A 57,671-nucleotide genomic window follows, 5' to 3' on the forward strand; every position below is an offset into this window, starting at 1 on the left:
GAATCTGATCACGATCGTCCGCACTCCGCGCTGTCCGGACGACCGGACGAGGGTGTCGTGAGTCTGGCACCAGGGCGGGTAATCGGAGCTAGCGATCCATAAGCCGCGAGTTCACTCCTTGGCACCGTGTTCGGCCCAGTGATAGAGGTGTTCGGGTCGCCCGGCTGCGCCGTAGCGCAGGGCGATGTTCACAGTTCCGTTGTCGTGCAGAAACTTCAGGTATCGGCGGGCGGCGGCTTGACTGAATCCGGCGGCGGTCGCCAACTCCGTGGCGGTGAGCCCGCGGGGGGCTCGGCGGAGCAGGGCGGAGACGTGGGTGAGGGTGGTCGCGGAGATCCCTTTCGGTAGCGAGTCCGCGCCGCTGCTGCGCAGTCGTCCGTAGAGCCGATCGATGTCGGTCTGCGCGGGTGTGCGCATGTGATCGAGTTGGGTGCGGGCGGCGGCGTAGCTGGCCAGCCGCTCTTGGAATATCCGGAAGGTGAACGGTTTCACCACATAGTGCACGACACCCAAATGCATTGCCGAGCGCAGGATCTCGACGTCCTTGGCGGAGGTGATGGCGATGACGTCGACAGCCGCGGTACGCGCTGCCCGGATTCGGCGCAGCACCTCGATGCCGCCCAGATCCGGCAGGTACATGTCCAGCAGCATCAGATCCGGCGTCAAAGTCGCGACCGCGCGCAGGGCGCCGGTGCCGGTGGTGGCCTCGCCGATCACCTGGAACCCGTCGACGCGCTCGGTGAATTGGCGGTGCACCGACACCGCCAAGGGGTCGTCATCGACGACGAGCGTGCGGATCATGATCGGTCCTGCGCTGTCGTGCTGGTGTATCGCAACGGGGTGACGACGGTGAACAGCGCCCCGCCGTCGTTGCGTACCTCGATGCGGCCGCCGCGGCGGTGTACCTCCCGGCTGACCAGCGCCAGCCCGAGGCCGCGGCGGCGGTCGGCGGCCCGGGCGGCCTTGGTGGTGTAGCCGTGCCGGAAGATCTCCTGCGACAACGATTCATCGATGCCTGGCCCGGAGTCGTGCACCCGGAACTCGAGCTCGGCGTCGCGGACGACGATGGTGACCTGGACCCGGCCTCCGGCGTGGGCGGATTCCAGCGCGTTGTCGATCAGGTTGCCCAGTACGGTCACCAAACCCTCGACGCCGTCGAGTTCGTCGTGCAGGGTGCCGGTGGTCGACACCGTCAGCTCGATCCCGCGTTCGGACGCAACCGCGGCCTTGCCGAGCAACAGCGCCGACAGTATCGGGTCACCGACGCCCTCGACCACGCGCGAGGCCAGTTGCTGGTGCACGAGCGAGGTGCGGTCGATGAAGTCCACCGCATCCTGATAACGGCCCAGCTCGATCAGTCCGCCGATGACGTGCAACCGGTTGGCGAACTCGTGTTCCTGGGCGCGCAGCGCGTCGGCCAGGGAGCGGGTGTCGTTCAATTCCCGCAGTAACTCGTCGAGTTCGGTGCGGTCACGCAGGGTGACCACGGCGCCGACGGGCCGCCCGCGCACCTCCACCGGCATGTGATTGACCACCAGGATGTGGTCGCCGACAAGGATGATCTCGTCCCGTCCGCTGACTCGTCCGGCCAGTACCTCCCGCACACGTCCGGCCGGCACGAGATCCGCCAAGAGTTCGCCGAGGGCGACCGCCCGATCGATACCGAGCAGCCGCTCGGCTTCGTCGTTGACCAGTGTGACCCGCTCCTCCAGGTCGAGGGTGATCAGTCCCTCGCGGGTGCTGTGCAGCATGGCTTCGCGCTGTTCGAGCATGGCGGTGATCTCCGCGGGCTCGAGGCCGTAGGTCTGGCGTTTGATTCGCCGGGCGACCAGCAGCGCGCCGATCACGGCGAGCACCAGCGCCAGTAACGGGGGGAGGAAACTCTGCACCAGCCGCGACCACAGGTTCCGGTGTACGTCCTGTACCCGGGTGCCGACCGATACCAGCCCGATCACCTGGCCGGTGGCGTCGCGGATCGGCGCCTTGGCACGCACCGACCGGCCCATGGACCCGTGCTGCACTCCGATGTAGGTGCCACCGGTCAGGACGGCGTCCGGGTTCTCGCCCGGGTCGTTGAGCAGTGATGTGCCGATCAACGCCGGATCGGGGTGCGAGTAGCGCACGCCGCGTCGGTCCGCTACGACGACGAAGGTGGCGCCGGTGGTGCGCCGGAAGGTTTCCGCGATCGGATCGATCACCCGCGCGGGATCCGATGCGGAAAGCCCTTGCGCCACAACGGGGTCCGCGGCAACCATGCGCGCGATGGTCAGCGAGTTCGTACCGGCGTCGCGGTCCAGCTCCTGACTTTCGTCGCGCAGCGAAAGATAGCCGTCGACGCCCGCGAACACGAACAGAATGCCGAGCAGCAGAACGAGTACCTGGGTCGAGATACGCCAGCCACGGCGCCGGCGTGTGAAGGGCGTCACTCCCGGGATCGTAATGCATGGTTCGCCGTCCGATCAGTGAGCTTTATGTGCAGAAATGCGCGTAAGTCGCACAAAGGGTGAACCGTCGCCGAAAAGGTCGACGTGACCTGGTTCACCCTCGATAGTCGAGCGGTATCACCAGCTCCACCAGTTCAGGAGACGATGCGATGCTCGCTCGAACCACCCAACCCCCACCGGCGACCTTTTCCGACGCCCGGATAGAACTGTCCGGGGTCACCCGACGATTCACCAGCCCGACCGGCGAGGCGTTCACCGCGCTGCACGATGTCGACCTGACCATCGAACCCGGTACGTTCTGCGCGATCGTCGGCCCCACCGGCTGCGGGAAATCGACCACCCTGGGCATGATCTCCGGGCTGGACCGGCCGACCGCGGGCGCGGCGCGGGTCGGCGGCACGCCTGTCTCGGGCATTACGCCGGGCACCAGTTTCATGTTCCAAGCCGATGCACTGCTGCCGTGGAAGAGTGTGCTCGCCAATGTCGGACTCGGGCCGATGTTCCGGCACCTGTCCAAACGGCAGGCCCACCAGCTTGCCCGGGATTGGATTCGCCGGGTAGGCCTGGCCGGTTTCGAGAACCACTACCCGCATCAGCTCTCCGGCGGTATGCGCAAGCGGGTGAGCCTGGCGGCGGCGTTGATCAACGAGCCGTCGATCCTGTTGATGGACGAACCGTTCGGCGCGCTGGACGTGCAGACCAAGGCGATCATGTCCAACGAGCTGCTGGCGCTGTGGGAACAGACCCGGCCCACGGTCGTTTTCATCACCCACGACCTGGAGGAGGCCATCGCGCTGGCCGATGTGGTCGTGGTGATGACAGCCCGCCCCGGCACGGTCAAGGCCCGCTACGAGATCGACCTGCCGCGGCCGCGCGGCGCGGTGCAGGAGATCCGGTTCGAGCCGCGCTTTCTCGAACTGCACCAACAGATTTGGCAGTCGCTACGCGAAGAGGTCGAACAGGCTTATGCACAGACCGCCGCACCGCAGGAAGGGCCACGACCATGACTCCGCGGGAACAAGCAGCTCGGGAACAGGCACAGCCCGAATCCGCGCTCGCCGCACTGCAGAGCGATATCCGTCATGTCACCAGCGAGATCGACCTCACCGTGGCGGCCCGCCGCAATGCGCGCAGGCGCGCGATCGAGGTGAATGCCACGCGGGTCGCGGTGTTCGTCGTGGTGGTCGGCGGCTGGCAGGTATTGACCGGCTGGAAGGTACTGGACCCCTTCTTCTTCGGGCGGCCCAGCGGCATCGTGTCCACCCTGATCGACTGGATCGAGCACGGCACCCAGTACGGCTCGGTGTGGGAGCAGATCTGGATCACGATGAAGGAGGCGCTGCTCGGCTTCGCCTACGGCGTCGCCGCCGGTATCGTCGCGGGCATCCTGCTCGGTCAGGTGCAGTTTCTCGCCGACGTCGCGGGTCCATATATCAAGGCGCTCAATGCGATGCCGCGCATCGTGCTCGGTTCGATCTTCGTGGTGTGGCTGGGGCTGGGCACCGCGTCGAAGGTGATGCTGGCCGCGGTTCTGGTGTTCTTCGTGGTGTTCTTCAACGCCTTCCAAGGGGTGCGCGAGGTCGATCACAATCTGCTCGCCAACGTCCGGGTACTGGGCGCATCGCGCTGGCACATCGTCCGGCACGTGGTCTTGCCCTCGGCGCTGACCTGGATCACCGCCAGCCTGCACGTCGCCTTCGGCTTCTCGGTGATCGGCGCGATCGTCGGCGAATTCCTCGGCTCGCAAAAGGGATTGGGGCTGGTGATCTCCACCGCGCAGAACAACTTCAACCCCAACGGGGTGTTCGCGGCCATGATCATCATCGGCATCATCGCGCTGACCGCGGAATTCCTCATCACCCGAGTGGAGAACCGGCTGCTGGCCTGGCGACCCGCCACACCAGCCGCATCCGCCGGCATCTGACCGTGACTTCTACTGATTCCCAACGCTTTTCATCGAAGGAACACCCATGAAAACCGCACTCCGTGTGCTCGGGGCCGCCGCTGCGGCCGGCCTCGCCGTCACCCTCACCGCCTGCGGCGGCAGCAGCAACAACAGCAACGGCCTGCCGACGGTCACCATGATGGTCGGCGGCATCGACAAACAGATCTATCTGCCCTACCAACTCGCCGAAGGGCTGGGCCTGTACAAGAAGTTCGGGGTCGACATGCAGTTGAGCACCGAACAGCAAGGCGGCGTCGGCGCCGAGGACGCCTTGGCCTCGGGGCAGGTCGACATGGCCGGAGCCTGGTACGTGCATACCATCAACTTCCAACAGGCCGGCAAGAACATCATCTCGGTGGCCCAACTCAGCGGCGCGCCGGGCGAACGAGTGATGTGCGCCAAAGACTCCGCAGTGTACACTCCCGCCGACTTCAAGGGCAAAACCATCGGCGTCACCGACCTTGGCTCGGGCACCGACGATCTGACCCTCGGCCTGGCCGCGCACGCCGGTCTGCCGACGAAGGACTTCAGCCGGCTCGGCGTGGGTGCGGGCTCCACCCTCGTATCGGCGTTGCAGCAGAACCGGATTCAGTGCGCGATGACCACCGAGCCGACCGTGACCGCGCTACAGCACAAGGGCGTCGCTACCCCCGCCGTCGACGTCGCGACCACTGCTGGCGCGAAACAGTGGTTCGGCGGCGTCTATCCCGGCGCCGCGGTACTGGCTCAATCGAGCTGGATCGACACGCACAAGAAACAGACCCAGGCGGTGGTCAACGCCCTCGTGGGCGCGATGCACTACATCGCCACACACAGCGCCACCGATATCGCCGATCACCTTCCGCCACAGTTCGTTTCCAACGGCCTGATCACCAAGACGGACTACATCGCGGCCCTGCAACGAGACAAGGACCAGTTCCTGCCCGATGGCATGATGCCCGCCGGCGCACCCCAGACCGCCCTGGCCGTCGACAAGGACGCCGGCCACGTGACGAAGGACATCGACCTGTCCAAGACCTACACCGACGCCTACGTGATCGAAGCGAACAAAACCCCGGGCGTCACCGGCAATTGACGGCAACCGGCACCACTCGGCAACAGCTGGTGTCAACCGACCCTGCCGCTCGATCCGGCAGATGAGGGGCGGCCGGCGGACCTTGGAGGTCCGCCGGCCGCGGTGCGTCGTCCCTTCGAACATGATCGGCTTCCCTGTCGGTGCCCGAACCGGTCCCGGTCTCGATAGCGGCCCCACCGCCCGGAGCAGATCTCTTCGCGATTGTGGGCCTCGCCGGCAACGGGGTCGGCCACTGGGACTTCGCCCGTGTGGTCGTGGTCCCGGATCTCGGCAGAGCCGATATCCGCCGGCCCTGCCGGATCCGGATCACGCGAGTTCGGGTACGCGCAGGTGTGCGAGAGCCAACTCGAACTCACCGGTGTCGATCACCACTGCGTCGTATCGCCGACTGGCATCGGCCCGCAGCGAAGCAGCAGCGCCCCGGGCACGAATCATCGCGCGTGCACTGTCGTATGCGGCACACGAGACCGCACGCCCGGACGAGCGGTTGATCATCAGGCTCGCACTGCAGAATCCCTCGAGAGTTTCCATGTCCGCCAGGAATTGGGACCGATACGCCTCGACTACCGCATCCAGCCGTGCCGGCGCGGTCTCCGCCCAGGCAACGCGCACACACGCACCGCGGCGCGAGTGGTGCTCGCGGTGCAGGACGGCGATCTCCCATTCCGCTATCCGCACGCCGCCGAACATCTCGGCGGCGCGATCGCGAATCGAGCGAACCTGATCCGCGCTGGAGTGCATCGCCTCCGCCGACTCCCACGCGCTGGTGGCGATGCACCGACCATGTTGGCGATCGACCAGCAAAGACAGACCGACACAGCCTGTGATGCCCTCCAATGCTGGCAACACCTGGTCGCGCACGTACGCGATCCCGACGTCGATCGCGGAGGGTTGCGCCAGAATCGTGGTGGAACGCGCGTACACGATCCACCCCCTTCCCGCTCGAGGGCCGCGCCGCGCGGTCGCACCACCGGCGCCCCTTCACCTTGCTCCTCCACAGGCCTACAGGCAATAGTCGGCAACCCGTATCCGCGCGTCAGGCAGATTCGCTGTTGCAATACGAGCCTGCCGCGATTACTCGACCAGGAACGGGATGGCCGGTTGGAAGGTCACCTCGGTGTGGGCGCCCTGATCGTCCGCCATTCCCGAGCCCATCCGGCGTTCCGGCGAGCAGTCGGCCCCTAATGCGTCACACGGTCATCGCCGCCACAACCACTTGACCACGCGCCTGCTGCGGCTGGTCGGCAACGGCGCGAACCCCCGGGCTCGAGCCGCCATCCGCGGGTAGGTCGGGGTCCGCTTACCTGCCGAATCCGGCAGTGAGCCCGGCAACCAGATAGCGGCGACCGAGGATGTACAGGGCGAGGACGGGCAGCGTGGACAGCACGACGGCGGCCAGTACCGCGGGGATGTTCACCCGGAATTGTCCCTGGAATGCCCACAGCGCCATGGGCAGGACCCGCTGATTCGAGCTCTGCGTGAGGATCAGCGGGAACAGGAAGCCGTTCCAGACGGTGAGCCCGTCGTACACCGCCACGGTCAGCACGGCCGGGCGGACCAGTGGCAGGACCAGGCTCCACAGGATTCGCCAGTGTCCGGCGCCGTCGACGCGCATCGATTCGAACAGCTCGTTCGGCACGTCGCGCAGGAAGTTGGCCAGGATCACCACCGTCAGCGGGATCGCGAACGCCACCGACGGCAGGATCACCGCGAGTAGCGTGTCGTACAGGTGGATCCGGGTGATCAGGTAATAGATCGGAATGATCGTGGCCTGCAACGGTATTGCCAGCCCCAGCAGGAACGCCCGATAGGTGAACCCGGCGAATCGGGTCCGGCTGCGCACCACGAAATACGCCGCCATCAGCGATACCGCGACCGTGATGACCACCGTGCCGATCGTGACCATCGCGCTGTTGCCGAGGTAGCGCGGAAAGTCGTTGCGCAGCACCAGCATATAGTTGTTCAGGGTCGGATGGGTGGGCACGGACAGGGGATTGGCGTCGTAGAATCCGCGCTGCTCGCGCAGGCTGGTCACGACGATGTAGTACACCGGAACCAGCACGATCGCCAGCCAGGCGAGGCCGGCCAGACCGCCGGGAATGTTGCTGTCCCGCAGTGTCTTCGGAGCCATGTCACGCACCGTCCAGCTGGCTGCCGCGCGAGAACCGGGCCAGCCGGGCCAGGCTCAGCGACAGGACCAGGCCCGCGACCACGAGCAGCACCGCCACGGTGCTCGCGCGTCCCATGTCGTTGTTGGAGAAGCCCTGCAGGTACATGTCCAGCGCCAGGATCCGGGTCCCGTTGCCCGGTCCGCCGCCGGTGAGCACGAACACCAGGTCGAAGTAGGTCAGCGAACCCACCAGCATCAGCGTGGACGAGGTGAGGATCGTATAGCGCAGCTGTGGCAGCGTGATGTGGGCGAACTGCCGCACCCGCCCGGCGCCGTCGAGCCGCGCGGCCTCGTACAGCTGCGCCGGGATCTGCCGCACGCCAGCCTGATACAGCAGCGTGTGGAACGGTACGAACTGCCAGCCGATCACGAAGATCACCACATAGAGCGCCAGCTGCGGATCGCCGAGCCAGTCCTGGGACAGCATGCCCAGCCCGAACGCGCGGCTCATGCCGAAATTCGGATCGAGCAGCGCCTTGAAGGCGATCGCGATCGCCGCCGAGGACAGCAGCAGCGGAACGAAATACATCACACCGAGCAGCGACCGGTACCAGCCGCGGCCCGCGATCAACACACCGAGCAGCAGCGAGATCGGCGTCTGGAACAGCCAACCGAGCACCATCACCTGCACCGACAACCAGATCGCATGGTACGTCACCGGATCATGCAGTGCGGTAGTCCAATTCGTCAGCCCCGTCCAGCCGGGTGCGGCGACGCCGTCCCATCGCAGCAGGCTCAGCGCGACCACCCCGGCCATCGGCAGCAGAGCGAACACGGTGAAGAACGCCAGCGCGGGCACGGCCATGAGCGGGTGGGGGCCGGTCCGTGCCGGTCCCCGGCCGGGTACCCGAGTACGCGGGGTGGCCATCAGCGTCTCCGTCACTTGCCGATGGTGGCATTCATGGTGGTGGAGAACTGTTCCGGCGTAATCTGCCGGCCGAACAGCTGATCCAGCGCGGTGAGCAGCGCATCTGCCTGCCCCGGCGAAATCGCCTGGTCCCAGGACAATTGGAAGCTGGGTGCGTGGCGCGCCAGGCCGTACACGAACGAAAGATACTGCGGGTCCTGAGCTTTGGCCACCTTTGCCTCGATGCCCGTGACCGGGGGCACCGAGCCGCCGGCGAGCAGGTTCTCGACGTAGGCCTCGTTCATGTCACCATCGCGCAGATACTTGACCGCCGCCTGCTGCTGGGCCTTGCTCGCCGTGGCCGACACCGACCAGAAGTTCGCCGGGTTGCCGACCACGTCGGCGGGGTCGCCCTTGCCACCGGGAACCGCCGGAAATGTCGTATACCCCAGCTTGGTCGCGGCGAAATCCGGATCGGCCTGTTTGATCGTCGGGAAGGCCCAGGAGCCCATCAGATACATCGCGGCCTTGCCGGTGTAGAGCAGCGCGGTGTCGGCATTGGAGTCGGTGGCGATGGAATCGAAGCCCTTGACGAATCCGCCCGCGTTCACGAGTTGCTGGATCATCCGGTTCGCCTGCAGCACAGCCGGATCGGACCAGGCGCCGGGCTTCTGGGCCGCGATCGCATCGAATACCCCGGGCCCGCCGATGCGGTCGACGAGGTACTCCTCCCACATCAGCTGCGGCCACTTGCTCTGCCCGCCCAGTGACAGCGGGGCGATCCCGGCCTGGTTGAACCGCGGCACCAGGGCCATCAATTCGTCCCAGGTTGTGGGCGGTTGTGCGCCGATCCGGTCGAACAACTCCTTGTCGTAGAACAGCATGACCGGCTGCATGCTGTTGTTCGGTACGGCATAGGTTTTGCCGTCGATGGTGCCGGTCTTGGCTACCGAGGGCAGGAACCGGCCGGTCAAGGCCGGATCCTGCTGTACCAGCGGGGTGAGGTCCATGATCTTGCCCGCATTCACCCAGGACTTCAGCGTGCCGGCCGCGCCCCAGCTGAAAATGAGCGTCGGCGCCTGACCGGACCCGACGGCGGAGCGGATCTTCTGTTTGTAGGCGTCGTTGCCGAAGAACTGGCCGTTGATTCCCTGGCTGCTGAACGAACTGCGGAACACCTGCTCGTCGCCGCCGGTGAGGGCCCAGGCGCTGGGGCGTCCGGAGGCCGGGCCCGCGGTGCCGCAGGCCGCGACGAGGGTGAGCAGAGCGGTTGCGGCGGTCGCACGCAGGACGGTGCGTCGAGTGAGCAGCGCCATGATGTCACTTCCCCATTGAAGATTCGAAAACTTTCGAAAGTAAATAGCTCGATGGACGGAAGATAGGCCGCGCACCGGAGCCGGTCAAGGGCTGTTTATTCGAGAAAGCTCGGCGTAAAGTGTGTCGAAAATTTGCGATTTGGAGGTAGTTGGTGGGCGACGTGCCGAGCAGGCAGGTGACATTGGCGACGGTGGCCGACATCGCCGGGGTATCGCTCGCGACGGTGTCGAAGGTCGTCAACGGTCGCGCGGACGTCGCGAATACCACCCGGGCCCGGGTCGAGGGGGTGTTGCAGGAGTCCGGCTATGTACCGCAGCGCGGGCGGCGCGTGGCCGAGCCCGCCCGCACCATCGACGCGGTATTCGACTGTCTCGACAGCCCCTACGAGCTCGAGGTCATTCGCGGCGTCACCGAGGCCGCGGCCGAGATGGCGGTCGATGTCGTCGTGGGCCGGGCGCGCGACGCGGACCGGGGCGGCCCCTTGACGCCGCAGGACCAGTGGGCCCAGCGGCTCAAGAGCAACGGTCGCGCCGGGTTGATCGTGGTCACCTCGGAGCTGACGTTGGCGCAGGTCGAGGCCTTCGCTCGGGCGGGGTTGTCACTGGTCGTCATCGACCCGCTGAACTCCCCGCGCACCGAGGTCACCAGCGTGGGCGCGACCAACTGGACCGGCGGCGTCACCGCGGCCGAGCATCTGCTGGGCCTGGGGCACCGCCGGATCGGATTCGTCGGCGGGCCAACGCAATCCGTGCCCGGGCAGGCGCGCCTGCACGGTTATCGCGCCGCGCTGGAGGGCGCCGGCGTCGCCTACGATCCGGAGCTCGTGCTGCATGGCGGCGCATTCGACTATCCCGCGGGCGTCGAGATGGGCGGGCGGCTGCTGGGTCTGGCCGACCCGCCGACGGCCGTTTTCGGCGCCAGCGACAAGACCGCGCTGGGTGTCATCGAAGCCGCTCGCCGCCGCGGGCTGCGAGTGCCCGAGGACCTGAGTGTCGTCGGGTTCGACGACACGGTGCTCGCGCGCCTGGCAACCCCCGCGCTGACCGTGATCCGCCAGCCACTGCAGGATATGGGCCGGGTCGCCGTGCGCACGCTGCTCAAGCTGATCGATCGTGAACCACTGGATTCCCATCATGTCGAACTCGCGACGCAGCTGGTCGTGCGCGACTCGACCGCAGCTGTACAAGGACGTCGATGAATGAGCCTGCGAATGACCAACGGGTACGGCTCTGGCACGACAGCTCCCTGTCGCCCGGGGAGCGCGCGCGGGCGCTGCTGGCGGAGATGACGCTGCCGGAGAAGCTGGCCCAGCTGGGCAGCGCCTGGCCGGGCAGCGCTGAGATCAGCGGCGACGTCGCGCCGATGCAGGACGTCTTCGCCGATGGATCGTCTCGGTCCGATGGCGCATCCGAACACGGAATTGGCCATCTGACAAGAGTTTTCGGCACCGGTCCGGTCAGTGCCGCCGCGGGGGTGGACCGCCTGCTCGCGCTGCAACGCGAGATCGTCGAGCGGACCCGGCTGGGTATCCCGGCGTTGGTGCACGAGGAGTGCCTGACCGGGTTCACCACCCTCGGCGCCACCGTATATCCGACCGCGCTGGCCTGGGCCGCCACCTTCGATCCCGCGCTGGTGGAGCGGATGTCGCGGGCGATCGGGGCGGATATGCGTGCGGTGGGCGTACATCAGGGACTGGCGCCGGTACTGGACGTCGTGCGGGACTACCGGTGGGGGCGCGTCGAAGAGACCCTCGGTGAAGATCCCTATCTGGCAGGCATTCTCGGCGCTGCCTATGTGCGGGGGCTGCAGGACTCGGGAGTGGTGGCGACGCTGAAGCATTTCGCCGGATACTCCGCGTCCCGCGCCGCGCGTAACCATGCGCCCGTATCGATCGGCCCGCGCGAGCTGCGCGATGTCATCCTTCCGCCCTTCGAGATGGCGGTCCGCGAGGGCGGGGCAGGGTCGGTGATGAACGCCTATGTCGACCTGGATGGTGTTCCGGCGGCGGCGAATACGGCGCTGCTCACCGGAATCCTGCGGCAGGAGTGGGGTTTCGAGGGTGTGGTGGTGTCGGACTACTGGGCCATCGCCTTCCTCGAGACGATGCACCGGGTGGCCGACGGCACCGGCGCGGCGGGCGCGCTCGCGCTGCGCGCGGGTATCGATGTCGAGTTGCCGCAGACCCTGTGCTACGGCGACGAATTGCTGAAAATGGTTCAGGAGGGGGAGGTATCCGAAGAACTGGTGGATCGCTCGGTGCTTCGGCTGCTGCGGCAGAAGGCCGAACAGGGTTTGCTGGATGCGGGGTGGACGCCGCGCGCCGAGCCGGTCGATCTCGACTCGCCGGGGAACCGGGCGATCGCCCGGGATATCGCCGAGCGGTCGGTGGTGTTGCTGGCCAACGATGGCGCGCTACCGCTGGCCGCATCGGCATCGACCATAGCGGTGGTGGGACCGTGCGCGGACGATCCGCTCGCGCTCATGGGCTGTTATTCCTTTCCGAATCATGTGCTGCCGCGCTATCCCGGCCTGGGAATCGGTGTCGCCGCATCATCTTTCGCCGAGGCGCTGCGAAACGAGCTGCCGGGCGCGACGATCGCGGTTCACCCCGGTTGCCCGATCAGCGAGGTCGACCGCTCCGGTTTCGGCGCGGCTGTCGCCGCCGCGCGGGAATCCGATGTGTGCATCGCGGTCGTCGGCGACCGGGCCGGAATGTTCGGCCACGGCACCTCCGGTGAGGGATGTGACGCCGAGGACCTGAATCTGCCCGGCGTGCAGGGGGAACTGGTGCAGGCGCTGCTCGCCACCGCCACACCCGTTGTGCTCGTGGTGATCTCGGGGCGCCCGTATGCGCTGGGCCGGTACACCGGGTCGGCCGCGATGATCCAGGCGTTCATGCCCGGCGAGGAGGGCGGCGGCGCGATCGCCGGGGTCGTGTCGGGGCGGATCACCCCGTCCGGACGTCTGCCGGTGCAGATTCCGCGATCGCCCGGATCGGTGACCACATATCTGCAGCCGCCGCTCGGCGGGAACAGCGCGGGCATCAGCAATCTCGATCCGGCCCCGCTGTTCCCGTTCGGCCACGGCATCTCTTATACGGCATTCGCCTATTCGGAGGCGGCGCTGAGTGACTCCGCGATCCCGACGGACGGCACGGTCGAGGTCTCGGTGAGAGTGCGCAACACTGGTGACCGCGCCGGAGCGGAGACCGTGCAGCTCTACCTGCACCACACCCGAGCTCAGGTCACCAGGCCCGTACGCGAGCTCGCCGGATTCACCCGGGTGGCGCTCGCGCCCGGGGACAGTGCGCGGGTGAGCTTCACCCTGCACGCGGACCGCACCGGATTCACCGGTATAGATATGCACCGCATCGTCGAGCCGGGCACCATCGAGATCTTTGTCGGGCGCTCGGCCACCGACCTGCCCTGCACCGTGTCCGTCGAGCTCACCGGCCCGCGTCGGATTATCGGCCACGACCGGATCCTGGTCACACCGGTCCGGATCGACTGAGCTGCGGTGGATTCGCCCGGGACGCACCGGTTCCCGAAGTCGTCGGAGCAATACCGTCCCGTCATCCCGGCACGGTCGGCCGGGATCTGGCGGAACCAGGATCTGGTCCGGGACCGGACGTGCGGGTGCCGGGGCCCCTCACGCTCCGGCACCCCCGTGCGGGCCGTTCACGGCACGGCGTGCTCGGCGATCACCCGCGAATACCACTGGGCGCTGGCTTTCGGTGTGCGAACCTGGGTTTCGTAGTCAACGTGAACGATGCCGAACCGCTTGGCGTATCCCTCGGCCCATTCGAAGTTGTCCAGCAGTGACCAGTAGAAGAACCCGCGCAGGTCCACCCCCGCCGCCAGCGCCGTGTGCGCGGCACGAAGATGGCTGTTCAGGAAGGTGATCCGGGCATCGTCGGCGATCGAGCCGTCGGCGGCGATCCGATCCTCGTAGGCCGCACCGCATTCGGTGATGTAGAGCGGCATGCCGGGATAGTCGCGATGCAGCCGCAACAGCAGCTCGGTCAGCCCTTCGGGCACCACGTCCCAGCCGCATGCGGTGCGTGGCAGGCCGCGGTCGGGGAACCGGACGTGCTCGGCACTCACCCACGGCGTGTGTACCGGCTCCGTCCCGTCGGGTCTCGCGGTGACGAAATAGTCACGGTAGTAATTGAATCCCAGGTAGTCGATCGGGGCGCCGATGAGTTTCGCATCGTCGGCACCGATCAGCTCGGGCAGACCGAACGGCGCCAGGTCGGCCAGCATGTCCTCCGGATACGCCCCGCGCAGTAGTGGATCGAGGAAGATCCGGTTCTGCAGCCCGTCGATGCGGCGGGCCGCGTCCAGGTCTGCCGGGTCGGTGGGATCGGCCACTCGCACCGGATAAAGGTTGAGCGTCAATCCGGCCTGCGCGTCCGGCACCAACTCACGAATCACCCGCAGCCCCAAGCCATGTGCCAGTAACAGATGATGGGTGGCCGCCACCGCGGCCGCCGGTTCGGTGCGCCCGGGGGCGTGCGTGCCCTGGGCGTAGCCCATGAACGCCGAGCACCACGGTTCGTTGAGGGTGCCCCAGTGCCGTACCCGGTCGCCGAGTGCGCCGGTCACCGCCTCGGTGTAGTCGGCGAAGCGCTGCGCGGTATCCCGATTCGCCCAGCCGCCACGTTCCTCCAGTGCCTGCGGCAGATCCCAGTGATAGAGCGTGATCCACGGATCGATCCCGGCCGCCAGCAGCGCGTCGACAAGCCGGTCGTAGAAAGCCAGCCCGGCCGGGTTCACCGCCCCGCCGTCGGGCCGCACCCGCGGCCATGCGACCGAGAACCGGTAGGCGTTCAAGCCCAGTTCGACCATGAGCCCGACATCGTCGTGCATCCGCCGGAAGTGGTCGGCTCCGGGTTCACCGGTATCGCCGCCCGCGATGGCACCGGGCCTGCGGCAGAACGCATCCCAGATCGAGTCGGTCCGCCCGTCGGCCGTCGTCGACCCCTCGATCTGAAAGGCGGCGGTCGCCGCCCCCCACACGAAACCGGGAGGGAAAAGGAGCTGGGTCACGGTCGTCCTTTCGGGTCAGCCCTTGACGGCGCCCTGCATGACGCCGGCCACGATCTGGCGGCCGAGCGCGGCGAGGACGATCACAATCGGAATGGTGGCGAGGGTGGTCCCAGCCAGGACCAGCGAGTAGTCCACGTAGTAGCCACTCTGCAGTTCCTCGATGGCGACCTGCACGGTCGGGTTGTCGGCGTCGAGCACGACCAGCGGCCAGAAGAAATCGTTCCAGGCCGTCATGAACGTGAACATGGCCAGGAACGCCGCCGCCGGGCGGACCGCGGGCAGGCAGACGTGCCAGTAGATACGGATCATCGAGCAGCCGTCCATGCGGGCGGCCTCCACCAGCTCGTCGGGAATCGCGTCGAGGATGTACTGGCGCATCCAGAACACTCCCAGCGCAGACACCAGGCTCGGCACGATCACCGCGGTCAGGTGCCCGGTCCAGCCCAACTTCGACATCGCGATGTACAACGGGATGACACCCAGCTGAGTGGGCAGCGCCAGGGTCGCGACGACGAACAGGAACAGCGGCTGCCGCCCCCGGAACCGGAGTTTCGCGAACGCGAATCCGGCCAGAGTCGCGAACAGCACCATGGACGCCGCCACCGTGCCGGACACGATCATGCTGTTGCTCAACGACTTCCAGAACGCCACCGCGTGCACGGCCCGGCTCGCGTTGGCGAAGAAGTTGCCGCCGGGCAGCAGCGGCGGGATCTTGTCGCCCAGCATCCCGTTGTCCCGGCTGGCGACCAGGAACGACCAGTAGAACGGGAACGCCGAACCGAGCACGAACGCCAGCAGCAGCCCGTAGACCCAGAGGCCGCGCAGCCGGGTCCATCCGGATCGCCTCATTTCTCACCGCCCGCGGCCAGCCGCCTGGTCAGCAGGAAATTGAACAGCGCGAACACCATGATCACGATCATCAGTGCGCAGCCGATGGCGGCGGCGTAGCCGAGCTGCTGAGTCTCGAACGCCGACTGGTACAGGTACAGGGAAATGGTCTGGAACTGGTGTTTCGAGCCGCCGTTGTTGGACCCCGGCTGGGCGTCGAACAGTTTCGGTTCGGTGAAGATCTGCAGCCCCCCGATGGTCGAGGTGACGATGATGAAGATCAGCGTCGGCCGCAGCAGCGGGAGCGTAATGCTGACGAACCGCCGTACCGCGCTGGCGCCGTCCACGATCGCCGCTTCGTACAGTTCCCGGGGAATCGCCTTCATCGCCGCCAGCACGATCAGCGCGTTGTACCCGGTCCAGCGCCAGTTCACCATCGTCGCGATGGCGATGTGGCTGGCGAATCTATTTGCCTGCCAATCGATTCGGTGCACATCGACGACCTCCAGCAGGGCGTTGATCAGGCCGTAGGTTGGCCCGAACAGGTTGGCGAAGATGATGCCGACGGCGACCAGGCTGGCCGCGTAGGGGAGCAGCACGGCCGTCCGCCAGACCGTAGGGAGGCGGGTGACTCGGTCCAGCAGCGCACCCAGCAGTACCGCGATCACGATCTGCGGCCCGCTCGATAGCAGGAAGATGCTCACGGTGTTGAGCAGCGCTGTCCAGAACTCGTCGTCGCCGAGCAGCGTGCCATAGTTGCCCAGGCCTGCGAACCGGGGGTGGTCGGTGCCCAGTTCCCAGTGGAACAGCGACACGTAGACGGTGTAGAGCAGTGGGAACACACCCGCTACCCCGAAGATCACGAAAAATGGTGCGATGTAGAGGTAGGGCGACAGCTTGCGATCCAGCTTCGCGAATCGGGCGGTGTCGGACCGTCGTGCGAAGAACATGCCGGGCCGCTACTTGCCGACGAGTTTCTCGGCGCCGTCGACGACCTGCTTCCAGCCGTCGGCCGGCGAGGTGCCCTGTTCGACGGCCGTGAGCGCGGGTTTGACGACGCTTTCCTGGATCTGGCCGTCCTTGGGTCCCTTGTACTGCGCGTGTCCGACCTTCGTGGCCTGCGCGGCGAACAGCTCGCCGGAGTGCACGCCGCCGAAGTAGTCGTCGGTGGCCGACAGCAGCGCCGGATCCTGCAGTGCCTGCACCTGGCTCGGGAAGGGGCCCTTGACCTGGAACGCCTTGATCTGCTGCTCGGGCGCGGTCAGCCACGCCGCCAGCTCCGCGGCCTCCTTGGGGTGTTTGCTCTGCTTGGGTACGGTCAGGAACGATCCGCCCCAGTTGCCGCCGCCGCCCGGGAAGGCTTCGGTGACAGCCCATTTCCCGGCGTTGCCGGGACCGGCGTTCTCCTTGATGACGCCGAGCATCCAGGCCGGGCAGACCGTGGTGGCGAAGGCGCTCTGCTTGAACCCGGTTTGCCACTCGGGGCTGAACGAGGTGAGTTCGGCCGACTCACCACCGGAGATGGCGGCGGTCACCTTGTCCCAGTCCGCCTTCAGCGGCGGGTTGCTGCCGATGGTGAGGGTGTCGTCGGTGGTGAAGTAGCCGGTGTCGAGCTGGTTGACCATGGAGTTGAAAACCTGTGAGCCGGAATCGAACCAGGGCTTGTGGGTGGCGGCGACGTACTGCCGCCCCGCCGCGAAGTAGCTGTCCCAGGTCGCGAACAGCGGTTTCACCGCGTCGGGGTCGGTCGGCAGCCCGGCCGCGGCGAACATGTCCTTGCGGTAGCACATGGCCAGGGGGCCGATGTCGGTGCCGTAACCGATCCACTTGCCGTCCTTGGACTTTCCTTCCTGGTACTTCCACGGCAGCCAGCGGGCGGGGGTGAGGTCCTTCGGGCCGATCGCGGCGAGGTCGTTGAACTTGCCGGACTTATCGGCAATGTCGGAAAGGTGCCCCTCTTCGATCGCGACCACGTCCGAAAGTCCGGATCCGGCAGCGAGTTTGGTGAGCAGGTCCTGGTGGTAGGGGCCGCCCTGGCCGGTCTTGCGCAGCGTCACGGTGATGCCGGGATGGGCCTGCTGGTACTCCTTCACCAGGTTCTCGTAACCGAACTCGCCGAACGTGGCGACGGTCAGAGTGGTGCCGCTGTCACCGCCGGCGCAGCCGCTGAGGGCGCCGGTCCCGACCGTGAGCACGGCGCACGTGATGAGCACTTTGCGGAGTATGTGTCGCACCTTCGAACTCCTCACTGATCAACCTCGAGATGCTTGGGAGCGCTCCCAGAGATGGATCAGAGTGTGACCGCGCTCTCAATGGCCTGTCAAGAGCATGTCGATGGGGTCGAAGTGGCGAAAGATTAGCTGTGGAAGCGCTCTCAGGAAATGTGTAATCTCGAGAGCATCGACAGTCCGATCGGCGGGAGGTGAGGCGGGTGTCTGCTCGACCCGAGCCCAACCGGCCCACGCTCGAGGACGTTGCCGCCTACGCTGGGGTCTCGCGGTCCACGGCGTCGCGGGCTCTCAACAACGACAGCTACGTCAGCGCACCCGCGCGCGACGCGGTGCTCACCGCGGCCGCCCGGCTGGGCTACACCGCCAATCTGGCAGCTCGGTCGCTGGTCACTCGCCGCACTGGAGCAATGGCACTGGTGCTGTCGGAGCCGGAGGCGAAGGTGCTCGACGACCCGTACTTCGGTGCGGTGATCCGCGCCGCCTACGCCGAATTATCCGCACACGGTGGGCAATTGCTGGTGATGTTCGTCGACAATCATGCCGATGTGCCGGGCGTGGTCCGGTTCCTCGACGGCGGCCATGTCGACGGCGCATTGGTGTTCGCCCCGCACCGCGGTGATCTGCTGCCCGGCGCGCTGGGCGCGCTGCGGATCCCGGTGGTGTTCGGTGGCCGCACCCATAGTGGCCGGCGGGCCCGGCACGTGGTCGACTTCGACAACGCCGCCGGCGCCCGGCTCGCGGTTGATCACCTCATCGACCAGGGCCGCCGCCGGATCGCGACGGTATCCGGCCCGGCCGAGCACCCCGCCGCCGCTGAACGACTGGCCGGCTGGCGGGCCGCGATGCGCGACCGCGGGCTGCGGGGGCGGAATCTGATCGAGTCCGGGGACTTCACGATCGCCGGGGGCGAGGAGGCGATGCGCCGGCTGCTCTACCGCGCCCCCGATCTCGACGCGGTGTTCGCCGCCAGCGACCCCATGGCCGCCGGTGCGCTGCGGGCGCTGGCCGCGCTCGGTCGTCGGGTCCCCGCCGACGTGGCCGTGATCGGCTTCGACGATCACCCGACCCTCGCCCCGGCAACGACACCGCCGCTGACGTCGGTGCATCAGGATCCCCGGGAACAGATCCGCGCGATGGTGGCGATCCTGCTGCGGCTGATCACTGGCGAGCAGGTCCCGGGCGAGCGGGTGGTGCTGCCGGTGTCGCTCACCGTCCGTGCCTCCACCTGACCGGGCGGAAATCTGGACAACTTCGCCGCTGTCCGCGACCTGGCCGCCCCACGATCGGGGAGTCGGACCAAGGCTGGGCCGAGGGGTCGAAGGTTGCCGCTACATCGTGCACACCGCCTCCCCGTTCCCGCCCGCCGCCCCGAAGCACGAGGACGAGCTGGTCCGCCCGGCCGTCGACGGGACCAAGCCGAGATTTCTCGCGCTACGACTCCCTGTGTCCGATGGGGCTGTTGGCGGCGGGCGCTGCTTGTCGATGCTGGTGGACCGGCAGAGCGTCCTGGTGATGGTTGGATCGGTGCGGCGGCCCAGGTCGGGAATCTTTCGTTGGCGTCGATGGCGGCGGTGGTCAGTGGGGTAGTCCGTTGAGCAGGTATTGGAACTCTTCGGTGGGTTGCAGGCGTACGGCGTCGGCGTCTCGAATGAGTCCCTCGATGGTAGTGCAGCGACGGCGGCCGAGGGGATTCGGGCTCAGACGAGTCCGTGCTCTACCAGGCTGCGGCCGGTTTCCTCGATCGTCTCGGGTATCGAGCGGAGAGGTCGGCCAAGGAGTGCCTCGGCGGGCTCCCGGTCGAAGCGTTGCGCCAATCCGATGAGCCATCGGTTGTCACGCAGTTGAGGTTCGAACATGCTCGCGACCCAGGTCAGCCAGGTCGGCATCGCGCGGGTGGGCATCTTCCCGCTCGCCTCGGGCAGCCTCTCCCGCAGCACCGCGGCGACTTCGATGAGCGATGACGGGTCCGTGGCGACGATCGTGCGGCTGCCGCCCGCCGTCTCGGCGGTCATGGCCTCGATATGTGCGTCGGCGACATCCCGCACGTCGATCCAGGGGAGACGCAGGTCGGGAATCATCGGCAGCGCCCCTGCCATGATCTGCCGGATCGCCGTGACCGAGGTTCCCGGGTCGTCGGAGAGAAGCGGGCCGATGACCCCGCCCGGGTTGATGACGGCGAGGCGGTCACGCGCGCCGCGTCGCTCGGTGATGTCCCACGCCGCGCGCTCGGCCCGAACCTTCGAGGTGACATAGGCGCCGAGCCCGCGCTGATCGAGCGGGGTCCAGTCGGATGCCGTGAAGAGGTGATCCTTTCGCGCCGGGGCGTACTGCACCGTCGCGAGGGCGGAAGTGACCACCACGCGGTCCACGCCCGCATCGAGCGCGGCGTTGATCGCCCTGGTCGTGCCCTGGACGGCAGGACGGATCAGATCATTCGGGTCCTTCGGCTTCGTCGTGACGAAGGGGGAAGCCACGTGCTGCACGAAACGACACCCTTCGGTCGCGGCCGACCAGCCCTGGTCCGAGAGTAGGTCGAGTTGCACGATCTCGAGCAACGCGTCGTCGGCGACCGCCGCCATCGCATCGCGCACCTCGTCGGCGCGGGCCGGCGACCGCACCGACCCGCGGACCGCATATCCGCGGCGCAGAAGCTCAGCGGCGATGTGACCGCCGATGAATCCCGAAATGCCCGTAACCAGAACCGTGTCGGCCATGTCCACCCAATCGATCTGCCATCTTGACAGTGAGTAGTTTACGTTTGATCTACTCACTGTCAAGATGTAGGCATCATGATGACCGAGGAGACCAGGACCGGCGACCGCTACCATCACGGCAACCTGCGCGCGGCGCTGCTCGACAGCGCGCTGGATGTGTTGAGCGAGAGCGGCGTCGCCGGCTTCAGCATGCGCGAGGCGGCGCGACGGGCCGGTGTGTCGCAGTCCGCGCCGAAGCACCACTTCGGCGATGCACGCGGGCTGCTCGGCGCGCTCGCCACGCGCGCCTACCGCCAGTTGTGCGAGCGCCTCGAGGCGGTCGAGCTCTCCGGGCGCGATGTGCGCGAGCGGGTGACGGCGCTCGCACTCGAATATGTTGCGTTCGCGCGGGACAACCGCGCGCTGTTCGACCTCATGTGGCGCATGACGCAGTTCGACTACAACGATCCGGAACTGGCCGAGCAGAAGCACCGCGCCCTGCGCGCCCTGGATCGCGTCCTACGCGGCACCGATGCCGCACCGACGTCCGAGGAGGATCCCCCGCTGGTGCAGAGTTACGCAGTGTGGTCGCTCGTGCATGGATACACCACCCTCGCACTGGAGGGAGCGATCGACGAGGACGCTGCCGACCCACTGGCAAACGACCTGCTCCCCGCAATGCTTCAGCTCGTCGATGTCAGCCTCGGAGATCGGCGGTAAGCGACGAACGCTCCACGTCGTGGCGCAGCCTCAACTCGCCGGCCCCATCTCGAGGCGCCATCAGGTGCCGATGCGGCGGCGTGGATTGTCGGGGGAGCAGCGATCATCACAGCCTCGGCCGTATCCCCGAGCGAGTGGCCCCGGCCGGTGCGTCACCCGTTCCGCGATCCACTCGCCACATGTCCACGTGGTGAAGCGACGTTTCGCAGAAGTAACGACATGGCAAGGGTATTGCGGATGCCCGATTGGTCGGGCATGCTGCACTGTACACAAAAGTGTATTCATTTTGGAGGCGACTTGACTACGCGGTGTGCGCCGGTGACTGGTCCAGTCTCGATGCCGAACTCCCGGCACGCGGGACCCGAGATTCACGTTGACAATTCGGCGGCCGATGGGCTCGAATCGTGGGTCGGTACAACACCGGTCGCCGCGGATTGCCAAGCGCCGGTCGGGCCCGGTCGCCCGCCGAGCGGGCTCCCGCGGGCCCCATCACCGGCCCCGGGTATCCGGCAACGGAGGGGCGCGGTCGGCCCGGAGACCGACCTGGACAGTGCTCGCGCCCGCGCCGAGTACGGTAATGCTGTCGAGCGTGCCAATGTGTCGGCCGAGCCCTGCGCGCGGAAATAGCGACCGGCGTCGCAGCGGGTCTCGTCGCTGATGAAATTGTTCGACGGCGCCCCTATGGTCTCTGTCGTTGCCATATTTGTTCCGGAACGTGCGCCCATACCTGGAGGACATGCGCTCCGGGCCTTTGCCGGAGGGCTGCGACGCCCTGTCCCAAGCCCACGGCGGACAGATATGTGCACCCCGGGAAGAGTTCCTGGAGAAAATTCTGGCGCTTCCTGAACAGCTGGTGGTGACCTCGACGGAAATCTGTCGGGTAGCCGCCGAAGATCTCGGTCGTGTTGGATCGGGAAATACGAGAAAGAAAAGAGATGAGGGGTTATACACAGCATCTCCCGGGCCACCGGGCCACGGTGATCGCCACCTCGGCCATTGCCGCCAAGGCCGGCCTCGCACTGTCCGGGCGGCGAAGTGGCCGCATGCGGCCAGACACCCCCGCGCATCGGAGGAATGCGCCGCCACGCCGCGGCTGCGGTGCGATGAAAAACGGCTGGCCGCCGCGGTGATGCATTCGCGAAACCTGCAACCCGGTAGGAACATACCGATAGCCTAAAGCTCTCCGTATCCATATCTCGATCGCTATTCTTTATTGTATACAGTTGTGAACACAGTTTGTTGTATTACTATCCTTAGAAAATTCTGGAGGCGTTATGCCGACCCTGTCCGCGCCGCATTCCGATGCCGATGAAAACTACAATGCGCACCCGGTGCCTTCCAACGCTCGACTCGGCCGCTGGCAAGTCGCCATGTCGTACTGGTCCCTGCTCTCGGCGATGGTCTGGCTGTTCTACGGCGCTCTCGCTGCGAGTTTGTACGGAACCCGCGACGCGATGATTGCCATTGCGCTGTCAACCGTGGTGTTCGCGCTGGCGAACATCATGATGACACGACTGGGAATTCGCCACGGCGTCAATTCGACGCTATTGACGAAATCCCTGTTCGGACGGTGGGGATCTTTGCTCACCGCCCTGCTCGTTGCGGTCACCGTGCTCTACTACGCGATATTCGAGTCGAGCACCCTGGCGGTCGCCTTCCGGAGCTACGTCAAACACGGTGACATCCGGCTGTGGTATGCCGTGATCGTCGTCGTGATGCTGCCGCTCATGCTCGGCAGCGTCCAGTCGTGGATGGCCAAGCTCAACGGTGTCCTGCTGCCGTTCTACCTCGTCGGTCTCGTCTCCATCCTGATCGCGGCGGGCGTGAAGTTCGGCCACGGCTCGCACTGGCTCAGCTTCTCCGGAGTCGTTCCCGCCGAAGGTCGTTCGTTTCCCGGCTGGATCCTCTGCTTCGTGCTCTACATGGGCATCTACATCACCATGCCGACGACGATCGACTTTGCGCGATTCGCCCGGCGCGAGGACGAGAAGTTCCACGAGGTCGTCACCTTCGGATGGGTGTTCTACCTGCTGCTGTTCATCCTCAACGGCTTCGCCGGCATCTACCTGGTGCAGCTGGCGCTGCCCACCGAGCCGGCCTCGGAAACCGGTGTGGTGCAGGCTATTCTGGCCAGCCTGGGATGGATCGGCCTGCTGTTCATCGTCATCTCGCAGACGCGGGTGAACACCCTGAACTACTACCAGTCGAGCACGAATTTCGAGCGGATCCTCAGCACGGTCACCTCGGTCCGTCTGCCCCGCTTCGTCTGGGTGACCGCCGTCGCCGTCGTCGTCTTTCTGATGATGCTCACCGATGTCTTCAGTTATCTGCAGACCGCGCTGAACTGGCAGGGCGTGCTCGTCATCGGATGGGTCGGTGTGGTTTTGACGCATTTCGCGCTCAGTAGGCGAGACCGGCGGTTCGGCCCGGTTGTCGACGAGAGCATGCCGCGCATCGGCTGGGGCCTGATCGCCTGGATCGTGCCTTCGATCGTCGGCATCGTGCTGCTGGAAGTGTCATCGGTGCCGGCGGCCGCCAGGCAGTCGGCACAGTTGATCGTCCTTGTTCTCTCGGTAGTGCTCTACACGGTGACCTATCTGCTGACTCGCCGGGCCGATGACGCGGCAACTGCCGGGCGGGTCGACGGCGCCGAAGTGCCCTCGGCCGTCCACTGAATCATCAGCGGCCTCGGCCGTCGCGTCCACGGAATCATTTCTCGACAGAACAGGACCCGTCACGGGTTGGGGGCCGCTTCTTCCAAGTGCTGCGGTCCTCAATGAACATGTATGAGGGGCCGTAAAGTCTTCGGACAGTGAGTATTTGGTTTCTCAGGCTGCTCTATTCCGTGTGAGCCATTCGGACTCTACCTCGTTCGGTGTTCGGTAGCCAAGCGCCGAGTGAAGCCGGATCTGGTTGTACCGCAACTCGATATAGCGTGTGATGTCCTTTCGGGCGGATTCTCTGGTGGGGTATTGTGTGCGGTGTACGCGCTCGTTCTTCAAGGTGCCGTTGAACGATTCCGCCCACGCGTTGTCGTAACAGATTCCGGTTCGGCCGACGGATCGCAGTATCTTCAATTCCTCTGCGACAGTGGCGAACTCCGCCGATAGGTATTGAGTGCCACGATCGGAATGAAAGACCGTGACCTCGGCGACGATGTTGACGCTGCCTGCCGCCATCCGTAACGCGTCGATGACGAGTTCGGTGCGCATATGATCAGCCATCGCGTATCCGGCGACCTTCTTGGAGAAACAGTCCAAAACGGTCGCCATTCTGTGGAATCTGAAATGTCCTGTTTATGAGGGTTTTTCGGGGGTTGTTGGGGTTATGGGCAGTAGGGTCGCGGTGGGTGGAACGCCGATCTGTCGGGGTGTGGCTCCGGTTGGGGCGGGGACGTCGATGAGGCGTTCGAGGAGCTGGTCCAGGGCGCTGTGTCCTTCGTCGACAGCGACTCGTTCTTCGTCGGTGAGCGGGATGTTGGCGAGCATCCGTTGCAGGTTCTCTTTTGCTTCGAGGAGTTGGCCCTTGCTGGAGCTCTTGGGGGTGTAGAAATCGCAACGGGCGCAAGCCATTCGGTGGGGGCATTGCTCGAAGAAGGTGTAGGTGCAGAAGCCGTGACCGAGGTCGTAGTGCTGCCAGGGTTCTCCGGCGGTGGCTGCGCCGGAGGTGACAGCGTCTCGGTCGAGGAGGACCTCGATGGTGCGGACGTTGCGGGCGAAGTACCCGGCTTCGGAATAGGCCTTGGACAGGGTGTTCGGGGTGATTTTGGCGTAATGCTGGGTGGTATTGGGGGTGCGGTGTCCGAGCCATGCCTGCAGTTCGAACAGGGTCATGGGTTCCTTGGCGTTGTAAAGCTGGCTCGCGATGGTGGATCGGGCGCGGTGGCTGGTGATGGTGCCGCGGACATCGGTGGTCGGGACGCCGGCTTTGGCGCAGAGCGCGGGGATGATGGTGTGGTTGATGTAGGGCTTGCCGACGGGCAGGGCGCGAATCGAGAACAGCACCTCGACGCGCTCGCCGGTCTTGCGGTCCAACCGTTTCGGCTGGTCGGGCCGCAGCGTCTGCCATGCGTGGATGGCTTGTCCGACGAGGGGGTCGACAGGTTTGGTGAACGCGGTGCCGGTCTTGTGGACGGGAACGTCGAGCAGGCAGACCGCGTCCTGGGCGAGGATGTCGCGGGAGTCGCCGCGGATGGGAGCGCCGTCGTGCTGCCAGCGGATGCAGCCGACGCGCAGCCGGGTGATTTCGTCGCTGCGTAACCCGGAGAACAGCCAGGTCACGGTGACTGCGCGGATCAGCTCCATCGGATAGAAGGTGTCGGCGGAGTTGCCGGGCAGGTCGGCAGGTTCCAGGTTGAGTCCGGCCCAGAGCAGTTTGGCCCACACGTCGTCGGCGATGACGCGGGGATCGGGGCCGATCAGCGCGGCGACGCTGCGAGGAACGGCCAGCGCCCGATTGGGGTCGAAACGGCGGGGAATCCATTCCCATTCCTGGCAGTCCCGCAAGAATGTCCGGGCGGCATTGAGATTCTGAGCCTTGGTGCGTGGTGAGATCGGGGTGCCGGCCCGTTCGCCGAGGGCGTCGTGACGCTGAACCCAGGCACCGACACTCATCCGGTCGACCGCGGCGACCCAGGCCGCGCAGGTAGTCCTGGTCCAGTGCCCTGGTTCGGTGATCTCGGGGTGCTCGGCGGCCAGCCAGCGACCGGCTTTGGCCATGATGTTGCGGACCGAGGCGCGGACCTTAGGAGTCAAAGTTGAAGTGGCATACCAGCGTTCGACCCACTGCGCCCAGGCCGGATCGGTTCCTTCGATGCCCAGGCCAGGGAGGTATCCGCTGCGGACCGGTGGGTCGCAGTGTCCCAGCTCGGCGACGGCGCGTTGCAGCGCGTAAAGCATCGATCCCTGGTGGCCGTCGGTGGCTGGATGGGCTCGCAGCATCTCGAATGCCGAGGTGGACAGGTCGGCGAGCCGAGGGCTGCGGTTGAGCAGCAAGGCTTGGCTGAACACGCCGTGCATCCGGGTTCGGGCGCTGTCGAGGCGGTATCCCCACCGGTCGAGAACCTGCTCGGCATCGCCCATCGCCTCGGCGACCGCGGGCTTGCCGAATATCAAGCAGGCCAAGTGGAATCGGTTGAACGTGCCCAGACGGTGGAAGTCGGTGAACCCGCCGAGCAGATAGGCCAGGGCCACCACGAAGGGCCGGACTGTCGACTCGGTCGGCATCTGCTGCGCGGCGGTGAATTCGCGGGCGCTGCTGCCGCAGAGCGCGGCCCATTCCCACGGGGTCCAGCCCCACCAGCTGCGGCTGGTCTCGCCGCAGTGGGCCAGCACGATCGCTGCAGCCTGTCTGCCGGCGCGGCGGAACCGGTCGGCGTTGTCGTGATCCAACCCGGCAACCGTCGCGTCCAGCGGCTCGACCAGCCGGGTCAGTGCCCGCCACTGCGCCGCGGTCCGCCGCGGAATGCCCACGGCCTTGTTGCGGCGTAGCTGCTGCGCGTCGAGCGCGGCCAGCGCCGCGATCTCGGTGTCGCTCAACGCGGTCCGCCGATCCCACCGCGTCGAGTCAGACAGCCAGCGATCGACGGCGGTGCTTGCCCGCGCCCGATTGGCGGCGGCGCTCACGCCGGCATGTCCGGTCCGCCTCCGGAACTCCCAGCGCCGGTGAGCATCTCGAGGCGCCAGGTGTGAATCTGTGCCATGGAGGAATTCAGTTTGTCCGACAGATCCCGGCCCGACAAGTGGATATAGGTCAAGGTCGAGTCGGTGCTGCGGTGCCCGGCGAACGTCGCGATCGCATGCAGCTCCCAGCCCATCCTGGCCAGGTCGGTCAAGCACAGATGCCGGGTGGTATGAGTGGAGAAGTTCGGCACTCCGGCCGCTAACGCTATGCGCCGCACCACTTTCGACCAGGTCCACAATGTCAGCGGCTCAGCGTGATTGCGCCGCGATTCGGACAGAAACAACCCACCCCGAGCCCGGCTCATCGTTGCCCGATGCTGCAGATACTGCGACAACAGCACCCCGGTGGACGCCGAGTAGGGAACCATCCGCTCCCGGCGAGTTTTGGTCGTCTCCGCCCGCACTCGCAACATGCGGTGCGCGGGGTCGAGATCATCGCTGCGCAGCGAACACAGCTCTTCGCGGCGCAGCGCGGCATCGTAAGCCAGCGCGAGCATCACCCGATTCCGGATCGGCTCCTCGGCGAACACCTCGAGCAGCCGCCGCCATTCCGCCTCGCTGGGAATCCACGGCAGCTTCACCATCCGCGGCACCAGCCCACGACTACGACCGCCGAACCGGCCGGCAGGCGTATATCTGCCCCGCCCAACAGGATTCGACTCCCGAACCCCTTCCTCGATCAAGAAGTCGAAGAACAGCCGCACCGGAACCAGGCGCTGCTGCAGCGTCGCGTTGGCCAACCCCGCCCCTGAATCCAGCGCCACCACGTTCGCGCCGCGACGACTCGGGCGCGCGGTCAACTCCCGTACGAACACCGCCACGTCAACCCGCGTCGCGGTCACCGGATCGATCCCCTCGCGCTCGCACACCTGCAGAAACTCCGCCAGGCCTCGCGCATAGGCGTCGATGGTGCGCGGCGCACGCCCCAGATCAGCCCAGACTTGTAGCCACTCGGACGCCCGTTCGTGCCGCCCCAACACCGGCCACCGGTCAACCACCCTCATCCCACCGCTCGAACCCACCCCTGTGGTTCGTGGTCACAGCCGCCGCGGATGGCTGCGAGATTCCACGTAACTTATAGATACAGCCAGCCTTCCCAGGTACGGATGTAGGTGATGTCGCCGACCAGCTTCACGCCGGGCCGATCGGCGGTGAAATCGCCACCCACCAGATCCGGGATCCGGCCTGCGTCGCCGGCCAGGGTCGTGGCCGGCCGGAACGGACGCGGCTGGCAGGCCACCAGGCCCAGCTCGCGCATGATCGCGCGGACCGTCTCCGGATCCACCGCCGTGCCCCAGCGAGCGAGCTGGGCATGGATACGGCGATAACCGTAGGTGCCGTCGGAATGCTCGAACGCGAATTTCACCTCCGCGGCCAGCAACTCCCGCCGTGCGGCCGTGGCCGACTGCGGCCGGTTCTTCCAGTCGTAGTAACCCGACCGCGACACCCGCGCCCACTCGCACATCCGGGTGACCGGATAAATGCCTTCCTCGGATTCGATGAACGCGTACTTCGCGGTCACCGGTATCTCTTCGCGAAGAAGGCCGCCGATTTTCCCAGGAACTCGTTCTCGAGTTCCAACTCACGCACCCGACGCTCGAGTTCCTTCAACCGTGCACGCTCAGGAATCGTCAACTCCGGCTCGTCCGCAACATGGGTCTGTCGGTATTTCTTGACCCAGTTCGCCAACGTCTGCTCCACCACACCCAACTCACGCGCGACCTCCGCGACCCCGCGGGACCGCTCGATCACTTCCTTCGCCGCCGCCTCCCGAAACTCAGGCGAATACCGCGAATTCCTCCGTGCCACAACAACTCCTGTCAATGAACCCCAATCCTACGTTGGGGCCACTGTCCGGAAACCTCCCGGCGCCTCAGTATCTTGTTGTGGGTCTTGGTGGTTCGGGTGTGGTTGAGGTGGGTTCTGCCGAAGGTGCTGGTTGCGCGTCCTGCAACGGGATGTGGTGGAGGAGCGGAAGATTCGTAGGCTTGCTGGGGCTCGGCATGCTCCGGGTGATTGGATTCACCGGGCGCGGATGATCATGGCGAGTTGGGACGGGAAGTCCACCATCCAGATCGCGCACGAGGTGGGTTGTCATCCGCAAACGGTGCGAGAACGCTTGCACCGGTTCAATACTCACGGTCTGGAAGGTCTGGGAGACCGGCCGGGGTCCAGTCACCACAGCAAATCCACCCGCGAATGGCTCGAGGAGTCCCCGGATCAAGCACGCGTTCATCCCGGTCGGGGCGTGCTGGCTCAACCTGCAAGAACCATGGTGGCGGATCTTCCGGCGAGAAGCCCTCGCAGGTCAAAAGAGGTCCGAGATCTCGAGCAGGCCAACGAGATCCTGAAAGCAGCCTCGGCTTTTGCGTCAATGTAATGCGGTTGGGGTCCAGCGGGGGTTTCGCTCGTTTTTTTCGCTGCCCCGGTGTTCGGATGCTGGTGGCTTGTCACGATGCGCGGCCCCGCTGGGCCCGGCCGGTCACGCATCGTTCGGGACCTGCCTGTGCGGACGTAGCCGGACGATCCATTGCGGGCCAACGCACTCCCGCGGCGGAAGCGGTGACGGCGTGAAAAGTCAACTGTGCGCTTGGATCAACCGCGCTGTATTCGGTTACAGGTCACCATGGTTTGGCGAAACGGACGGCCCAGACTCCGGCGCCGACTGCGATGGTGAGGACGATCGCGGTGGCCACGATGACGCTTCGGTCACTGTGTAGCGCGAGAGCGAGGGAGATTGCCAAACCGCTCACCAGAAGGATGCCGAAGAACATCCATCCGAAGCCGCGGATCGCGACTGTGCCGAACCCGTCCCATGTCCTGAACAACAGGCCCCACAGCACAACGCCTAGGCCGAAGAACGCCAGACACAGCCAGCTCGCGAGGATGATGGCGCAGTCCGGCACGGCCCAGTCCGTGTCGCCCGCCACGGTGATGCCGACGATCTCGTTGTGCCACAGTTTCACTACTGCTGATTGGCCCTCATGAGCTTTGTTGTAGAGGGTGTGCGAGTTGATCTCGTGGGTTCGGCGGGTGCCGTCGGGCCATTGCAGGGCGAGTTCGTAGTGAGTGGTCGTGGTCGTCGTTGTGCTCGTCTGACCGTTGACGGTGCTGACGGTGTCCGACGATGTTGTCGTGTAGGTCCACCGGTCGACGATGGAGACGGTCTGGCTGGCGAAGCAGTCTCTGCCGCCCGGTCCGCATGTCATGACGCTGTTGAACTGCCGGGTCTGTCGATAGGGGCCGGCGGCACCGGCGATCGCCACCGCGATCACGCACAAGCCGAGTAGGACGACGATCGCCCGCCCGAGTGGCCTTTCGACCGGATGTTTGTGTAATGGCCTGCGAGACAGGGGTTTGCGCTGTCGGTGAAGTTTCATGACCAACCTCCGGCGTCGAAGCTTGGGAGCAATATTCTTTCGCTCTGCGTCGTGGTGGTGTTACTTCGGTAGTGGTGAAAATTCCTGTGCCGGAGCCCGGTTCGGTGTCCGACTCTACGGACCGTAGGACTGGTGGCTCTAACAGTAGACCGGGGCGGTGGTACTCACCGACTTCCAGAGGTTGTGCGAAGGCTTCTCCAAAATCGGCCTGAGCGACAAGTTTTCCGGCCACTCGTACAGCGGTCGGGGTCCAGCAGATCTCTCCCACCGTGTACATCCTGATCTCACCTTGTAGCCTCGGCATATTTCCTTTTTGAGGACCCGGTATGCGTACCACTTGTGGTGCCGATGCTGACGATCGTGGCGGTTTTGATGTGCACGTCGTAACGGGGGTGTGGGATGTTGGTTGGTGTGCCCGGGTGGCCGTCCGGGGCTGGGTCTGGATGGTTTCGGTGCGCTGGCCGGACACGCGATGTTCGGACGGAGGTGCCGAAACCCTCGCCGGACACGAGCGGGTGTAAGTCGTTGTGGGGCAGGCGGTTTCTCCCAGGGGCGCCGTAGGTCGGTGGTGAGGTCGCGGGCGAGGCGCAGCTGTGTGTAGGCGGCCAGGAGTTTCCATGATCTGGCCACGGCCGGTCCGTAGAGTCTGGTGTCGGTGGTGGTGTCGGTGTCGGGCTCACTTCAGGTCGCTGGAGACGAACTCTGCGCCGTGGCGAGGCGGGCGGCCGGTTGTGCCGGGCAGCCAGGGTGGAGCGGATCGGCGCAGGACACCTGCACGGGCAGGTCGGATAGGAGGAATGCCAGGCGAGCACGACCTGGTGCTGCTGCTGGATCTGCTCGATCTGGTGCAGGATGTCCAGGTCGCGGGCGATGTCGTTCAGAACCAGCTGGATCTGCTCGAGCCTGTCGATCCTGGTGGCCGCGGATGGTGTCTTGGTTTCGGGCTGGTCATGAGGAGCTGTAGTGGTGGCTGCCGCGCAGCTGGTCGCGTTCGGTGGTGAGCGCGGCGTTGCTGTGACGCAGGGGTCGATGCCCGGCAGCGAGCGGCTCGGGATCGCGGCGCTCGGTCAGCATGTCCGTCCCTCCTCTTACTTTCTCCGGATTATCTCACCATAACCCTTGCAGTCTCCTGGGGAGAGTGCTAGAACAAAGTTAAGTCAGATGACAGAGATTATCTGGACCGTTCGATCGAGAATGGAGCGAGCAGGAGGTGGCGACCATGCTTTTGGGTACCGACCCGTTCCGGGATCTGGATCGTTTGACCCAGCAGGTGTTCGGTACACCGGCGCGGTCGGCGGTGATGCCGATGGACGCGTGGCGCGAGGGCGATGAGCTCTTCGTGGAACTGGATCTGCCCGGTATCGACCCGCAGTCCCTGGATGTGGATATCGACCGCAACGTGGTGACGGTGCACGCGCAGCGTCCGGAGTTGGATACGCAGCGATCGATGATCGCCGCGGAACGCACTCGCGGAGTGTTCAGCCGCCAGCTGTTCCTGGGCGAGAACCTGGACACCGACGCGATCCGCGCCGACTACCACGACGGGGTACTGCGCCTGGCGATCCCGATCTCCGAGCAGGCCAAACCCCGCAGGATCGAGATCGCCCGACACGACGAGCGCCAAGCCATCAACGCCTGACCTCTGGGCACTGCACGCGAGGTGCCCGTGAAGGTGCACGCGGCCGGTCGTGCGACGGCCGCGCCCACCCGGGGCTCGCGGCTCGAGGTCCGGCTCCTGGCGCTCGCCCTCGATCCCGGAGGGAGTTGTCCACCGGGATCGAGCAGGCCCTGCGCCCGATCCGGAACCGGTGTTGCCGGTCTCCCGGTACCGTCCGGGCGCGGGGCCGCCCCGCCGACGCGTCCCGGCCCCTGGGGCGCGCCGACGGTCGCGGTATCCGATGGTTGAGTGAGAGCGAGGTGATGCCTGTCGACGATAACCGAAGACCACGCGAAACCCCTCGCGCAGAAGTATTCTCGCGACGATCGGAAAAGGCGGGCCGGCCCCGGCGAATTCCATTGCAGCGCTCATGCGGCCGGACCAGATGGTCCGGTGCGGGCACGGCCACTAACGGTGGCAGCACCACGCCGGTGACGGCTCGCCATCCACCGCGCGGGTTGCCGGGGGGTTGCGTGGTCACAGTCGTCCCGTCAACGGGTGGGCCCGGACAGCGCAGCGCTTCGAGGCTCACCCGTCCCTTTCCCTGAACCGACCACATCGTCGAAGGAGGACCAGAAGGAGGAACTGCCGTGACCGACACCAAGGACATCTTCCCCGCCGGCAGCGACGCCGACCGCGCCGAGCAGAACACCCTCATCCGCGACCGCGAGAGCGCCTTGGACGGCACCCGGATGCATCCGCTCGCCGAAAAGATCCGCACCGCGTTCGAACGCGCCGAGATCACCGACCGTATCGACCAAGCCTGGATCGCACCCCTGGACTGCGATGACGAGACTACGACACCGACGACGGCGACGGTGTCACCCGCTGACTCCGTGACCGCCTGCCGCACCGCGCGTATCGAGCCCGCATGGCACGACCCGCACGACCCGCACACTCACGGCCGGGGCGATCTGCCCCGCTGGCAGCACGGCCACGTCGCCTGGTTCAACCCCGACAAGGGAATCGGGTTCCTGACCCCTGATACCGGGCCCGCCGTGCTCGTCGGCTCCCAGGCCATCGACGTGCCCGGCATCGAGACCCTCGCGACCGGACAGCCGGTGGTGTTCACCGCCACCGACACCCCGCACGGGCCCGAAGCCAGCCACGTCGTGCCCTACACCCGAACCAGCCTGCCCCTCGCACCGCCGAACCGGACCCCGCACCAGGCGCACGAGCCACCCACCCACACGCCCTGACCCCTATCGCAGACCAGACACACGCTGTATCTCCGATGCGCCCCTGAGGCGCGCGTCTGGAGCGACCAGCACAAGGATCATTCTGACCTCCCGATCACACCTCACCCGCCCAGCGCCCCACACCGCCCCAGTCGATCGCCCCTCGCGGGTGGACCGTGGACACACCGCGACCACCGATTCAGACGGCTCACCGGTGTTCTGGCCCGACCCCAGCCCGTTGCAGTCCTGGTGGGACACCGTCATGGCCCCGGCCTGGCCTCGGGTACGCCACCGAGACCCTGGCCATGTCGGGCCAGGGTCTCGAGGATGTCGTGGTTCAGGCGTGTAGCGCCTCCTCGACGCTGTGGTAGAGGGCAAGGAACTCCTCCAGCCCGGTAATTTCTATCGGGCGAATCACCGGCTGGGTGGCGTCTACGACGATACGCAGCGGCTGTCGGCGGTTTTCGGCTGCTCGGGTGGCTTTCAGCAGAGCGCTGAGGCCGTGCCCGCCCAGGAAACGAACCTCGGTCAGGTCCAGGACACAGAGACCGTCCCGGGTGCGGTCCAAGCCCGTCCGCACCGCCTGCATCAATTCGGGAGCACTCGTGTGGTCGACCTCCCCGCTCACCGCCACGACCGCGGCTCCACCGGCCATCCGATGCGTGATCGACAGCCGTGACACCGCCGAGGCATCGTCCTTGTCAGTCATACCCTGCACACTCCAGCCACTTACCTTCGAAATTGTCCGTGAGTGCGACGCCTGTATTCAGGGAAGTATGCGCCAACTTCCGGCAAGTTAGAGGATAGTCATTCGGGCCTGGCAGCATTCTCCGGCATGTTGAGTGGTGGGCGTGGACGGCCCTACGGTGAGGGATGGGATGGGGCCGTATCCAGCGAAGGAACTCAATTTCATGAGTTGGTTGAATCACCTGCGGCGATTCACCGCGAGTCATCGTAGCATCCAAGGGTGTTGGGAACCGTCGACGTGCAGTAAGCGGATAATTGTCGAGCGGATTGTCCCGTGTAGATCAGGGCGGGTCGGTGACGTCATGCGATTGCCTGGCATCATGAACGGAACCCTTTCCGCTGTCCTCGAAGTCGGGTAATTCGCGCGGGAGCGCAATTCTTTTACGGCCGATCCGCAGGCAGTCGATTTTTGTGGGACGGCCCCCGTATGACGACTCCAGGCGGGGCCGTACCCAACGCGCAATCAGTGAGTGAAAATCTTCTGTGGTGGTGGATTGGATGGTTTGATCTGGTAGGAAGACTAGCGCGGCTCGCCGAATTCGTGTGCAGGTGCGGGGGAGTGTCGGGGTGGTGTGGACCGGCTGGGTATCGCCTGGGCTCGCTTCGGTGTGTCCTCAGGCGCGGGCGGGGCCGACCGGAAAGAACGACAGCGGGGACGCACTGTGGGCGGAGTGATCAGCCCGTGCTGCTCGTACAGGCGCGGGGTTTGAATCCCGATACCGGACAGTTCGGCGGCCACCGAGATCGAATACACCGCCTGCCCGGACGGTGGCACGCCGTCCTGGTCGCGCTCCTGCATCGTCCTCTCCCCCTCATCCCTCATCTATTGACGCCGACTTTCAGATTACCTCTCTCATCACCCTGTACTTCTTGTAGTGGAATGCTAGATAATATCTGTATTAGATGCCATAGATTTGTCGGAACCTTCGATCGGGGATTGCAGTGTTGCGATGCCGAGTGAGAGCGAGGTGATGGCCATCGAAGCCGACGACAGTACGAAATATTCTGGCGCAGAGGTGTTCTCGCGACCGGGTCGAGGGCCGGGTCCCGGAGTTTGCGCTGCGGCATCAGCACATCACACCTGTCCAGAGCGTGCACAGCCGCGGTCGTGGCATCAGTCGGCGGGTACGGTCGGTCGGGCCGCGCGGGAGCACTGATATCTCCTGTGCAGATCCGTTGAGGGCGGGTCCGGTCAGCAACGGATGCGGGCTCACCCGGCCCTTCGTCGAATCGACCACTTTCGGAAGCGAGAGGAGACCGCCGTGACCAACACCTGGACCAATACCCCCGCCGCCGGCGGCGTCGACCGCATCCGGCAGAACGTGCACGCCCGCGACCGCGAGCCCGCTGTCGGGTTGGGCGCCACCGTGATCGAACGCGCCGGTACTACTGGCCGAGCCTGGATCACCCCACTGGACCTCGATACCGACTACGACTACGACCCCGCCCGGTTCACCAAACCACCCCCCACCGATACCGTGCACTGCGACGACGAGCACACGCGCCGCGGCGAGATCTAGCTGCCGCGCCGGCAACACGGCCGGACCGTTTGCGGGCCCGCGAGAAGATCATCTGCCGCAGCGCACCACGGTTGAGTCCCACCAGACCGCCCGGGGCGCGTAAACCACTGTCAGCTGGTGGATTACGTCATATCCGCTCACATTCCGGCCGGTCTGGTGCCGATCATGCCTGTGGAATGGCGGCGGCGTCGGCCAGTGCGTCGACCACGGGAGTCAGCCGCCGAAGTTCTTCCAGATGCGTGGCGCTGAGCAGGGCGAGGGTTCGTTTGCCCGCTTCGGTCAGGCTCAGGCGCACGACGCGGCGGTCCTTGCCGTCTTCCCGGTTGCGGGCGACGAGCCCGAGTTGCTCGGTGCGATCGATCAGCTGCACCACACTGTGGTGCCGGGCGCACAGATACTCGGCGACCTCGCCGACACTGGGCCCGCCCGGATCGAGATGCCCCCGAATCGCCAGCAGCAGTTGATGCTGAGCGCCAGTGAGTCCCACGTCCGCGGCCCGGCTCTCGCTCCAGCGCAGGAACCGGCGCAGGCCGGCACGGAACACCAACAGTGTCGAATACTCCTGGTCGGTGAGTTCACACGACGACATCGACTCATACATCACAGCATGATAGTATCACAGTATGACATATGAACCGGTCGGTGATCGGACCGGTTCCGCGTCCCGCGGTGACCGGTAGCAGCCGCCTGGTTCGGGTGCCTTGACTGTGCGTGCGAAAGGTGGTGGGAAACATGGCTACTGAGTCCATGAGCCGGCATCCCGATATCGTGGAGTTGCGGGCGAAGTATGAGAAGTACGAGCTGGCCGCGATGGAACCGGCCGCCCAAGCGGTCACGGGCCTGCTGTTCCTGACCGGGCTGTACATCGCGATCTCCGGGTGGGTCGTGGGCTTCCACGGGTATCAGAGCTTGACCGCGAACAACCTGATCGTCGGGATCGCGCTGGCGGTGCTGGCGTTGGGGTTCGCGTCGATGTACGGGCGGATCCACGGCATCGGCTGGGTCGCTCCGGCGATCGGCGTGTGGATGATCATCACCCCCTGGGTGGTGCGCGGCGACGTCGCCCATCCCGCGACGATCTGGAGCAACGTGGTCGCCGGTGCGGTCACCCTGCTACTCGGCCTGAGCTCGATGGCGCTGGTCATGCGCCGGAGCCGATGAGCGCGAACCGCCCTCGATAGTGCACGCCGGGCGATAGGAGAGCCCGGCGTGCGCTCGGCTTCCCCGTGGACGAGGCCACCTCGCCCGCCGGGGACCCCACCTGGGTCGAAGCAGGCCGGGTGGCGATCGCTGCGACCGATCTCGTCGTGGGCGCGCCGTCGGGCTGCTGCTTCGCGGACAACGGAGTCCAGAAGGAGACGATGACAATGACGTCACCCACCAGCGAGCCCACGACCCTGCAGCCACTGACAGCGCTGCACACCGGGTCCGGCGAGCCCGTGGTGCTGCTACACGGGTTCATGACCCCACGCTGCTGGGAACCGGTCGCAGCACGGCTGTCGAGCACCTGTGAGGTGTTCGCCCCGGCCTTGACCGGCCATTGGGGCGGACCCGAGCTTCGGCGCAGATTCCTGAACGTCGCCGCGCTTGCCGACCAGATCGACAACCAGCTCGACGAATTGGGTTGGCGCACTTGCCATATCGCGGGCAACTCGCTCGGCGCCTGGATCGGATTCGAACTGGCCGCCCGGGGCCGCGCCCGAACCCTGACCGCGATCGCCCCGGCCGGTGGCTGGGACTGCCCGTCACTGCTGCAACTGCGGATCGGGCTGAAGTTCCTGGCACTGCTACCGATCGTGCAACTCGGCAAACACCTGAGCCCGGCACTGCGATACAGCACTCCCGCCCGCCGACTCGCACTCACCGCGACCAGCGGCGACCCCTCGGCAGTGCCGGAGCGCGCGGTGACCACGGCGATCACCGCGGCCCTGCACTGCCCGGCCATGCTGCCGCTGCTGATCGGCGGTCTGCGCATGCCCGGACCGGACCAGCTGACCACACTGAAAACCCCGGTACGCCTCGTGATCTGCGAACACGACCGGGTCACCCCCAACCGCTCCTACACCATGCGTTTCCTGCGCGATCTGCCCGACCCGACCGACCTCATCGTGCTACCCGGCGCCGGACACGTCCCCATGCTCGAGGCCCCCGACCGCATCGCCGCCCTCATCGCCGAACACATCCACACCAGCATCCACGAGCGCGTAGCGTGAACCACCCTGCCACCAGGCCAGACACGGTGCACGCGGTGCAACCCCCGTGGGTCGGGTTCGCGATGAGCACGGCAACCGATTCACCCATCACGGTGCCGGGGGCAGGCAGCCCTCCACCGGCAGGACGGGCGTGGTTCACGGGTGTAGTGATGTCGGTGGACACCGGCAGCGACAGCACATATGTGTGCAGATGGTCGTCGCCGAGGCCCCGCGAGCAGATCGACGACGCCGGGCCCGCCGTGCCGTGCCGGGCGCACCGCGACGCCGATTCCGACCTCGGTGTAGAAGTCGATATCGCACACGTCGTAGTGGAAGAACATGACCGAGGCGATTCCGAGCCCCGGCGCGATCCAGGGGCGTCAATCCCTCGGGCAGCCGCTTGCGGGATGGCGCGGGCGCGGGTCGGCATCACCAGGCGCGCGGTGCCGCCGTTGCGCGCTCAGGTGCCGTACCTGTTGGAGCGCGCGGTATCGATACGAACTGGAACCAGCGCTGCGTGGCCATGGTGAGGTGCGTGAGCGCCGCCGCCAAGCCACCCATCCGGAGAAGACCGAACCAGAACGGGTGGCCACCGGCACGAATCAGGTATGGAGTTGGGACGCAACGAAATTGGCGGGCCCGTTCAAGGGCGTCTACTACTTGCTACTGGTGATGCTGGACATCTTCTCCCGCAAAGCGATCCACTGGCGGGTGGTTCCCACCGAATCCCAGTGGGTGGCAAAACAATTCCAGCTCGGTGCGATCGCAGCGAACGACGGGATCATCCCGGGTTACGTCCATGCCGACAACGGCGGACCGATGATCAGCAAACCGGTCTCGGAGCTGCTGATCGACCTGGGTATCACCCGCTCGCACTCGCGACCGCACGTCAGCAATGACAATCCGTACTCGGAGGCGAACTTCAGCGGGCGGTTCCGGCGGCGTCCCACCCCACCCAAGCTGCCAGCAGCGGCCTGGATCAACGCACCAGCGAAGGAGAACATCAACACAGAATTCGTGGCATGACCGGTCTCATCCGGTTTGACAGCTTCCGCTGTGGGAGCCCGGGGTTGAGATACCCCGGGCGACCCGACCGTTACCTGGACAGACTCGAGGAGGTCGCCGGGGGTGAATGCAGCGTGGCTCGATCGACTGGTCGCATGCGGTGATCGACGCGGCGTCGGTGCGAGGGAGACCGGGCCGAACCCGGTCGGCCGCGGCAAAACCTGACAGAGAGGTTGCTACAGGGGCGGATTCATTGACAGTCCAATTGGACTGTGAAAGCGTTTCGGCACCATCGCTGCCGAGGTTAGGACGTCGATATGACTTTCATCGGAGACACCGTCGACTACGAAGTGCATGAGCGTCGTGCCTACCTCACATTGAACCGCCCGGACCGGCTCAACGCGATCACCGCCGACATGGCCCGAGAGATCGAGGAAGCGGTTGCCCAGGCGAATGCCGACGATTCGGTGCGCGTCATCGTGGTTCAGGGCGCGGGGCGTGCGTTCTGTGCAGGCTACGACCTGAAGCTCTATGCCGAGGGCGGCGTGGAACATCAAGGCACGGTGTGGGATCCGATCAAGGACTTCCGGATGATGAAGGGCAACACCGACCACTTTTTCTCGCTCTGGCGATCGGCGAAGCCGACGGTCGCCAAGGTGCACGGGTACGCCGTTGCGGGTGGCAGCGATATCGCTCTGTCCTGCGATCTGGTGGTGATGGCCGAGGACGCCCAGATCGGGTATATGCCCGCACGTGTGTGGGGGTGCCCGACGACCGCGATGTGGGTGTATCGTCTCGGCGCCGAACGCGCCAAACGCATGCTGCTCACCGGCGACACCATCGACGGTGTCCGAGCCCGGGAGTGGGGGTTGGTCATCGACGCTGTTCCCGCAGCAGAACTCGACGCCGCGGTCGAAAAGCTCGTCGATCGTATGGCAGGCATCCCGATCAACCAGCTGGTCATGCAGAAGCTGATGATCAACCAGGCCTACGACAACATGGGCCTGCAGACAACCCAGAATTTCGCCGTGTTGTTCGACGGCATCACCCGGCATTCTCCGGAAGGTCGCTGGTTCGTCGACTTCGCGCAGCAACACGGCTTCGGCACCGCGGTTCAGTGGCGCGACAGCGGCCGCCTCATTCCCGACGGCGGAGGCGACATCCCCACCGAGGACGAAATCGACCGAATGAAACGAGAACTCGACGACAAGGGGGCCGGGGCGGCGACCCGATGACCGCGCTCACCGAATCCTCATGGCCGGTGGATACCAGCCGGCCTGTCCTGAACATCTCCGTCGGCGAACTGTTGCAGCAGGCCGGGGCCGAGGTACCCGATAGGCTCGCTCTGGTATCGGTCGCTCCGGAACGCGAAGCACGCACCTGGACCTACGCGGAGTTGTGCGACGACGCCAAGCGGGCGGCTGCCTGGCTGCTCGACCGTTTCCGGCCTGGCGAACATGTCGCGGTGTGGGCCCCGAACGTCCCCGAATGGATTGTGCTCCAGTATGGTGCCGCGCTCAGCGGACTCGTGCTCGTTACCGCAAATCCCGCACTGCGCGGACCCGAACTCGAGTACGTCCTCGACCGGTCGCATGCGGTCGGCATCTTCTTCGTCGACAGCTTTCGTGGTTCCGATATGGCTGCACTGGTCGGCGCCGCACTTCCCGCGGTGCCCGCGGTACGCGAGGCAATCGCCTTGGAGGGTTGGCTCGGACAGGTGCGTGGTACCGCCAAGCGAGCGGAGCTGCCGGTTGTCGATCCCTGGTCCGCCACGCAGATCCAGTTCACCTCCGGTACAACCGGTGGCGCGAAACCAGCGGTGCTCTCGCACCGGGCGATGGTCACCAATGCCGCTTTCGTCCGCGACCGCTGCACCGAGGCGCGGGGGGCGACGTTCGCCACCGCCCTGCCCCTGTTCCACACCGCAGGTTGCGGTCTGGCCGGGATGGGATCGGTGCATCAGCGGGGCACACTGGTGATCGGCGAGATCTTCGATCCGACGACGATGCTTGCGGCGATACAGAACTACCGCGCGAAGATCCTCGGTGGCGTGCCCGCCATGCTGCGCGCCATGCTCGCGCATCCCGCGCTGGCCGATTTCGATCTCGGTTCGCTGGAGGTGGTGATGTCCGGGGGCGATGCGGTCCCGCCCGCCCTGGTCGATGGGTGGGCGGCGGCCTGCGGTGCGGTGACCAGCGCGGTCTACGGCCAGACCGAACTCGGCCCGATCGTCTGCCAGACGCGCCCGACGGACAACCGCGAGGACAATCTGTTCACGGCGGGTCAGCCGCTTCCGCAGGTCGAAGTATCCATTCGCGATCCGGCTACCGGCGCGGTGCAGGCCATCGGGGTCGAGGGCGAGATCTGTGCACGCGGATACCAGCAGATGATCGGCTATCTCGATATGCCCGCCGAGACTGCCCGGACGATCGATGCCGACGGCCGGCTCCATACCGGCGACCTCGGGACCATGGACGCACGCGGATATGTACGGGTCACGGGACGGCTGAAGGACATGATCATTCGTGGCGGGGAGAACATCTATCCGCGCGAGATCGAAGAGGTCTTGGCCACGCATCCCGCGATCACCGACGCGGTTGTGCTCGGTCTGCCCGACCCTGCGTGGGGCGAGAGTGTGGCGGCCGTCGTCCGGCTCGACCCGGCGCAGCACTCTCCTGCCTCACACGAGCTGCACGACTATCTGCGAGCCCGCCTCGCGCCGCATAAAACCCCGAAGTCCTGGTTCATCGGCGAGAGCTGGCCGATGACTGCCCTGGGCAAGGTCCAGAAATTCCGGCTTCGTGATCAGATCGTCAACGGTGAGCTCAGGCCGTTGTGAACCGGAAACCGCGAGGCCTTACGCGAAGGCAACAGCACGCAAGAACGCGTGAGGCCCTTCTGGAGGCCACGATCAGCTGTCTGGTCGACCGTGGTTACGCGGGCACGACGACACAACGGATCCAGGACGCGGCCGGGGTCTCGCGAGGTGCGCTGCTGCACCATTTCGGCTCGAAATCGGAGTTGCTCGTCGCTGCGATCCATCACATCGCCGATATCCGCCTGCACCGTGTCGGTGAACTCGTTGCCGATCTCGACGACGGACCCGAGGCCCTCGAGCAGCTGGTGCACGCGATCCGATCGGCGATGGCGGGCCCGGCATTTCAGGCCGCCATCGAATTGTGGGCCGCCGCACGCACCGACCGGCAGTTGCGCGCCGCGCTGCTGCCCGCGGAGAGGAGACTGGGCTGCGCACTTCGTACGCTTTTCCACCACCATGCGGGCATCGCTGATCCCGGAGATGCGCGGATAGCTTTCGAGTCGCTGATGGCCCTTGTGCGCGGGCTCGAGCTGACCTGCATCATGCGGGCCGATGAATCCCTGGCCGACCAGATCATCGAGGACTGGCTCGGCAACGTCGCCCGGCTGCGCCGAGGATGAGGGCTACACCGAGGTGAGCGGAGGCGACGCGGGGAAGTGGACGGGTAGGGCAGTCAGCGCACGATGGAAAGCGCCTGTCCGCCAAGTCAGCTCGGCGGCTGGCACTCCGAGACGCAGCTCGGGCAAGCCGTCGAGCAACTGATCGATGGCATCCTGAGCGATGAGGTAGGCCAGCGAGTTGGCCGGACACAGATGCGGCCCGCCGCCGAAGGCCAGGTGCGCACGATTGCCGATGTGCTGGTCCGTGCCGATCACCGGATCTGTGTTGCAGCCCGCCAAACTGATGACCACGGGCTGGTTGGCGGGCAACCAGAAGTCATCGATGAGGATCGGCTGCCGCGGGAAAGTGAAGCAGAAGTTGGCCATCGGCGGATCGTTGAACAAGACTTCATCGAGCGCGTCACGGGTCGACAGGCTTCCGCCTACGACGCTGCCGCCGAATTGTTCGTCGGTGAGGATGACGCGCAGCGCATTGACTATCAAGTTCTGGAGCGGTTCGATGCCTGCCCCGTAGAGCGTGGCCACCTGGTTCACGATTTCGGAGTCGCTCAGGTCGGTCGAGTGCCGGATTATACGGGTCGTGACGTCATCGCCGGGCTCGGTGCGCTTGAGATCGATCAACTCCAGCAACGACTCGATGAGAACCCTGCCTCCGCGCTCGGCATCGACGCCCTCGAACATCGCCGCCATCCCGGCAGCGGCGCGCTGCGCGATCTCGGTTGGGCACCCCATCAGAACATTCAGCACGGCGAACGTGAGTGGAAAAGCGTACTGCCGGATCAGGTCCGCGGATCCGTCTTCGCAGAACGAATTGATCAACTGCACAGCGACCTGTTCGACCGTGTCGTGCACGCGGTACGGAACGACGTCCGCGAGACCCGCGACGATGGCCTGCCGATACCGGGCGTGTACGGCGCCGTCGTTGCGCCGCGCGTTCGGTCGCCACTGCATGAGCGGAAGCACCGGGCAATCCGGCGCGACGTTCTGCTGCCAGCCACGCGGATCGGCTGGAAACCGCTCCGGATCGTTGAAGATCCGCAACGCGGTGTAGTAGCCGATCACCAGTGTGGCGGGCACGCCGGGCGCCAACTGCACCGGAACCAGAGACCCGTACTGTTCACGCATCGCTCGATAGGCGCTGTGCGGGTCCCTCGCAAATTCCTTTGCGTACAACGAAATTCGTGGACCCTCGATATCGATCGGTGAACCGTGCGGAACCTGCCCGGATCGATGGCTGGAAATTGTCATCGGACGGATCTTAGACGGTGTCCCAAGTCGTTGTGATCGTTTACGCCGTGTCGGAATGAGTTGTGTCGCATGATGTTCGGTCTGTGACCGATGAGTTGTCGAAACATCTTGTGCCGGAAGAGTTGTGGGTTCTGGCCGAGCCGTTGCTGCCGGGGCTCTCTGCCCGTCCCAAAGTGGCGGAACCGCGCCGACCGATGAGCGGGGGGTGTTCATCGCGGTGGTCTTCGTGCTGACCAGCGGTTGTGTGTGGCGGATGCTGCCGCCGTCGCTTGGGGTGGGCGTGCCGACCGCGGCAAGACCAACTCCAAGATCCATGCTCTGTCCGATCGTGCGGGAATCTCTCTGTCCGTGGATGTTTCGGCTGTCAACACCAACGACGTCGAGGCACTCGAACCGCTTGTGAAGGCGATCCCCGCGGCGCGGGCCGCGGCGTCGCAAGCCCGCAAAGCTGCACGCCGACAACGCATGCGATGCCGCTGACCTGCCGCGCGCGCGGCGGGCCGAGGCCCACCAAGTTTCGTGGGCGGACGTGAATTTCCCGGCCGCGCGGGCCTGCCCGAACGCGCGCCCGGCAGAGCCCCAGGCTTGCGGAGCAATCGTTGCAGATGATGATCGAGGTCGAGTCGCGATTGTGCCTCGCCGAACAGCCGCTCGTGTCGCGCGACCTCGGTGTGGCCGTCGAAAACACCGAATGGTCGGCGGGCGACTGAACCCACACTTGCCGCCCGATCGGCTGGCGCGCCCGCGCCCCGCCGCCGCGGCACCGGGGTCGGGGCGAGTATTCGATTCGGCGGTAGTAATAGCGCGAATCGCTTCGATCGCTCGATTCGGGGCTCCGGTCGGTGTGTACTGCGATTCACTTCGCTGCGTGAGTTCGATGACAGACAGCGTCCGTCCAGGTAGCTATATCGACGGGGTGTGGCGGCACCGCCGAAGAGACGATATGTTCACCGTCGCGGATCCGGCGACTACCGCCACACTCGCGGTGATCGAGCAATCGGGGCTCGGTGAGGCCGATGCCGCCCTCGCCGCCGCTGACTCCGCCTCGGGCGCTTGGGCCTCCGCACCACCGCGAGTCCGATCCGATGTCCTGCGGCGTTGCTACGAACTCGTATCCGAGGCTGCGGACGAGTTGGCCGCGATGATCGTCGCCGAAGCTGGTAAGAGGATGTCGGACGCCCGCGCCGAAGTTGCCTATGCGGCGGAATTCCTGCGGTGGTATTCCGAGGAGGCAGTCCGGGTGCCGGGACGATTCGGGTCGTTGCCCGAGGGCGGGGGCACGATGTATGTCAGCCGTCGGCCGGTCGGCCCGTGCCTGCTGCTCACACCGTGGAACTTTCCGCTGGCCATGGTGACCCGCAAGGTGGCCCCCGCCGTGGCGGCCGGGTGCACCGCCGTGCTGAAACCGTCCGAACTCACGCCGCTGACCTGCTATCGGTTTGTCGATCTGCTCGAGGCAGCGGGTCTGCCTGCCGGGGTGCTGAATGTCGTGACGACCACGAATCCCGGCCCCCTCGTCGAACGACTGTTGTCCGACCCGCGCCTGCGCAAGGTGAGTTTCACCGGATCGACTCCGGTGGGACGCACCCTGATGCGGCAGGCCGCCGAGCGCATGCTGCGCACGTCGATGGAACTCGGCGGAGACGCGCCGCTGCTGGTTCTCGCCGACGCGGACCCGGCCGCAGCGGTGGCGGGCACGCTGGTCGCCAAGTTCCGGGGCAGCGGCCAGGCATGTACCGCGGCGAACAGAATCCTGGTGCACTCCTCGGTGGCCGGGGAATACCTCGACCGCCTCGCCGAACGTGTCATCGCGATGCGAGCCGGCACCGGGACCGACCCATCGTCCGGCACAGGTCCGCTGATCAACGCCGCGGCGGTGGCCCGCACGCGTCGCAGGGTCGAGGAGGTACTGGCGGACGGAGCCGAACTCCTGGCTCAGGGACCGACGACCACGGGACCCGGATGTTTCTTCCCGGCCACGCTGATCGGCGGAGTACGACCCGACTCGGTCGTCGCGGGGGTGGAGTGGTTCGCGCCGGTCGCGGCGGTGAGCGTATTCGACGACGAGGAAGAATTGGTTGCGGCCGCGGCATCCTCGGATTCGGGACTGGCGTCCTACATCTTCACCGGCGACATCGCGAAGGGCCGGCGTATCGCATCTCGGTTGGAAGTCGGCATGACAGCGCTCAACACCGGACTGCTGTCCAATGCTGCGGCGCCGTTCGGGGGAGTGAAGTTGTCCGGGCACGGTCGCGAGGGCGGCTCGGAAGGGTTGGACGAATACCTGGAAACCCATTACCGGCTGGAGTACAACTGATCCAGGCGACGGAAGGAGTTCACAGTGGCCGTCGTGGACATGATCGAACATCGGATGAGTTCGGGTGATCTCATCTCCGCGCTGGCGGCGCGGGCCCCGGAACTCGGCGGCAACGCCGGTATCTGGCCGGGATTGACGATCTACCGTTTCACCGAGCCGATGGCGCCGACCTGGGAGGAGATTCAGTCGCTGTCCCTGGGCATCGTCGCGCAGGGTTCGAAGGCGGTGATCGTGGACGGCAAGCGGTATGTCTACGATCCGTTCCACTATCTGGTGCTCGGCAGCAATCTCCAATTCCAGGCCGAAATCCTCACGGCCAGTTTGCGTATGCCGTTTTTGTCTTTCGTCTTGCAGATCGATCCGGCGCTGGTGAAACGGGTGTCGACGGATATGCTCGAGCGCCGGGTGACGTCGTTCCGGACGCCGGACGGCGACGAGACGCCCGAACCGGCCGTGGTATCCGCCCTCGACGGTGAGTTGATGGGCGCGGTGTTGCGGTTCCTGCATGCGCTGGACAACGGTGCCGACCGGCGGGTTCTCGCGCCGATGTGCATCCAGGAGATCGTCTATCGGGTGTTACAGCGGGAACAATATTCGCGGCTGCTGAAGATCGCCGGGAAACAGAGTGCTATGAATCCTATTTCCGCGGCACTTACCTTCGCGCGTGATCATTTCGCCGAGCCGCTCACGGTCAACGACCTCGCGGAGCAAGTGGCGTTGAGCCCGTCTGCCTTCTCCGCTCTGTTCCGCGAGGTCACCGGACGGTCACCGTATCAATTCCTGAAAGAGCTACGGCTGGACCGCGCCCGTGCGCTGCTGATCGACGGCCATACCACCGTCGCCGAGGTGTCCCGGCGGGTCGGATATACGAGCGTCTCGCATTTCATCAAGGAATTCCGCAATCGGTTCGGCACGACACCGAGGACATACGCCGACGCCCATGCCCTCGATGCCGGATTGCGTCGGCTTCGTTAATCGCCTGACACCGCCGCGACCAATTGCGCGGCGAGCGGCCCCGAAGAAGCGGGGTTCTGACCTGTGTACAGGGTGCCGTCCACGACCACGCGTGAGGTCCACGGCTCGCCACTCTGCTCGAATTTGCCACCGGCCGCCGCGAGGCGGTCCTCGAGCAACCAGGCGGCCTTGTCCGCGAATCCGACCTGAGTCTCTTCGACATTCGTGAATCCGGTGATCCGGCGGCCGGCGAATATCCATTGGCCGTCGGTGTCGGTCGCGGGCAGGAGTGCGGCGGGTCCGTGGCATACGGCAGCGACCGTCTTGCCCGCCGAGTCGAACGCGGTGACGAGCCGACCGAAATCCTGTGAGGTCGCCAGATCTTCCATCGGGCCGTGTCCCCCCGGGATGAAGATCAGGTCGTAGTCGTCGACGTCGGCGGTGTCCAGATCGACGGGTGCGTCCAGTTCCTGGTCGATGGCGGCCAGATACGTCCGGAAGCGCTCTCCGGGTTCGGCGCTGCCGCCATTCATCTCCGGCGTGAAACCCGCCTCGTCGGGCACCGGGCGGACCCCGCCCGGAGTCGCGATGGTGACGTCGAAACCCGCCGCGCGGAAGATCTGATGCGGGACCGCGAGTTCCTCGGGCCAGAATCCACAACGGTGGCGGGTCCCGTCCGCCAACGTCCAGTGGTCCGAGCCCGAGACGGCCATGAGTACGCGTGTCATGTTTTCTCCTTGGTCGTGCGTGAGTGTCGCCAGTGGTCGTCTCCGAACGCTAGGCCCAGCTCGCGCCGATCTCCCAGGTCTGTGGACGAATCCGACACATTCGAGCCGGTCTGCGACACCGGCCGGTCGCCCGTGTCGACGCGGCGGTGGAATGGGCACTGATCGGATCGGAACGCAGTACCACTCGGTGGGTGTCCTCGGCTTTAGTGGAACCCGTGATGCCTGTCACAAACGAAGGTGAGCGTGGCGGGCGCGACAAGTTCGAGATGAGCAAGTTCGAGACGAGGAGGCATCCGTTGTCGGAAAACAGGCGGATCGCATACGTGGTCACCAGCGCCACCACTATGACGCTGGCCGATGGGTCACCACATCCGACCGGCTATTTCGTCGAAGAGGTCGTCAAGCCTTATCGGGCATTCGTCGCCGCCGGATTCGACGTCGATGTCATCACCCCCGACGGCAACCCTCCCTCGGCGGATCCGTACGGGCTGAGCTGGTTCTTCCACTATCCCGACGAGGACAAGGATTACCTCGACTCGGTCGTGCGGACCTTCCACCACGACGTCGACGACATCCGGTTCACCCTCCATCAGAGCAGCGAACTCGGTATCGCCGCCGCGCGGCGCGTCGCGGAACTGCTGCGGAAGGCGGGACTCTCGGAACGTGCGGCCCATGCGGCCGTGTCGGCGGCGGCGAAGACCGCGTGGCGCCAGGATCGCCAGTTCATCGATGTTCTGGCCGCGGGCGAGCTGCCGACGGGCGTGACTCGGGCGGACCTCGAGCGGGCCGCCGATGCGCAGCGGCAGGCCAGCGCCGACCTGTCGGCCGCGCGCAAAGCGGAGGTCGATGCGAACCCGAGCTTCCGGGAACCGGTGAAACTAGGCGATCTCACCGACGAGGAACTGGCCGGCTACGACGCGGTGTTCGTCCCCGGCGGCCACGGACCCATGGTCGACATGCACGACAACCCGGACATCGGCCGGATGTTGTCTGTGCTGCAGGCCCGGCGGGCGGCGATCGCGTCCCTGTGCCACGGTCCGGCGATGCTGCTGTCGGCACCCGAACGCCACGACGGCCAGTGGCTCTTCGACGGTTACCGGATGACCTGCTTCACCGATGAGGAGGAGGACCAGACCGAGGCCGGACGACTCGGCATGGAGTGGTACTGCGACACCGCACTCAAGAACGCGGGTGCGGTCTTCGACGATGGTCCGAGCGCTTGGACCAGTCACGTCGTCGTCGACCGCAACCTCATCACCGGCCAGAACCCCGCCTCGTCGCAGGCGATCGCCGACGCGGTCATCAAGTACCTGAGCGTCGCGAACGCGGAGGTCGCCGCATGAGCGCGCGCGATGCCGTCACCGGTCTGCTCGCCGCCGTGGATGCCCACGACCCGGATGCCGTCGTCTCCCGGTTCGCCGAGCAGGTCGTCGTGCGCATACCGGCAATCGGTGTGTACGAGGGCGTTCGGGCCGATCTCGAGGTGTTCTTCGCCGACCTGCTGCGCGCGTTCCCGGATCTGCGGGTGAATGTCAAGCGCGTCGTCGTCACCGGCGACGCGGTCACGGCGGAAGTGAATGTCGAAGGCACCCAGGACGATGCGTACCTGGGAGCGATCAACCAGGAGAAGCACCTGGACGTCGACGAGGCGTGGCGTTTCGAGATCACCGACGGACTGGTGTCCGGATTCGAAGGCTACTGGTGTCAGCAGGCGCTCTATCGCCGACTCGGAGTGAAACGGCTCGACCGGATCGCACTGGTCTGAGAAGAAAGCGAACGATTCATGACCGCAATTCGAGAACATATCCGCGCCGAGCAGTCCGCGGCCGTGGCCACCGATTTCTTCGATCGTTATCGCGCCCACGATGTGGACGGCATGGCCGAACTCTGCACGGTGAACGCCGAATTCTCCTATCCCGCGTTCGAAGTGTGGGGCAAACAACGCGTGGTGCGTGGCGAGGGGAAGGTCGCGACGGTCGGAAAGCCGATCTGGCGCGGCCTGATCACCGCGTTCCCCGATCTGACCAACACCGTGCGGCGCACCGAGTCCAACGACGACGGTGATGTGGTGGTCGAGGTCGACATCAGTGGCACACAACAGGCGGCGTGGGGATTCATTCAGCCCAGTGGCGCGACATACACCGAGCCGCACCTGTTCATCCTGCACGTCGACGAGGACGGGCTGATCGACTCGATTTCCGGATATTTCGACAACGCGGGAATCTGCCGGCAGCTGGGTCACACCGAGATCGACTGACGCCCGGAACGAACCGTCTCGAAGGAGAGATGACAATTATGACCCTGCTCAAGCGCGAAGAATGGCAACAGTTCGTCCGGGATGTGGACTGGGCGCCGTCCTATGTCGACGAGGAAGCAATCTACCCCGAATGGCACTGCGGTACCGGGAAAGTCCCCCGGGAGGCGTGGGCGAAATGGGAGGAGTCCTACAAGGTCACCTACCCCGAATACGTTGTCGGACAACGAGAGAAGGAGGCCTCGGCATACGCGGTGAAAGCCGCGCTGCAGCGCTCGGACAATTTCGACAACCTCGACGAGGGGTGGAAGTCGGCCACCAAGATGCATTTCGGCGGCGTGGCGCTCGTCGAATCCGCCGCGATACTCGGTGAGTTGAAGATGGCCCGCTTCGGGCTCAACGGCGCCTGGCGCAATATGGCCGCCTTCGGCGCTCTCGACGAATTGCGGCATTCGCAGGTCACCACCTTCTTCGGTCACGAATTCATCGCCAAGGATCCGCAGTACGACTGGACCCAGAAGACCTTTCACACCAACAACTGGGTTCCGATCGCCGCGCGGATGCTGTTCGATTCGATAATGATCAGCCCGAATGTGGTCGATATGGCCATCGAGCTGCCCTTCACGTTCGAAACCGGGTTCACCAACCTGCAATTCATCGCGCTGTCGGCCGACGCGCTGGAGTCGGGCGATGTCAACTTCGCCAATATGATCTCCTCGATTCAGACCGACGAGGCCCGGCACAGTCAGCAGGGCGGCCCCACCTTGGAGATCCTCGTCGAGCACGATCCGGTGCGCGCCCAGTGGGTGATCGACAAGAGTTTCTGGGGCTCGGCCCGGCTGTTCTCCGCGCTCACTGGTCCGGCGATGGACTACTACACGCCGCTCGAGCACCGACGCCAGTCCTACCGGGAATTCATGGAGGAGTGGATCGTCGATCAGTTCATCCGGACCATCGAGGATTACGGGCTCAAGAAGCCGTGGTACTGGGATGAATTCATGAATGGTCTCGACACCTGGCACCACGGCCTGCATATGGGACTGTGGTACTGGAGGCCCACCCTGTGGTGGCGGCCGAAGGCCGGGGTGAGCAAGGATGAGCGCGCGTGGCTGACCGAGAAATACCCGACGTGGGAGAAACTCTACGGCGACAAATGGGACGTCATGATCGACAACGTCAATGCCGACAATGTCGAGGCCACGCTTCCCGAGACGCTGCCGTGGTTGTGCAGCAACTGCAACCTGCCGTGCAGCATCGTCACCCAGTCCCGCTCCGGCATCTGGCGAGCCCGTGACTGGGAACTCGAGTACGACGGTCGCAAATACCATTTCTGCACCAACGCCTGTCGCCAGATCTTCTGGAAGGACCGCGACACGGTCAACCACGAGACGCTGATCGATCGGTTCCTCGCCGGCCAGATCCAGCCGATGGACGTCGCCGGAATCCTCGGCTACATGGGATTGACCCCCGAGGTGATGGGCGACGATCCGGATTACGAGGCATGGACCCGCGACTACGTTGGCCGCCCGGTCAGCGGACTGGTCACCCCCACGGGGGTGACGGCTCGATGACCACCAGCACCGGAACCGAACTTCCCGCCGCGGACCGCGCACCCGAACTCGTACCCCTGCACGCCATCTTCGCCACCGACTTCTGCCCGATCCTCGTCGCGGTCACCACCGCGCACACGATTGCGGAAGTCGCCGCCGAGGTGGCCCGGCACGTCGAGGGCCATCGTGTCCGGGCGCTGCCCTACCCCAAACTCGTCATCCACGGCGGCCGCGTGCTCCCCGACGACATGACGGTCGCCGAGGCCGGTATCGGGCCACTCGACCACATCGCCGTCGAATACGACATCCCCGACGCCGACACACAGCAAGGAGTCCAGTCGTGAACGATCCTGTGGGCCCGGTTCTGCGGATGGGCGGTGAGATCGACGATGTCGTGGCGGCGATCCGCGACGACAACCCGGACCGGGAGATCGAGACGATCGATCGCGGCTCCTACGTCCGGGTACAGACCTCGACCAGAATGCGGCTGAGCCTCGAGACACTCCGCGTCTATCTCGGGCCTTCCTACGAATTGGCGCTGTTCAGTTCGATGATGCCGTCCTTCGTCGGACGCATGGTCACCAGCAGTGACGAACTGATCTGGGAGTCCATCAAGACACCGAGGACCGACACGGCAGGGGCCGAGGAGAAGAACGCAGAGGAACTGGTATGAGCGAGAACGCAACGGGCAGGCCGCGGCGCCGCCGCACCTTCAGCGCCTTCGGCGACGTGCGGAGGATGCCCACCGAATACGAAATCGTCACCCACGGCCAGAACTGGACGGTGCGTAGTGCGCGCAATGGCGCGTTCGAGCAGAACCCGTCCTCGGCGCCCAACCTGTGGTTCGACACCTACCGTGACAATTCCGCCTTCCGGGCGAGGGACTGGGACGCCTTCCGGGCTCCGGATAAATTCACCTATCGCATGTACGTCAATGCACAAGCCGAATCCGAGCACAAGGTACAGGGCGTACTCGAGCAATTCGGCGATATCGACGCCGATGCGCGCCTCGCACCGGGGTGGGTGCGGACTCTCGCTGGGCTGTACACGCCGTCGCGATATCCGACCCACGGATTCCAGCAGGTCGAAGCCTATATCGGGTATATGGCACCGACCTCGTATGTCAACAATGCCGCGGCTCTGGCCACCGCCGATCTGCTGCGCCGGGTGACCACACTCGCCTATCGGACCCGGCAGCTGCAGATCGCCCACCCCGATTCGGGAATCGGCACCGCCGCGGAGGGTGAGCTGTGGCGGACTCACGAATTCTGGCAGCCGCTGCGCAGAACCCTGGAAACGGCACTGGCGACATACGACTGGGGTGAGGCGTTCGTCGCGCACAACCTCGTTCTGCTGCCGACGATTCAGGATGTGTTGTGCCGCCAACTCGGCGAGATCGCCCGAGTCAACGGCGATGACCAGACCTGGCTCATCGAAGGTTTGCTCGCCGCCGACCGGCAACGTCGCGACACCTGGAGTCGCGCCCTGCTCGACATGGTTCTCACCCAGCAACCCGGCACAGGCGCGGTCGTCGACAAATGGCTGGCCAAGTGGGCGCCCCGAGCCGACGACGCGGCCACGGCGATCGCCGGATTCCTCGCCGCAGCGCCCGAGCACCCCCGGACAGTCGAGGAGATCGGCGCCGAGGCCCGAGCCGCACGTGAGCACCTTCTGAACGGACTGCTGGGCCGAGCGTCGGACGCTCCCGGCGCGGATGTCGGAATCGAGGTGACGACGTGACGATAGGGGACACCGATCGAAGAGCCGAATCCGTGCCGCACATCGACGACCTGTGGGAGGGCGATCTCATGGGCGTGATCGTCGACGGCAAACCCGTCGTGCTGGTGAATATCGACGGGACCGTCTACGCCTACGCCAACCGCTGTCCGCACCAGGAATTCGAGCTGTCCGACGGTGACCTCGAGGAAACCACATTGACCTGCAGCCGACACCTGTGGGAGTTCGACGTCACCACCGGCTGCGGGATCAACCCGGCGGACGCGCGTCTGGCGCCGTACCCCTGTCACGTCGACGCCGACGGCACTATCGTCGTCGACGTCACCGGCGGGTCGAAACCCACCCCGGGCGCCGCATCGTGAAGAGGTTCGTCCTGGTCGGCGGCGGACCGGCCGCCGTTGCCGCCGCCGGAACCCTCCGGGAGGAGGGGTTCGACGGTGAGATCGCTCTGCTGACCGCCGACCAGGAACTGCCGTATGAGCGCCCGCCCCTGTCCAAGGCGTTTCTCGACGACCCGCGACATTCCGACGGTCTGTCGGCGTTGTATCTGCGATCGCCGCAGTGGTACGCCGAGCACGGGGTCACGGTGCGGACCGGCACCGCCGTGACCCGGCTCGACCCGGCCGCACGACGGCTCGCGCTCGCGGACGGGTCATCGCTCGCCTACGACGCCGTGCTGCTCGCGACCGGAGTCCGTGCGAAACCCGGCGTTCGCCTGATCGACGACAAGGTGATACGGCTGCGTTCCGCCCACGACGCGACGCGATTACGCGATCGGCTCGCGACCGCTACCCGGATCATCGTTCTGGGCGGCGGGTTCATCGGCTGCGAGGTCGCGGCGACAGCCAGCCGCATGGGCAAGACGGTCGTGCTCGTCGAACGGGCCAGCTCATTGCTCGAGCGTGCACTCGGCGCTGATCTGGGCAGGGTCCTGACCGATGTCCATCGCAGCGAAGGGGTCCAGGTCAAACTCGGCACCATTGTCCTGGACTGTGTTTCGGGTGCGGACGGAGTTACCGTCCGCACCGACAGAGGTGATGTCGAAGGCGATCTCGTCGTCGTCGGGGCCGGGTGCGAGCCCGAGGACCGACTGGCCGACACCGCCGGAATTGCGACCGGCAACGGCATCGTCACCGATGAGCTGTGCCGCACCAGCGCCGAGGCCGTGTATGCGGCCGGGGACGTCGCCAATTCCTATCATCCCTTTTATCGCAAGCACATCCGCGTCGAACACCATGACTCCGCCCACCGTCAGGGTGCGGTGGCCGCGCGGGCCATGCTAGGCGGAGCCGAACCCTACGCTGAGCCGCACTGGTTCTGGTCGGATCAGTACGAACACACCATTCAGCAGGTCGGCCGCTCCGAGCCCACCGATCGACTCGTCATCCGCGGCTCACTGGAGGATCTGTCCTTTTCCGCGGTGTGGCTGCGGGAGGATCGCATTACCCGCATCGCGGCCCTCAACCGGCCCAGAGACGTCATGGCCGTACGCAAGATCCTGTTCACCAATCATTCCGTGCGCGCCGAGGACGTTGCCGACATGGGCAACGACCTGCGTCGACTGACGCGCCCGGCCCGCATCGTTCAGCGGAAGGAGCCCCGATGACACTCACCGCACATCGTGTCCGAGGCGAAAGCCTGCGCGTGCCACCCGACCGAGCTCGCCGAGCGCTCCAACCCATTCTCGGGAGTTCGGTAACCGCCGCCGTCGCGCGTCTGAGGCACGGCCCCAACGCGTGCGAGCCGCTGGCACGACTCATCGATGGCGCACACTCCCCGGATGACGGCGACGTCGTGATCGCCGCGGCTTCCGTCGGAGCCGGGATCGATGTCGTGCGCGTTCGACGCAAAGCACACGGCAAGGCCGACTGGATCAGCTCGCCGACCTGCGACGTCGTCATCGTCCTCGGACCGTCGCTGGTGGAACCGGAGATCTCCGAACTTCCCGTCCGGGCACCCGAAGTCCCGGTCACCGGAATCTGGGAACGCGAGCTTCCCGCGCCGGAGGCCGCGGTCCTGGCGCGTCTCTACGACGTCCTCGATCCGGATCTGGGCATCAATATCGTCGATTTCGGCTTCGTCCGCGACATCGCGGTATCCGACGACCACGTCGCCGCCATCACCATGACACTGACATCACCCACCTGTCCCGTGACCGGCGTGATGACCGACCAGCTCCGTGCCGCGCTCCTGGGTGAGGACCCGATCGTGTCGGACTTCCGTATCGAGTGGAGTTGGACGCCGGCGTGGCGGCCACATGACCTCAGTAGTGACGGTGTCGAACAGTTGCGTGCAGTGGGCTTCAATCCGGTGGAGGCGCGGTGAGTTACGTCGTCATCGCGACATGGGTCGCGAAGCCCGGTGAGGAGGAGTATGTCGCCGCCGCACTCGCGGAACTCACTCCTGGAAATCGTGCCGAGCCCAAAATGCTGTCCTTTCAAGCACATCGGGCGCTCGACGCCCCGGCTCGGTTCGTCCTCGTCGAAACCTATACCGACGCCGACGGTTACGAAGAACACCGCGCCACCCCGGCCTTCCGGAGCCGTGTCGTCGGCGACATCATTCCGCGGCTGGCCGACCGAGATGTCCACGCGTACACCGTCATCGAGACCTGACCCGATTCGCTCCATGACCACACCGCGCTTCGCAACGAAATGGCGAACGCTAGGCGGGTCACCGAGGAACGGTGCGCTGCATGCTTCTAGCTTGAGTTTTAACCTGTGCGGCGTGGTCGCGGTCCGGCTGGTTTTGATGCGCGGGTGTTGCTGGCGGTCTTGATGTGCCCGTCGTAGCGTGGTGCCGGGTGTTGGTTGCGGTGCCCGGGCGGCCTGCCCGGTCCGGGTCGGGAGGGTTTCGGTGCACTGGCGGGACAGGCGATGTTCGGGCGTAGGTGCCGAAACCCTCGTCGGACACGGGCTGGTGTAAGTCGTTGCGGGGCAGCGGGTTTCTCCCACGGCCTTCTCAGGTCGGCAGCCAGGGGGCGGGCCGGGCGGAGTTGTGTGTAGGCGGCCAGCAGCAGCCAGGTCCACCGGTCGGCCGCTGCCGGGTCGCGGAGTTTCGGGCTGGTCCAGCCGAGGGTCTGTCTCAGCATGCGGAAGGTGTGCTCGATATCGAACCGGCGAAGAAACGCCTGCCACAACAGATCGACCTCGGCAGCATCGAGATCGACGACCGAATGCCACAGCCACACCGGCTTCGGGATCGCACCGCTGGGCAGCCGATCGACGTCGAGGCGGATCACGGTGCCCTCGATCACCGATAGCTTCCCGAGCTCGGTGACCCAGGACGAGCGATGAGTCAGCCTGGGATGCAGGCTATTCCACGACTTGGCGGTGGCCTGGCCGTAGAGTCGCGTCTCGGTCGTGGTGGCGATGTCCGGCTCGCCCCAGGTCGCCGGGTCGCCGAAGACGAACTCTCCGCCGTGACGAGGCGGACGGCCGGTTCCGCCGGGCAGCCAGGGCGGAGCGGGTCTACGCAGGACGCGGTCCGAGCGCATCCGGCCCAGCACGGCCACGGGCAGGTCGGCCAGCAGGAACGCCAGCCGGGGTGCGTCGTAGCCGGCATCAGCGACGATCCAGATGTCCGGGTCACCAGCCCGCTGCTGCCCGCCGGCGATCAGGTTGCCGATCACGGCCCGCAGTTGGGCGGCGGTGACGGTGGCCGCGTCGTCACCGGGCGCCAAGCGGACCGCATCCAGCGGAGCGGTCCACGAGCTGCGGCCGGTTTCCAGCGCGCACACCACCGAGTACGGCCAGCCCGGGATCATCTGGTGTGTGTTCTTGGCTCGGCCGTAGGTGTGACACAAGATCCGTTCCGGGCAGGTATGCGTTTCGGGCCGCAACCAGCACGTGATGTCCACCGCCAGCACCAGCCGCCCATCCGCCGCCCTGGGCAGCGGGACACTCGCCAAAGCCCGCCGCAGCCGGGCCACGTCGATCCGGCCATTCTCGAGCGCTGCATACACGCTGCCGTGTCCCCGGCGATGCTCACCGACCAGCGACAACTCCGGCAGCGAACGCACCGGCCCATCCGCGCACAACACCGCCTCAACCAGGTCGAACACCGCATCCGACCGCGCGGTCACACACCGATACAACTCCTGTCGGAACACCGACAGGTCCCCGAACGCACCAGCATCGCCGGTGTCGTGCACACTATTCACCGAAGCCCTTGGAGTGAGTTTCTTTCTGTCGCAAGAAGAATCATCACCCAAGGGCTTCGTTCAAGATCAACCGGGGCACCGCGGCGCAACCCTCAGAGCTTAAAACTCAAGATAGGGCGTGTCTCCCAATAGTCGGAGCCATTCGATGACGAAGGCCAGGACGACTCCGGCCCGGTAGTTCAGCGCTAACTTGTCGTAGCGGGTGGCGACGGCTCGCCATTTCCATACCGTCTGCCATGGGCCGAAATGCTCGGGCAGATCCCGCCATGGCAGACCGGCGCGCAGCCGATACAGCATGCCTTCCACCACGAGACGGTTGTTGGCGAAGTTGCGGCTCACGCGGCCTTCGGATTTCGGCAGCAGTAGCTCGAGCAGTTCCCACTGTTCGCCGGTCAGCACGCGGTGCCGGTCACCGGGTGCGGTTGCTGAGACGGCCATGATGAACGACCGGCCCCTAACCAGGGGCCGGTCGATTCGGCTCATCAGAGGGGTCTACAGGGCGCGGCCGAGGGCTTCGGTCAGCGCAACCGCGTTGATCTCGAGGCCGTTGAAGCGCCAGCCGTTCTCGGTCCGGCGTGCCCGGTAGCGGTGAATCCCGGCCGCGA

At 65.8% G+C, this 57,671-nt stretch carries 55 protein-coding genes and 3 pseudogenes (1 of these 58 running past the window's edge); 32 read left to right on the plus strand and 26 right to left on the minus strand.

Going from position 1 to position 57,671, the window contains the following annotated elements; all coding sequences use genetic code 11:
- Window positions 1-111: 111 nt before the first annotated feature.
- Window positions 112-801 (minus strand): response regulator, encoded by a 690-nt coding sequence (locus NM2_RS24190; protein ID WP_067673145.1) that lies wholly within the window; start codon window positions 799-801, stop codon window positions 112-114.
- Complete coding sequence (locus tag NM2_RS24195; RefSeq protein ID WP_084531504.1) at window positions 798-2,426, minus strand: ATP-binding protein; 1,629 nt, start codon at window positions 2,424-2,426, stop codon at window positions 798-800. Before NM2_RS24195 ends, NM2_RS24190 begins: the two co-directional genes overlap by 4 nt.
- A gap of 167 nt (window positions 2,427-2,593) precedes the next feature.
- On the opposite strand from NM2_RS24195, the gene NM2_RS24200 reads away from it, so the two are divergent.
- The 3 genes from NM2_RS24200 to NM2_RS24210 are packed head-to-tail and all read left to right on the plus strand — an operon-like array spanning window position 2,594 to window position 5,464.
- Window positions 2,594-3,451: an ABC transporter ATP-binding protein gene (locus NM2_RS24200; RefSeq protein ID WP_067673146.1), complete on the plus strand. Its 858-nt coding sequence runs from the start codon at window positions 2,594-2,596 to the stop codon at window positions 3,449-3,451.
- On the plus strand, window positions 3,448-4,368 hold the full coding sequence (locus NM2_RS24205; RefSeq protein WP_084531505.1) for an ABC transporter permease: 921 nt from the start codon (window positions 3,448-3,450) through the stop codon (window positions 4,366-4,368). The genes NM2_RS24200 and NM2_RS24205 overlap by 4 nt, the downstream gene beginning before the upstream one ends.
- Window positions 4,369-4,414: 46 nt before the next feature.
- Window positions 4,415-5,464, plus strand: a complete 1,050-nt coding sequence (locus NM2_RS24210; RefSeq protein ID WP_067673148.1) for an ABC transporter substrate-binding protein — start codon at window positions 4,415-4,417, stop codon at window positions 5,462-5,464.
- A gap of 306 nt (window positions 5,465-5,770) precedes the next feature.
- Here NM2_RS24210 and NM2_RS24215 read toward each other — a convergent pair whose 3' ends face one another.
- The 4 genes from NM2_RS24215 to NM2_RS24230 form a co-directional block, all read right to left on the minus strand.
- Window positions 5,771-6,388: a hypothetical protein gene (locus tag NM2_RS24215; protein WP_067673150.1), complete on the minus strand. Its 618-nt coding sequence runs from the start codon at window positions 6,386-6,388 to the stop codon at window positions 5,771-5,773.
- Between the two features lie 376 nt (window positions 6,389-6,764).
- Window positions 6,765-7,595 carry a carbohydrate ABC transporter permease gene (locus tag NM2_RS24220; protein WP_067673151.1) on the minus strand — a complete coding sequence of 277 codons (831 nt, stop codon included), beginning with the start codon at window positions 7,593-7,595 and terminating at the stop codon, window positions 6,765-6,767.
- Between the two features lies 1 nt (window position 7,596).
- Window positions 7,597-8,517, minus strand: coding sequence for a carbohydrate ABC transporter permease (locus tag NM2_RS24225; protein ID WP_218025975.1), 921 nt, complete (start codon window positions 8,515-8,517; stop codon window positions 7,597-7,599).
- Window positions 8,514-9,797 carry an extracellular solute-binding protein gene (locus NM2_RS24230; RefSeq protein ID WP_067673153.1) on the minus strand — a complete coding sequence of 428 codons (1,284 nt, stop codon included), beginning with the start codon at window positions 9,795-9,797 and terminating at the stop codon, window positions 8,514-8,516. Before NM2_RS24230 ends, NM2_RS24225 begins: the two co-directional genes overlap by 4 nt.
- Before the next feature lie 152 nt (window positions 9,798-9,949).
- On the opposite strand from NM2_RS24230, the gene NM2_RS24235 reads away from it, so the two are divergent.
- A complete protein-coding gene (locus NM2_RS24235) occupies window positions 9,950-10,996 on the plus strand; it encodes a LacI family DNA-binding transcriptional regulator (protein ID WP_067673155.1) in 1,047 nt (348 codons plus the stop codon).
- Window positions 10,993-13,308 carry a glycoside hydrolase family 3 N-terminal domain-containing protein gene (locus tag NM2_RS24240; RefSeq protein WP_067673157.1) on the plus strand — a complete coding sequence of 772 codons (2,316 nt, stop codon included), beginning with the start codon at window positions 10,993-10,995 and terminating at the stop codon, window positions 13,306-13,308. Before NM2_RS24235 ends, NM2_RS24240 begins: the two co-directional genes overlap by 4 nt.
- A gap of 167 nt (window positions 13,309-13,475) precedes the next feature.
- Here NM2_RS24240 and NM2_RS24245 read toward each other — a convergent pair whose 3' ends face one another.
- The 4 genes from NM2_RS24245 to NM2_RS24260 are packed head-to-tail and all read right to left on the minus strand — an operon-like array spanning window position 13,476 to window position 17,908.
- Window positions 13,476-14,846 carry a GH1 family beta-glucosidase gene (locus NM2_RS24245; RefSeq protein WP_067673159.1) on the minus strand — a complete coding sequence of 457 codons (1,371 nt, stop codon included), beginning with the start codon at window positions 14,844-14,846 and terminating at the stop codon, window positions 13,476-13,478.
- Between the two features lie 15 nt (window positions 14,847-14,861).
- Window positions 14,862-15,695, minus strand: a complete 834-nt coding sequence (locus NM2_RS24250) for a carbohydrate ABC transporter permease (protein WP_067673161.1) — start codon at window positions 15,693-15,695, stop codon at window positions 14,862-14,864.
- Window positions 15,692-16,624, minus strand: a complete 933-nt coding sequence (locus NM2_RS24255) for a carbohydrate ABC transporter permease (protein WP_067673163.1) — start codon at window positions 16,622-16,624, stop codon at window positions 15,692-15,694. The genes NM2_RS24250 and NM2_RS24255 overlap by 4 nt, the downstream gene beginning before the upstream one ends.
- Before the next feature lie 9 nt (window positions 16,625-16,633).
- Window positions 16,634-17,908 (minus strand): ABC transporter substrate-binding protein, encoded by a 1,275-nt coding sequence (locus tag NM2_RS24260; RefSeq protein WP_218025977.1) that lies wholly within the window; start codon window positions 17,906-17,908, stop codon window positions 16,634-16,636.
- 197 nt (window positions 17,909-18,105) lie between these two features.
- Here NM2_RS24260 and NM2_RS24265 point away from each other — a divergent pair, with 197 nt between their 5' ends.
- Entirely contained in the window at window positions 18,106-19,134 is a 1,029-nt protein-coding gene (locus NM2_RS24265; protein ID WP_067673165.1) for a LacI family DNA-binding transcriptional regulator, read from the plus strand.
- Window positions 19,135-19,602: 468 nt separating this feature from the next.
- Here the strand turns inward: NM2_RS24265 and NM2_RS24270 are convergent, their stop codons facing one another.
- Complete coding sequence (locus NM2_RS24270) at window positions 19,603-20,619, minus strand: NAD-dependent epimerase/dehydratase family protein (RefSeq protein ID WP_067673167.1); 1,017 nt, start codon at window positions 20,617-20,619, stop codon at window positions 19,603-19,605.
- Between the two features lie 75 nt (window positions 20,620-20,694).
- Here NM2_RS24270 and NM2_RS24275 point away from each other — a divergent pair, with 75 nt between their 5' ends.
- Both NM2_RS24275 and NM2_RS24280 read left to right on the plus strand, forming a co-directional pair.
- Entirely contained in the window at window positions 20,695-21,318 is a 624-nt protein-coding gene (locus NM2_RS24275) for a TetR/AcrR family transcriptional regulator (protein ID WP_084531506.1), read from the plus strand.
- Between the two features lie 1,331 nt (window positions 21,319-22,649).
- Entirely contained in the window at window positions 22,650-23,993 is a 1,344-nt protein-coding gene (locus tag NM2_RS24280; protein ID WP_245718186.1) for a purine-cytosine permease family protein, read from the plus strand.
- Between the two features lie 153 nt (window positions 23,994-24,146).
- Here the strand turns inward: NM2_RS24280 and NM2_RS24285 are convergent.
- From NM2_RS24285 to NM2_RS24305, 5 genes and pseudogenes are all read right to left on the minus strand, one after another.
- A pseudogene (locus tag NM2_RS24285) lies at window positions 24,147-24,593 on the minus strand (IS3 family transposase); the annotation flags it as partial.
- Window positions 24,594-24,614: 21 nt separating this feature from the next.
- A complete protein-coding gene (locus tag NM2_RS24290) occupies window positions 24,615-26,855 on the minus strand; it encodes a tyrosine-type recombinase/integrase (RefSeq protein ID WP_245718187.1) in 2,241 nt (746 codons plus the stop codon).
- 83 nt (window positions 26,856-26,938) lie between these two features.
- A complete protein-coding gene (locus NM2_RS24295; RefSeq protein ID WP_245718188.1) occupies window positions 26,939-27,997 on the minus strand; it encodes a tyrosine-type recombinase/integrase in 1,059 nt (352 codons plus the stop codon).
- 77 nt (window positions 27,998-28,074) lie between these two features.
- Window positions 28,075-28,521 carry an IS3 family transposase gene (locus NM2_RS24300; RefSeq protein ID WP_067673175.1) on the minus strand — a complete coding sequence of 149 codons (447 nt, stop codon included), beginning with the start codon at window positions 28,519-28,521 and terminating at the stop codon, window positions 28,075-28,077.
- Window positions 28,518-28,808: a transposase gene (locus NM2_RS24305; RefSeq protein WP_040829649.1), complete on the minus strand. Its 291-nt coding sequence runs from the start codon at window positions 28,806-28,808 to the stop codon at window positions 28,518-28,520. The genes NM2_RS24300 and NM2_RS24305 overlap by 4 nt, the downstream gene beginning before the upstream one ends.
- Before the next feature lie 226 nt (window positions 28,809-29,034).
- On the opposite strand from NM2_RS24305, the gene NM2_RS53045 reads away from it, so the two are divergent.
- On the plus strand, window positions 29,035-29,379 hold the full coding sequence (locus tag NM2_RS53045) for a helix-turn-helix domain-containing protein (protein WP_369690334.1): 345 nt from the start codon (window positions 29,035-29,037) through the stop codon (window positions 29,377-29,379).
- A gap of 241 nt (window positions 29,380-29,620) precedes the next feature.
- Here NM2_RS53045 and NM2_RS24310 read toward each other — a convergent pair whose 3' ends face one another.
- Window positions 29,621-30,379, minus strand: a complete 759-nt coding sequence (locus NM2_RS24310; RefSeq protein ID WP_157121281.1) for a hypothetical protein — start codon at window positions 30,377-30,379, stop codon at window positions 29,621-29,623.
- A 948-nt stretch (window positions 30,380-31,327) separates the two neighbouring features.
- A complete protein-coding gene (locus tag NM2_RS52630; protein WP_281182531.1) occupies window positions 31,328-31,453 on the minus strand; it encodes a hypothetical protein in 126 nt (41 codons plus the stop codon).
- Window positions 31,454-31,598: 145 nt separating this feature from the next.
- Between NM2_RS52630 and NM2_RS24315 the strand changes: the two genes are divergently transcribed.
- Window positions 31,599-32,018 carry an Hsp20/alpha crystallin family protein gene (locus tag NM2_RS24315; protein WP_067673302.1) on the plus strand — a complete coding sequence of 140 codons (420 nt, stop codon included), beginning with the start codon at window positions 31,599-31,601 and terminating at the stop codon, window positions 32,016-32,018.
- A gap of 608 nt (window positions 32,019-32,626) precedes the next feature.
- Window positions 32,627-33,235, plus strand: a complete 609-nt coding sequence (locus NM2_RS51800; RefSeq protein WP_067673179.1) for a cold-shock protein — start codon at window positions 32,627-32,629, stop codon at window positions 33,233-33,235.
- Window positions 33,236-33,551: 316 nt separating this feature from the next.
- Here NM2_RS51800 and NM2_RS24325 read toward each other — a convergent pair whose 3' ends face one another.
- The gene (locus tag NM2_RS24325) at window positions 33,552-33,923 is read right to left on the minus strand and encodes an STAS domain-containing protein (protein ID WP_067673304.1); all 372 of its coding nucleotides are present in this window, start codon (window positions 33,921-33,923) and stop codon (window positions 33,552-33,554) included.
- A 1,300-nt stretch (window positions 33,924-35,223) separates the two neighbouring features.
- Here NM2_RS24325 and NM2_RS24330 point away from each other — a divergent pair.
- A complete protein-coding gene (locus tag NM2_RS24330) occupies window positions 35,224-35,481 on the plus strand; it encodes a hypothetical protein (protein WP_067673181.1) in 258 nt (85 codons plus the stop codon).
- Between the two features lie 163 nt (window positions 35,482-35,644).
- On the opposite strand, the gene NM2_RS24335 is transcribed toward NM2_RS24330, so the two are convergent.
- Complete coding sequence (locus NM2_RS24335; protein ID WP_245718190.1) at window positions 35,645-36,082, minus strand: MarR family winged helix-turn-helix transcriptional regulator; 438 nt, start codon at window positions 36,080-36,082, stop codon at window positions 35,645-35,647.
- Window positions 36,083-36,213: 131 nt separating this feature from the next.
- Here NM2_RS24335 and NM2_RS24340 point away from each other — a divergent pair, with 131 nt between their 5' ends.
- On the plus strand, window positions 36,214-36,642 hold the full coding sequence (locus tag NM2_RS24340) for an SPW repeat protein (RefSeq protein ID WP_067673308.1): 429 nt from the start codon (window positions 36,214-36,216) through the stop codon (window positions 36,640-36,642).
- Between the two features lie 65 nt (window positions 36,643-36,707).
- Window positions 36,708-37,694, plus strand: a complete 987-nt coding sequence (gene ephH, locus NM2_RS24345; RefSeq protein ID WP_245718191.1) for an epoxide hydrolase EphH — start codon at window positions 36,708-36,710, stop codon at window positions 37,692-37,694.
- A gap of 130 nt (window positions 37,695-37,824) precedes the next feature.
- Here ephH and NM2_RS51810 read toward each other — a convergent pair.
- Window positions 37,825-38,118: pseudogene (locus NM2_RS51810) on the minus strand (acetoacetate decarboxylase family protein); the annotation flags it as partial.
- Window positions 38,119-38,204: 86 nt separating this feature from the next.
- Here NM2_RS51810 and NM2_RS24350 point away from each other — a divergent pair.
- The 4 genes from NM2_RS24350 (at window position 38,205) to NM2_RS24365 (ending at window position 42,116) form a co-directional block, all read left to right on the plus strand.
- A complete protein-coding gene (locus tag NM2_RS24350) occupies window positions 38,205-38,699 on the plus strand; it encodes an IS3 family transposase (protein WP_067673183.1) in 495 nt (164 codons plus the stop codon).
- A 296-nt stretch (window positions 38,700-38,995) separates the two neighbouring features.
- Window positions 38,996-39,913: a crotonase/enoyl-CoA hydratase family protein gene (locus tag NM2_RS24355; RefSeq protein ID WP_067673185.1), complete on the plus strand. Its 918-nt coding sequence runs from the start codon at window positions 38,996-38,998 to the stop codon at window positions 39,911-39,913.
- On the plus strand, window positions 39,910-41,517 hold the full coding sequence (locus NM2_RS24360) for an AMP-binding protein (RefSeq protein ID WP_067673188.1): 1,608 nt from the start codon (window positions 39,910-39,912) through the stop codon (window positions 41,515-41,517). Before NM2_RS24355 ends, NM2_RS24360 begins: the two co-directional genes overlap by 4 nt.
- Window positions 41,514-42,116, plus strand: a complete 603-nt coding sequence (locus tag NM2_RS24365; RefSeq protein WP_067673190.1) for a TetR/AcrR family transcriptional regulator — start codon at window positions 41,514-41,516, stop codon at window positions 42,114-42,116. Before NM2_RS24360 ends, NM2_RS24365 begins: the two co-directional genes overlap by 4 nt.
- Before the next feature lie 3 nt (window positions 42,117-42,119).
- Here NM2_RS24365 and NM2_RS24370 read toward each other — a convergent pair whose 3' ends face one another.
- Window positions 42,120-43,241 (minus strand): cytochrome P450 family protein, encoded by a 1,122-nt coding sequence (locus tag NM2_RS24370; protein ID WP_369690335.1) that lies wholly within the window; start codon window positions 43,239-43,241, stop codon window positions 42,120-42,122.
- A gap of 233 nt (window positions 43,242-43,474) precedes the next feature.
- Here NM2_RS24370 and NM2_RS51815 point away from each other — a divergent pair.
- The 3 genes and pseudogenes from NM2_RS51815 to NM2_RS24385 form a co-directional block, all read left to right on the plus strand.
- Window positions 43,475-43,836, plus strand: a pseudogene (locus tag NM2_RS51815) (transposase); the annotation flags it as partial.
- A gap of 405 nt (window positions 43,837-44,241) precedes the next feature.
- Window positions 44,242-45,681: an aldehyde dehydrogenase family protein gene (locus NM2_RS24380; RefSeq protein WP_067673312.1), complete on the plus strand. Its 1,440-nt coding sequence runs from the start codon at window positions 44,242-44,244 to the stop codon at window positions 45,679-45,681.
- 24 nt (window positions 45,682-45,705) lie between these two features.
- Window positions 45,706-46,656 (plus strand): AraC family transcriptional regulator, encoded by a 951-nt coding sequence (locus NM2_RS24385; RefSeq protein WP_218025980.1) that lies wholly within the window; start codon window positions 45,706-45,708, stop codon window positions 46,654-46,656.
- Here NM2_RS24385 and NM2_RS24390 read toward each other — a convergent pair.
- Window positions 46,653-47,363 carry a type 1 glutamine amidotransferase domain-containing protein gene (locus NM2_RS24390; protein WP_067673196.1) on the minus strand — a complete coding sequence of 237 codons (711 nt, stop codon included), beginning with the start codon at window positions 47,361-47,363 and terminating at the stop codon, window positions 46,653-46,655. The two genes, NM2_RS24385 and NM2_RS24390, sit on opposite strands and share 4 nt — an antisense overlap.
- A 146-nt stretch (window positions 47,364-47,509) precedes the next feature.
- On the opposite strand from NM2_RS24390, the gene NM2_RS24395 reads away from it, so the two are divergent.
- From NM2_RS24395 to NM2_RS24445, 11 genes are read left to right on the plus strand one after another with little or no spacing between them, the layout of a single operon-like run.
- Window positions 47,510-48,706 carry a type 1 glutamine amidotransferase domain-containing protein gene (locus NM2_RS24395; RefSeq protein ID WP_218025981.1) on the plus strand — a complete coding sequence of 399 codons (1,197 nt, stop codon included), beginning with the start codon at window positions 47,510-47,512 and terminating at the stop codon, window positions 48,704-48,706.
- Window positions 48,703-49,128: a nuclear transport factor 2 family protein gene (locus tag NM2_RS24400; protein ID WP_084531510.1), complete on the plus strand. Its 426-nt coding sequence runs from the start codon at window positions 48,703-48,705 to the stop codon at window positions 49,126-49,128. The genes NM2_RS24395 and NM2_RS24400 overlap by 4 nt, the downstream gene beginning before the upstream one ends.
- Window positions 49,129-49,146: 18 nt before the next feature.
- Window positions 49,147-49,620, plus strand: coding sequence for a nuclear transport factor 2 family protein (locus NM2_RS24405; RefSeq protein WP_067673198.1), 474 nt, complete (start codon window positions 49,147-49,149; stop codon window positions 49,618-49,620).
- A 29-nt stretch (window positions 49,621-49,649) separates the two neighbouring features.
- Window positions 49,650-51,188, plus strand: coding sequence for a ferritin family protein (locus NM2_RS24410; RefSeq protein ID WP_245718192.1), 1,539 nt, complete (start codon window positions 49,650-49,652; stop codon window positions 51,186-51,188).
- A complete protein-coding gene (locus NM2_RS24415; RefSeq protein ID WP_067673202.1) occupies window positions 51,185-51,511 on the plus strand; it encodes a toluene-4-monooxygenase system B family protein in 327 nt (108 codons plus the stop codon). The genes NM2_RS24410 and NM2_RS24415 overlap by 4 nt, the downstream gene beginning before the upstream one ends.
- Window positions 51,508-51,840, plus strand: coding sequence for an MmoB/DmpM family protein (locus tag NM2_RS24420; protein ID WP_067673203.1), 333 nt, complete (start codon window positions 51,508-51,510; stop codon window positions 51,838-51,840). Before NM2_RS24415 ends, NM2_RS24420 begins: the two co-directional genes overlap by 4 nt.
- Window positions 51,837-52,907, plus strand: coding sequence for a ferritin family protein (locus NM2_RS24425; RefSeq protein ID WP_067673205.1), 1,071 nt, complete (start codon window positions 51,837-51,839; stop codon window positions 52,905-52,907). Before NM2_RS24420 ends, NM2_RS24425 begins: the two co-directional genes overlap by 4 nt.
- Window positions 52,904-53,266, plus strand: coding sequence for a Rieske (2Fe-2S) protein (locus NM2_RS24430; protein ID WP_067673207.1), 363 nt, complete (start codon window positions 52,904-52,906; stop codon window positions 53,264-53,266). Before NM2_RS24425 ends, NM2_RS24430 begins: the two co-directional genes overlap by 4 nt.
- Window positions 53,263-54,510, plus strand: coding sequence for an NAD(P)/FAD-dependent oxidoreductase (locus NM2_RS24435; RefSeq protein WP_067673209.1), 1,248 nt, complete (start codon window positions 53,263-53,265; stop codon window positions 54,508-54,510). Before NM2_RS24430 ends, NM2_RS24435 begins: the two co-directional genes overlap by 4 nt.
- Window positions 54,507-55,229 (plus strand): iron-sulfur cluster assembly protein, encoded by a 723-nt coding sequence (locus tag NM2_RS47770; RefSeq protein WP_084531511.1) that lies wholly within the window; start codon window positions 54,507-54,509, stop codon window positions 55,227-55,229. Before NM2_RS24435 ends, NM2_RS47770 begins: the two co-directional genes overlap by 4 nt.
- Window positions 55,226-55,519: a putative quinol monooxygenase gene (locus tag NM2_RS24445; RefSeq protein ID WP_067673216.1), complete on the plus strand. Its 294-nt coding sequence runs from the start codon at window positions 55,226-55,228 to the stop codon at window positions 55,517-55,519. The genes NM2_RS47770 and NM2_RS24445 overlap by 4 nt, the downstream gene beginning before the upstream one ends.
- 98 nt (window positions 55,520-55,617) lie before the next feature.
- On the opposite strand, the gene NM2_RS24450 is transcribed toward NM2_RS24445, so the two are convergent.
- The 3 genes from NM2_RS24450 to NM2_RS24460 all read right to left on the minus strand — a co-directional run.
- Window positions 55,618-57,066 (minus strand): NF041680 family putative transposase, encoded by a 1,449-nt coding sequence (locus tag NM2_RS24450; RefSeq protein ID WP_067673218.1) that lies wholly within the window; start codon window positions 57,064-57,066, stop codon window positions 55,618-55,620.
- 99 nt (window positions 57,067-57,165) lie between these two features.
- Window positions 57,166-57,549: a transposase gene (locus tag NM2_RS52635; protein WP_157121283.1), complete on the minus strand. Its 384-nt coding sequence runs from the start codon at window positions 57,547-57,549 to the stop codon at window positions 57,166-57,168.
- A gap of 9 nt (window positions 57,550-57,558) precedes the next feature.
- Window positions 57,559-57,671, minus strand: the 3' end of a protein-coding gene (locus NM2_RS24460) for a nuclear transport factor 2 family protein (protein WP_067673220.1). It continues 322 nt past the right edge of the window; 113 of the gene's 435 nt are visible here — the last part of the coding sequence; its start codon lies beyond the right edge, outside the window; it ends in the stop codon at window positions 57,559-57,561.

The sequence above is a fragment of the Nocardia miyunensis NBRC 108239 genome (assembly GCF_001613065.1).
GTDB lineage: Bacteria > Actinomycetota > Actinomycetes > Mycobacteriales > Mycobacteriaceae > Nocardia > Nocardia miyunensis.

Bases quoted from the DNA above. Each gene is read 5' to 3' on its own strand.
- NM2_RS24275 (WP_084531506.1), top strand. From the start codon at position 20,695: ATGATGACCGAGGAGACCAGGACCGGCGACCGCTACCATCACGGCAAC.
- NM2_RS24415 (WP_067673202.1), top strand. From the start codon at position 51,185: ATGACCACCAGCACCGGAACCGAACTTCCCGCCGCGGACCGCGCACCC.
- NM2_RS24190 (WP_067673145.1), bottom strand. From the start codon at position 801: ATGATCCGCACGCTCGTCGTCGATGACGACCCCTTGGCGGTGTCGGTG.
- NM2_RS24335 (WP_245718190.1), bottom strand. From the start codon at position 36,082: ATGTATGAGTCGATGTCGTCGTGTGAACTCACCGACCAGGAGTATTCG.
- NM2_RS24410 (WP_245718192.1), top strand. From the start codon at position 49,650: ATGACAATTATGACCCTGCTCAAGCGCGAAGAATGGCAACAGTTCGTC.
- NM2_RS24315 (WP_067673302.1), top strand. From the start codon at position 31,599: ATGCTTTTGGGTACCGACCCGTTCCGGGATCTGGATCGTTTGACCCAG.
- NM2_RS24340 (WP_067673308.1), top strand. From the start codon at position 36,214: ATGGCTACTGAGTCCATGAGCCGGCATCCCGATATCGTGGAGTTGCGG.
- NM2_RS24240 (WP_067673157.1), top strand. From the start codon at position 10,993: ATGAATGAGCCTGCGAATGACCAACGGGTACGGCTCTGGCACGACAGC.
- NM2_RS24360 (WP_067673188.1), top strand. From the start codon at position 39,910: ATGACCGCGCTCACCGAATCCTCATGGCCGGTGGATACCAGCCGGCCT.
- NM2_RS24325 (WP_067673304.1), bottom strand. From the start codon at position 33,923: ATGACTGACAAGGACGATGCCTCGGCGGTGTCACGGCTGTCGATCACG.
- NM2_RS24200 (WP_067673146.1), top strand. From the start codon at position 2,594: ATGCTCGCTCGAACCACCCAACCCCCACCGGCGACCTTTTCCGACGCC.
- NM2_RS24250 (WP_067673161.1), bottom strand. From the start codon at position 15,695: ATGAGGCGATCCGGATGGACCCGGCTGCGCGGCCTCTGGGTCTACGGG.
- NM2_RS24405 (WP_067673198.1), top strand. From the start codon at position 49,147: ATGACCGCAATTCGAGAACATATCCGCGCCGAGCAGTCCGCGGCCGTG.
- NM2_RS24205 (WP_084531505.1), top strand. From the start codon at position 3,448: ATGACTCCGCGGGAACAAGCAGCTCGGGAACAGGCACAGCCCGAATCC.
- NM2_RS52630 (WP_281182531.1), bottom strand. From the start codon at position 31,453: ATGCTGACCGAGCGCCGCGATCCCGAGCCGCTCGCTGCCGGGCATCGA.
- NM2_RS24400 (WP_084531510.1), top strand. From the start codon at position 48,703: ATGAGCGCGCGCGATGCCGTCACCGGTCTGCTCGCCGCCGTGGATGCC.
- NM2_RS47770 (WP_084531511.1), top strand. From the start codon at position 54,507: ATGACACTCACCGCACATCGTGTCCGAGGCGAAAGCCTGCGCGTGCCA.
- NM2_RS24220 (WP_067673151.1), bottom strand. From the start codon at position 7,595: ATGGCTCCGAAGACACTGCGGGACAGCAACATTCCCGGCGGTCTGGCC.
- NM2_RS24310 (WP_157121281.1), bottom strand. From the start codon at position 30,379: ATGAAACTTCACCGACAGCGCAAACCCCTGTCTCGCAGGCCATTACAC.
- NM2_RS52635 (WP_157121283.1), bottom strand. From the start codon at position 57,549: ATGAGCCGAATCGACCGGCCCCTGGTTAGGGGCCGGTCGTTCATCATG.
- NM2_RS24255 (WP_067673163.1), bottom strand. From the start codon at position 16,624: ATGTTCTTCGCACGACGGTCCGACACCGCCCGATTCGCGAAGCTGGAT.
- NM2_RS24425 (WP_067673205.1), top strand. From the start codon at position 51,837: ATGAGCGAGAACGCAACGGGCAGGCCGCGGCGCCGCCGCACCTTCAGC.
- NM2_RS24230 (WP_067673153.1), bottom strand. From the start codon at position 9,797: ATGGCGCTGCTCACTCGACGCACCGTCCTGCGTGCGACCGCCGCAACC.
- NM2_RS24355 (WP_067673185.1), top strand. From the start codon at position 38,996: ATGACTTTCATCGGAGACACCGTCGACTACGAAGTGCATGAGCGTCGT.
- NM2_RS24210 (WP_067673148.1), top strand. From the start codon at position 4,415: ATGAAAACCGCACTCCGTGTGCTCGGGGCCGCCGCTGCGGCCGGCCTC.
- NM2_RS24390 (WP_067673196.1), bottom strand. From the start codon at position 47,363: ATGACACGCGTACTCATGGCCGTCTCGGGCTCGGACCACTGGACGTTG.
- NM2_RS24270 (WP_067673167.1), bottom strand. From the start codon at position 20,619: ATGGCCGACACGGTTCTGGTTACGGGCATTTCGGGATTCATCGGCGGT.
- NM2_RS53045 (WP_369690334.1), top strand. From the start codon at position 29,035: ATGATCATGGCGAGTTGGGACGGGAAGTCCACCATCCAGATCGCGCAC.
- NM2_RS24370 (WP_369690335.1), bottom strand. From the start codon at position 43,241: ATGCGTGAACAGTACGGGTCTCTGGTTCCGGTGCAGTTGGCGCCCGGC.
- NM2_RS24380 (WP_067673312.1), top strand. From the start codon at position 44,242: ATGACAGACAGCGTCCGTCCAGGTAGCTATATCGACGGGGTGTGGCGG.